47 protein-coding genes, 1 pseudogene and 1 riboswitch (1 of these 49 running past the window's edge) are annotated in these 57,671 nt (G+C 47.5%); of the genes and pseudogenes, 29 read left to right on the forward strand and 19 right to left on the reverse strand.

What is annotated here, in order from left to right:
• Nucleotides 1-409: 409 nt before the first annotated feature.
• Nucleotides 410-1,672, reverse strand: coding sequence for a nickel-dependent lactate racemase (gene larA / locus ACFQ0C_RS34875; RefSeq protein ID WP_379373915.1), 1,263 nt, complete (start codon nucleotides 1,670-1,672; stop codon nucleotides 410-412).
• A gap of 20 nt (nucleotides 1,673-1,692) precedes the next feature.
• Nucleotides 1,693-2,853 carry a glycerate kinase family protein gene (locus tag ACFQ0C_RS34880; protein ID WP_379373917.1) on the reverse strand — a complete coding sequence of 387 codons (1,161 nt, stop codon included), beginning with the start codon at nucleotides 2,851-2,853 and terminating at the stop codon, nucleotides 1,693-1,695.
• 177 nt (nucleotides 2,854-3,030) lie between these two features.
• On the opposite strand from ACFQ0C_RS34880, the gene ACFQ0C_RS34885 reads away from it, so the two are divergent.
• Both ACFQ0C_RS34885 and ACFQ0C_RS34890 read left to right on the forward strand, forming a co-directional pair.
• Nucleotides 3,031-4,161: a CdaR family transcriptional regulator gene (locus ACFQ0C_RS34885; protein WP_379373919.1), complete on the forward strand. Its 1,131-nt coding sequence runs from the start codon at nucleotides 3,031-3,033 to the stop codon at nucleotides 4,159-4,161.
• 109 nt (nucleotides 4,162-4,270) lie between these two features.
• Nucleotides 4,271-4,350: riboswitch (ZMP/ZTP riboswitch) on the forward strand.
• Nucleotides 4,351-4,443: 93 nt separating this feature from the next.
• Nucleotides 4,444-5,046: a DJ-1/PfpI family protein gene (locus ACFQ0C_RS34890; protein ID WP_379373921.1), complete on the forward strand. Its 603-nt coding sequence runs from the start codon at nucleotides 4,444-4,446 to the stop codon at nucleotides 5,044-5,046.
• A gap of 75 nt (nucleotides 5,047-5,121) precedes the next feature.
• On the opposite strand, the gene ACFQ0C_RS34895 is transcribed toward ACFQ0C_RS34890, so the two are convergent.
• The 3 genes from ACFQ0C_RS34895 to ACFQ0C_RS34905 all read right to left on the reverse strand — a co-directional run bounded on the left by ACFQ0C_RS34895 (nucleotide 5,122) and on the right by ACFQ0C_RS34905 (nucleotide 7,604).
• Complete coding sequence (locus tag ACFQ0C_RS34895; RefSeq protein WP_379373923.1) at nucleotides 5,122-5,898, reverse strand: DODA-type extradiol aromatic ring-opening family dioxygenase; 777 nt, start codon at nucleotides 5,896-5,898, stop codon at nucleotides 5,122-5,124.
• 89 nt (nucleotides 5,899-5,987) lie between these two features.
• Nucleotides 5,988-6,392: a DoxX family protein gene (locus tag ACFQ0C_RS34900; protein WP_379373925.1), complete on the reverse strand. Its 405-nt coding sequence runs from the start codon at nucleotides 6,390-6,392 to the stop codon at nucleotides 5,988-5,990.
• Between the two features lie 675 nt (nucleotides 6,393-7,067).
• Nucleotides 7,068-7,604: a helix-turn-helix domain-containing protein gene (locus tag ACFQ0C_RS34905; RefSeq protein ID WP_379373927.1), complete on the reverse strand. Its 537-nt coding sequence runs from the start codon at nucleotides 7,602-7,604 to the stop codon at nucleotides 7,068-7,070.
• 282 nt (nucleotides 7,605-7,886) lie between these two features.
• Here ACFQ0C_RS34905 and ACFQ0C_RS34910 point away from each other — a divergent pair, with 282 nt between their 5' ends.
• Nucleotides 7,887-8,309, forward strand: a complete 423-nt coding sequence (locus ACFQ0C_RS34910; protein ID WP_379373929.1) for a DUF3995 domain-containing protein — start codon at nucleotides 7,887-7,889, stop codon at nucleotides 8,307-8,309.
• Between the two features lie 135 nt (nucleotides 8,310-8,444).
• Here ACFQ0C_RS34910 and ACFQ0C_RS34915 read toward each other — a convergent pair whose 3' ends face one another.
• From ACFQ0C_RS34915 to ACFQ0C_RS34925, 3 genes are all read right to left on the reverse strand, one after another.
• On the reverse strand, nucleotides 8,445-8,615 hold the full coding sequence (locus ACFQ0C_RS34915) for a hypothetical protein (protein WP_258217558.1): 171 nt from the start codon (nucleotides 8,613-8,615) through the stop codon (nucleotides 8,445-8,447).
• A gap of 203 nt (nucleotides 8,616-8,818) precedes the next feature.
• Complete coding sequence (locus ACFQ0C_RS34920; protein ID WP_379374033.1) at nucleotides 8,819-10,471, reverse strand: glutamine--tRNA ligase/YqeY domain fusion protein; 1,653 nt, start codon at nucleotides 10,469-10,471, stop codon at nucleotides 8,819-8,821.
• A 327-nt stretch (nucleotides 10,472-10,798) separates the two neighbouring features.
• Nucleotides 10,799-11,512, reverse strand: coding sequence for a 3D domain-containing protein (locus ACFQ0C_RS34925; protein WP_379373931.1), 714 nt, complete (start codon nucleotides 11,510-11,512; stop codon nucleotides 10,799-10,801).
• 262 nt (nucleotides 11,513-11,774) lie between these two features.
• On the opposite strand from ACFQ0C_RS34925, the gene ACFQ0C_RS34930 reads away from it, so the two are divergent.
• The 3 genes from ACFQ0C_RS34930 to ACFQ0C_RS34940 all read left to right on the forward strand — a co-directional run bounded on the left by ACFQ0C_RS34930 (nucleotide 11,775) and on the right by ACFQ0C_RS34940 (nucleotide 15,069).
• Nucleotides 11,775-12,551 (forward strand): hypothetical protein, encoded by a 777-nt coding sequence (locus ACFQ0C_RS34930; protein ID WP_379373933.1) that lies wholly within the window; start codon nucleotides 11,775-11,777, stop codon nucleotides 12,549-12,551.
• A 164-nt stretch (nucleotides 12,552-12,715) separates the two neighbouring features.
• Nucleotides 12,716-13,417 (forward strand): response regulator transcription factor, encoded by a 702-nt coding sequence (locus ACFQ0C_RS34935; protein ID WP_379373935.1) that lies wholly within the window; start codon nucleotides 12,716-12,718, stop codon nucleotides 13,415-13,417.
• Nucleotides 13,414-15,069 carry a HAMP domain-containing sensor histidine kinase gene (locus ACFQ0C_RS34940; protein WP_379373937.1) on the forward strand — a complete coding sequence of 552 codons (1,656 nt, stop codon included), beginning with the start codon at nucleotides 13,414-13,416 and terminating at the stop codon, nucleotides 15,067-15,069. The genes ACFQ0C_RS34935 and ACFQ0C_RS34940 overlap by 4 nt, the downstream gene beginning before the upstream one ends.
• Nucleotides 15,070-15,185: 116 nt before the next feature.
• Here the strand turns inward: ACFQ0C_RS34940 and ACFQ0C_RS34945 are convergent, their stop codons facing one another.
• Nucleotides 15,186-18,992 (reverse strand): S8 family serine peptidase, encoded by a 3,807-nt coding sequence (locus tag ACFQ0C_RS34945; RefSeq protein ID WP_379373939.1) that lies wholly within the window; start codon nucleotides 18,990-18,992, stop codon nucleotides 15,186-15,188.
• A 251-nt stretch (nucleotides 18,993-19,243) separates the two neighbouring features.
• On the opposite strand from ACFQ0C_RS34945, the gene cls reads away from it, so the two are divergent.
• Nucleotides 19,244-20,704: a cardiolipin synthase gene (gene cls / locus ACFQ0C_RS34950; protein WP_379373941.1), complete on the forward strand. Its 1,461-nt coding sequence runs from the start codon at nucleotides 19,244-19,246 to the stop codon at nucleotides 20,702-20,704.
• Between the two features lies 1 nt (nucleotide 20,705).
• Here cls and ACFQ0C_RS34955 read toward each other — a convergent pair whose 3' ends face one another.
• On the reverse strand, nucleotides 20,706-23,390 hold the full coding sequence (locus ACFQ0C_RS34955; protein ID WP_379373943.1) for a PAS domain S-box protein: 2,685 nt from the start codon (nucleotides 23,388-23,390) through the stop codon (nucleotides 20,706-20,708).
• A 214-nt stretch (nucleotides 23,391-23,604) separates the two neighbouring features.
• On the opposite strand from ACFQ0C_RS34955, the gene ACFQ0C_RS34960 reads away from it, so the two are divergent.
• The 15 genes and pseudogenes from ACFQ0C_RS34960 to ACFQ0C_RS35030 all read left to right on the forward strand — a co-directional run bounded on the left by ACFQ0C_RS34960 (nucleotide 23,605) and on the right by ACFQ0C_RS35030 (nucleotide 42,311).
• On the forward strand, nucleotides 23,605-24,414 hold the full coding sequence (locus ACFQ0C_RS34960) for a M48 family metallopeptidase (RefSeq protein ID WP_379373945.1): 810 nt from the start codon (nucleotides 23,605-23,607) through the stop codon (nucleotides 24,412-24,414).
• Between the two features lie 66 nt (nucleotides 24,415-24,480).
• Entirely contained in the window at nucleotides 24,481-24,741 is a 261-nt protein-coding gene (locus ACFQ0C_RS34965; protein ID WP_379373947.1) for a hypothetical protein, read from the forward strand.
• A gap of 533 nt (nucleotides 24,742-25,274) precedes the next feature.
• On the forward strand, nucleotides 25,275-25,901 hold the full coding sequence (locus tag ACFQ0C_RS34970; RefSeq protein WP_379373949.1) for a serine/threonine-protein kinase: 627 nt from the start codon (nucleotides 25,275-25,277) through the stop codon (nucleotides 25,899-25,901).
• 234 nt (nucleotides 25,902-26,135) lie between these two features.
• Complete coding sequence (locus ACFQ0C_RS34975; RefSeq protein ID WP_379373951.1) at nucleotides 26,136-26,591, forward strand: Dps family protein; 456 nt, start codon at nucleotides 26,136-26,138, stop codon at nucleotides 26,589-26,591.
• Nucleotides 26,592-26,904: 313 nt separating this feature from the next.
• Nucleotides 26,905-27,621 (forward strand): hypothetical protein, encoded by a 717-nt coding sequence (locus tag ACFQ0C_RS34980; RefSeq protein WP_379373953.1) that lies wholly within the window; start codon nucleotides 26,905-26,907, stop codon nucleotides 27,619-27,621.
• Between the two features lie 317 nt (nucleotides 27,622-27,938).
• Complete coding sequence (locus ACFQ0C_RS34985) at nucleotides 27,939-29,135, forward strand: PQQ-dependent sugar dehydrogenase (protein ID WP_379373955.1); 1,197 nt, start codon at nucleotides 27,939-27,941, stop codon at nucleotides 29,133-29,135.
• 31 nt (nucleotides 29,136-29,166) lie between these two features.
• Nucleotides 29,167-30,375 carry a class I SAM-dependent methyltransferase gene (locus ACFQ0C_RS34990; protein WP_379373957.1) on the forward strand — a complete coding sequence of 403 codons (1,209 nt, stop codon included), beginning with the start codon at nucleotides 29,167-29,169 and terminating at the stop codon, nucleotides 30,373-30,375.
• Nucleotides 30,376-30,394: 19 nt separating this feature from the next.
• Nucleotides 30,395-30,736, forward strand: coding sequence for a hypothetical protein (locus tag ACFQ0C_RS34995; RefSeq protein WP_379373959.1), 342 nt, complete (start codon nucleotides 30,395-30,397; stop codon nucleotides 30,734-30,736).
• 183 nt (nucleotides 30,737-30,919) lie between these two features.
• Nucleotides 30,920-32,902, forward strand: a complete 1,983-nt coding sequence (locus tag ACFQ0C_RS35000; protein ID WP_379373961.1) for a methyl-accepting chemotaxis protein — start codon at nucleotides 30,920-30,922, stop codon at nucleotides 32,900-32,902.
• Between the two features lie 207 nt (nucleotides 32,903-33,109).
• Nucleotides 33,110-36,781 carry a response regulator gene (locus tag ACFQ0C_RS35005; RefSeq protein WP_379373963.1) on the forward strand — a complete coding sequence of 1,224 codons (3,672 nt, stop codon included), beginning with the start codon at nucleotides 33,110-33,112 and terminating at the stop codon, nucleotides 36,779-36,781.
• Between the two features lie 14 nt (nucleotides 36,782-36,795).
• A complete protein-coding gene (locus ACFQ0C_RS35010) occupies nucleotides 36,796-37,668 on the forward strand; it encodes a CheR family methyltransferase (RefSeq protein WP_379373965.1) in 873 nt (290 codons plus the stop codon).
• 130 nt (nucleotides 37,669-37,798) lie between these two features.
• Nucleotides 37,799-39,447 (forward strand): annotated as a pseudogene (locus ACFQ0C_RS35015) (alpha-glycosidase).
• 64 nt (nucleotides 39,448-39,511) lie between these two features.
• Nucleotides 39,512-40,087, forward strand: a complete 576-nt coding sequence (locus tag ACFQ0C_RS35020) for a DUF1003 domain-containing protein (protein ID WP_379373967.1) — start codon at nucleotides 39,512-39,514, stop codon at nucleotides 40,085-40,087.
• 150 nt (nucleotides 40,088-40,237) lie between these two features.
• Nucleotides 40,238-41,467 (forward strand): glucose-1-phosphate adenylyltransferase, encoded by a 1,230-nt coding sequence (locus tag ACFQ0C_RS35025; RefSeq protein ID WP_379373969.1) that lies wholly within the window; start codon nucleotides 40,238-40,240, stop codon nucleotides 41,465-41,467.
• Nucleotides 41,468-41,492: 25 nt separating this feature from the next.
• Nucleotides 41,493-42,311 (forward strand): SDR family oxidoreductase, encoded by an 819-nt coding sequence (locus ACFQ0C_RS35030; protein ID WP_379373971.1) that lies wholly within the window; start codon nucleotides 41,493-41,495, stop codon nucleotides 42,309-42,311.
• Nucleotides 42,312-42,432: 121 nt separating this feature from the next.
• Here ACFQ0C_RS35030 and ACFQ0C_RS35035 read toward each other — a convergent pair whose 3' ends face one another.
• On the reverse strand, nucleotides 42,433-42,654 hold the full coding sequence (locus ACFQ0C_RS35035; protein WP_379373973.1) for a hypothetical protein: 222 nt from the start codon (nucleotides 42,652-42,654) through the stop codon (nucleotides 42,433-42,435).
• Between the two features lie 229 nt (nucleotides 42,655-42,883).
• On the opposite strand from ACFQ0C_RS35035, the gene ACFQ0C_RS35040 reads away from it, so the two are divergent.
• Both ACFQ0C_RS35040 and ACFQ0C_RS35045 read left to right on the forward strand, forming a co-directional pair.
• Complete coding sequence (locus tag ACFQ0C_RS35040; RefSeq protein ID WP_379373975.1) at nucleotides 42,884-43,771, forward strand: DMT family transporter; 888 nt, start codon at nucleotides 42,884-42,886, stop codon at nucleotides 43,769-43,771.
• Between the two features lie 23 nt (nucleotides 43,772-43,794).
• A complete protein-coding gene (locus ACFQ0C_RS35045; protein WP_379373977.1) occupies nucleotides 43,795-44,316 on the forward strand; it encodes a DNA-deoxyinosine glycosylase in 522 nt (173 codons plus the stop codon).
• Between the two features lie 154 nt (nucleotides 44,317-44,470).
• Here the strand turns inward: ACFQ0C_RS35045 and ACFQ0C_RS35050 are convergent, their stop codons facing one another.
• The 5 genes from ACFQ0C_RS35050 to ACFQ0C_RS35070 all read right to left on the reverse strand — a co-directional run bounded on the left by ACFQ0C_RS35050 (nucleotide 44,471) and on the right by ACFQ0C_RS35070 (nucleotide 48,342).
• Nucleotides 44,471-44,596, reverse strand: coding sequence for a hypothetical protein (locus tag ACFQ0C_RS35050; RefSeq protein ID WP_379373979.1), 126 nt, complete (start codon nucleotides 44,594-44,596; stop codon nucleotides 44,471-44,473).
• 227 nt (nucleotides 44,597-44,823) lie between these two features.
• Nucleotides 44,824-46,128, reverse strand: coding sequence for a cell wall-binding repeat-containing protein (locus ACFQ0C_RS35055; protein WP_379373981.1), 1,305 nt, complete (start codon nucleotides 46,126-46,128; stop codon nucleotides 44,824-44,826).
• Nucleotides 46,129-46,237: 109 nt separating this feature from the next.
• Entirely contained in the window at nucleotides 46,238-47,314 is a 1,077-nt protein-coding gene (locus tag ACFQ0C_RS35060; RefSeq protein ID WP_379373983.1) for a sensor histidine kinase, read from the reverse strand.
• Nucleotides 47,311-48,003 carry a response regulator transcription factor gene (locus ACFQ0C_RS35065; RefSeq protein ID WP_379373985.1) on the reverse strand — a complete coding sequence of 231 codons (693 nt, stop codon included), beginning with the start codon at nucleotides 48,001-48,003 and terminating at the stop codon, nucleotides 47,311-47,313. Before ACFQ0C_RS35065 ends, ACFQ0C_RS35060 begins: the two co-directional genes overlap by 4 nt.
• 192 nt (nucleotides 48,004-48,195) lie before the next feature.
• The gene (locus tag ACFQ0C_RS35070; RefSeq protein WP_171650237.1) at nucleotides 48,196-48,342 is read right to left on the reverse strand and encodes a hypothetical protein; all 147 of its coding nucleotides are present in this window, start codon (nucleotides 48,340-48,342) and stop codon (nucleotides 48,196-48,198) included.
• A gap of 200 nt (nucleotides 48,343-48,542) precedes the next feature.
• Between ACFQ0C_RS35070 and ACFQ0C_RS35075 the strand changes: the two genes are divergently transcribed.
• Nucleotides 48,543-49,082 (forward strand): hypothetical protein, encoded by a 540-nt coding sequence (locus ACFQ0C_RS35075; RefSeq protein WP_379373988.1) that lies wholly within the window; start codon nucleotides 48,543-48,545, stop codon nucleotides 49,080-49,082.
• Between the two features lie 70 nt (nucleotides 49,083-49,152).
• Nucleotides 49,153-50,205: a hypothetical protein gene (locus tag ACFQ0C_RS35080; RefSeq protein ID WP_379373989.1), complete on the forward strand. Its 1,053-nt coding sequence runs from the start codon at nucleotides 49,153-49,155 to the stop codon at nucleotides 50,203-50,205.
• A gap of 80 nt (nucleotides 50,206-50,285) precedes the next feature.
• Here the strand turns inward: ACFQ0C_RS35080 and ACFQ0C_RS35085 are convergent, their stop codons facing one another.
• Complete coding sequence (locus ACFQ0C_RS35085) at nucleotides 50,286-52,481, reverse strand: transglycosylase domain-containing protein (RefSeq protein WP_379373990.1); 2,196 nt, start codon at nucleotides 52,479-52,481, stop codon at nucleotides 50,286-50,288.
• A gap of 194 nt (nucleotides 52,482-52,675) precedes the next feature.
• On the opposite strand from ACFQ0C_RS35085, the gene ACFQ0C_RS35090 reads away from it, so the two are divergent.
• Both ACFQ0C_RS35090 and ACFQ0C_RS35095 read left to right on the forward strand, forming a co-directional pair.
• Nucleotides 52,676-53,623 (forward strand): helix-turn-helix transcriptional regulator, encoded by a 948-nt coding sequence (locus tag ACFQ0C_RS35090; protein WP_379373991.1) that lies wholly within the window; start codon nucleotides 52,676-52,678, stop codon nucleotides 53,621-53,623.
• 71 nt (nucleotides 53,624-53,694) lie between these two features.
• The gene (locus ACFQ0C_RS35095) at nucleotides 53,695-54,195 is read left to right on the forward strand and encodes a DinB family protein (RefSeq protein WP_379373993.1); all 501 of its coding nucleotides are present in this window, start codon (nucleotides 53,695-53,697) and stop codon (nucleotides 54,193-54,195) included.
• Nucleotides 54,196-54,293: 98 nt separating this feature from the next.
• Here ACFQ0C_RS35095 and uxaC read toward each other — a convergent pair whose 3' ends face one another.
• Both uxaC and ACFQ0C_RS35105 read right to left on the reverse strand, forming a co-directional pair.
• Nucleotides 54,294-55,706: a glucuronate isomerase gene (gene uxaC / locus ACFQ0C_RS35100; protein ID WP_379373995.1), complete on the reverse strand. Its 1,413-nt coding sequence runs from the start codon at nucleotides 55,704-55,706 to the stop codon at nucleotides 54,294-54,296.
• Between the two features lie 45 nt (nucleotides 55,707-55,751).
• The gene (locus ACFQ0C_RS35105) at nucleotides 55,752-57,251 is read right to left on the reverse strand and encodes a tagaturonate epimerase family protein (RefSeq protein WP_379373997.1); all 1,500 of its coding nucleotides are present in this window, start codon (nucleotides 57,249-57,251) and stop codon (nucleotides 55,752-55,754) included.
• A gap of 306 nt (nucleotides 57,252-57,557) precedes the next feature.
• Here ACFQ0C_RS35105 and ACFQ0C_RS35110 point away from each other — a divergent pair, with 306 nt between their 5' ends.
• A protein-coding gene (locus ACFQ0C_RS35110; protein WP_258217591.1) for a helix-turn-helix domain-containing protein crosses the window boundary here: on the forward strand, nucleotides 57,558-57,671 show its beginning. 735 nt of this gene lie beyond the right edge of the window; only the first 114 of its 849 coding nucleotides appear in the window; the start codon lies at nucleotides 57,558-57,560; its stop codon lies off the right edge, out of view.

Consider the following 57,671-nt stretch of genomic DNA (forward strand, 5'->3'; position numbering starts at 1 on the left):
GCTTAGGTGGGGTTGTGTTTTAACTATGTCATGGAAAAACTTTGTGAATTTTCACACAATGATTTACTAAGTTGATGATGTGTAAGGTCTGATGCAACGCTAGTGCATAGATATACGTTAAATCAGAGAAATTAACATGATGATTTCCCGCTAACCATGGTCACAGTCAGAGTAAAGTAACCGTCATAGCCACAATCAGAGTAAAGTAACAATCATAGCCACAGTCAGAGTAAAGTAAGAATCATAGTTACAGTCAGAGCAAAGTAAGAATCATGGTCACAGTCAGAGTAAAAGTAAGAATCATAGTTACAGTCAGAGCAAAGTAAGAATCATGGTCACAGTCAGAGTAAAGTAAGAATCATGGTCACAGTCCATAGCCACAGCCAAGTCATCACACACTGCGAGCCAGCTACTCCTCCACATAGGGAATAGTAAGCGGCCCCTGAGGAAGAATGGCTATGCTCATTCCTTCGCCATATATTTTCTGGAGCTCGGTTAATGTTTCCTCAATGCTGCTCATAGGCTTCAGCATGGATTTTTTGATTTCCTCATCCGTCAGCCTCGATTGTACATATACATCGGCCCACACTTGAATGACTGCCTGCTTCTGGACCTGCCATTGGTCGAACATTTGAAAATTCGGGTCCTCGATCATATCCAGCAGCTGCTGGGGTGTATCGGCCATTTGTAGAATTTTTGCATAGTTGCCGTGGTTAGGGATACCGTCAGAGCATTCAGCGGCGCAGAGGATTGCGCCTCCTTGCTTGACGATTTTATGCGCGGCACTCATGCCCTTAACGGCTTGATACAGGTTCTGATCAAGCGGATATCCAGAGTTCGATGTGATAACTACATCGAACCTTTCCTCGCAGCGAGCCATAGCATGCTGCTTCGTATAGGCGCAGCCTTCAGCATGCGCCGCGAACAGTTCGCCGGCAAAGACGCCGGTGATTTGCTTTTGCCCGTTGAGCGTGACGTTCAGCATGAAATCGGGCTTGCACATCAGGTTGATTTCGCGGGCCATCTCCTGCAACGGATTGTTGATCAGATTGCCCCAGGTGGACAAGGGGTTGCCGATCATCCGTGCATTGTGGAATGTCATAATCGTTTCCAGACCTGCGATTCCAGGCATGATCCCCTTGCATCCGCCAGAGAATCCGGCGAAGAAATGCGGCTCGATGAAGCCGGTGACGATACGGAAATCTGCCTCCACATAGGTTTTGTTCAAGTAGGCATCACAGCCGAACGAGCTCCGGCCAACCTTGACCAGTTCATCAGGCTCCTGACAATGATGATTAATTACCCGTACCTTGTCAACAATTGACTCACCCAGCATTTGTACGAATTCCTCGCGGGTTTGATCCCGGTGAGTTCCTGTTCCGTTGAGTATCGTTATCTGCTCAAGCGGAACATGAGGGAGCTCGCTAATAATCCATGGAACCAGCTTATCATTCGGGGTAGGCCGCGTAATGTCGCTTATGACTATGACGATCCGATCGGTTGCCTTTACCATCTCCCGTAAAGGTGGGGAGGCGATAGGCTGACGCAGTGCCTCAAGGACGGCCTGCTTCTCATCGGCCACGCCCGGTATGTCGTGCGGCTCCACAAGCACTGCATGATCGGGCACCTCAACAGATAAGCCATGCTTTCCATATAACAGCGTTGTTTTCAATGAAATCACTCCTTCTGTTGTTACTCTTTGCCGCGAAGCTGCTTATGGATCGCAGGGGCATATGTGCGCACAACCTGCTCGGCTGTCAGCTCCAGCAGCTCGGCTGCCCGCTCCATTGCTTCTTGCAGCGTCATCGGTCCGTTTACGATGCTGTGAACGCTCGTAATACCAAGGTCATGCAGCGAATCAATGCCTTTGCCTACCGAACCGGCAAGCGCAATTGTCGGTATGTTCAATTTTTTGGCTTCGAGAGCAATCCCCATCGGCGTTTTGCCGAAGGCGGTTTGGAAATCGATCTGGCCTTCACCGGTGATCACCAGATCCGCGCCCTTCAAGTGCTCGCGAAGCCCTGAATAGTGGATCACTACTTCGATGCCGGGTTTGATCGAGGTGGGGAAGAAGGCGAGAAATGCACCGCCGATTCCCCCTGCGGCACCGGCTCCGGGCAGGTCATGCACGCGGATACCGGTTTTTGCCTCAATGGTATCGGCCCAGGAGGCCATATTCCGCTCCAGCTCTTGCACGATGTCGGGCGTGGCCCCTTTTTGCGGGCCATATACATGGGATGCCCCCTTCGGGCCGATGAAAGGATTTTGCACGTCCGAGGCGATAAGGAAGCGGGATTCGGCAATACGCGGATCCCACGCGCTGTCGTCGATGGCTGCGATCTCGCTTAACGCGCCGCCGCCAGAGCGGACCGGGCTGCCTGCCGCGTCAAGCAGCCGCATTCCGAGCGCTTGCAGCATGCCAGCGCCGCCATCGTTGGTGGCGCTGCCGCCCAGCGCCAATATGAATTCGCGGCAGCCGGCGTCCAGCGCCTGCTTGATCAACTCGCCCGTGCCGTAGGTGGTCGCGATGAGCGGGTTGCGCTGCTCGGGGGTGATGAGATAGAGGCCGGATGCACTGGCCATCTCTATTACCGCCACGCGCTGCTCCTGCCCTATCAGGCCGTAGGCTGCTTCAACGGGCAAACCGATCGGGCCGGTTACGACGGCCTCTACTTTCCTGCCGCCTGCGGCATGGATGAGGCTGTCCATCGTGCCCTCTCCGCCATCGGCAACTGGCACTTTCACGGTATCTGCCTGCGGGAGATACCGCTTAATGCCCTGCTCAATAGCCGCTGCGGCATCGGCTGCACTAATGCTGCCTTTAAAAGAATCGGGAGCGATAATAATTTTCAATCGGAACGCCGCCTTCCTCTATTTTTTATCAGCAGCCCAGCTGAAATTCGCTGTAACTGCGCTTTCCATATACCGCTATTATATAGGAGGACAAATCAGAATGAATTGGTTATAATAAACAAAAATAAAGTGATGCCGATACATATTTTTATATTTAATAAACAATGAAAGATAGAGGTGATAAGAACGCTTACCAAAGATATAGCCGAGAGCATTGTGCGGGAGACGATGCATCGTTTGCACCGCAATATCAATATGATGGACATCGAGGGGAAAATAATTGCTTCCGGTGACAGCAAGCGACTGGGGGAGCGGCACGAAGGCGCGCTGGAAGCGATTCGTACGGGCAAACCTCTTGTTATTGATGAAGCGAACCGGGGACATTGGAAAGGAAGTCTGTGCGGGATTAATGTCCCCATCGTGTTTCGGGAGCAGATTGTTGGAGCTATCGGCATTACAGGACAGCCTGAGGAAGTTTCCGAATTCGGTGAAATCGTTAAGATGACAACGGAGCTGATGCTCAATCAGAGAATTTTGACGTCCCAGCAAGAATGGCGGAACCGCGCAAAAGAGGCCATATTGCAAGAGCTGGTTAAGATGGATTCGGATTTTGATAGAGTCGATGGTCATTTGCAGATGTTGGACCTTCGATTAAAGCCTTCTTATTATGCCTGTATTCTGGAAACGTATCAGGACATGGCTTATAACGAACAGCTTGTTAGAAAAATAGAGGAAATTGCCGGCGAGGGGCAGGCTTTGGCAAGCGTAGGCGGCGTTCACCAAATCATCCTTCTCCTGTACGGGATTACCGAGAAGAAAGCGGCGGATAAAAGGGAGCGGCTGAAGGAGATGCTGAATTCTTCGGGAATCTCATTTCGCATAGGGTATTCTCTGCCGACGAGGGATCGCACTGAAATTCCTGCTGCTTTTCGGGAAGCTGAATTTGCGTTGCAATTTGGGGAGGGCAAGAACGAGATGATGTCTTACGCTGGTTTCGAGCCTCGCGCAATTGTTATGCAGTCGGATGCGGGCAGTAAACACAGATTTGTGGAAAGGCTACTTGGAGAGCTGCCGGAGCCTCTCATTGAGACACTTGATGTATTTTTTAATTGCAGCATGAGCATCCAGGAAGCCGCGCAGTCACTTTATGTACACAGGAATACGATGATCTACCGGCTTAAGCGGATTAAGGAGCTTACGGGCTGTGACCCGCAAGTGTTCAAGGATGCAGCGGCGCTGCAGATGGCTATATGGATTGACTGGGAACGTAAGCATAAACAGAAGCAAAAAACGAATCGAGCTGAATGAATTTACAGATGCAGTGGGGCTCTGATTTGTTATTAATAATGTTTTTAATAAGGCAGCATAAAATAATATTGAAAAAACTGGGAAATTCATATAAAATCTTTCTAACAACTAAACGGTGGGTTACTGGCGTAAACGTGGATAACCACGAGGGAGCACACCGATAATCGGCCGTACGCCTGGGCAAAGTATTTGATCAATGATCAAGTGCTTTTTTTTGTTCTAGAGGTAGTTCAAATTTTTGAGCGCGCACTTTTATAAAAAACGAGAGGTCAGGTGTTCGTAATGAAAATGGCGTTTGTACTATTTGATCGGATGACAACATTGGATTTTAGTGGTTTTTTCGAAGCAATTACGTGGTTGAAGATGCTGAATGCAATGGATGATGTGTCGTGGCATCTCTGTTCTACAACCGAAGAAGTTAAGGACGATCGTGGCATGACAATAAAAATAAATCATGTGCAACCCGATCTATCTGCTTATGACTTGTTGTTTATCCCGGGAGGAATGGCCACGAGACAATTACAATTTGATAAGGATTTCGTAGCTTGGCTGCAAACAGCTCAGAATGTAAAATATAAAATTTCCGTTTGTACGGGAGCGCTGCTTTTGGGTGCGGCTGGGTTTCTAAAAGGAAAAAGAGCTACAACGAATCCATCAGCCTATGAGCTATTAGTACCGTATTGTTCTGAGGTGGTAAAGCAAAGAGTGGTGAGGGATGGAAATATTTTTACCGGTGGGGGAGTATCGGCGTCAATTGACTTAGGGCTGTATGTAATTGAATCTTTAACGAATACTGAAATAGCTAAGAAGGTACAGCAAAATATGGATTACCCTTATTATGAGACAGGCAGGTTGAATAACCTTGATAATCAGAAGGCTAACTAGTACTAGTATCGCAAGCGAAGACGGCCCCGTTAAGAGCACAAAAGACTACCGCCTTCATGGCGGTAGTCTAAGACATCAGAATTTCAATATCATATTGCTGAGCGATCTGTATTGGTAGCTTTGATGTATCAACTCAGGCTTCCGGTGTTTGTCTCCGGCACCCATGGCCAGGAATAGAGGCAGGAAATGCTCTTGATCCGGGGTAGCATCTTGGGCATGGGGAGCAAGTCGTTCATAGTCGAAGAGCGAGGCTGTATCCCAGCTTTGTATGTGCTGAATCATCCAATCATCGAATTCTTTGGCCCAGTCGTCAACGCGGTCCGGCTCGCGCAAATCCAGTTTACGGAAGTTGTGAACCGTGGCTCCACTTCCAATAATGACGATATTACGCTGTTCAGCGAGCACTGCTAATGCTTGGCCGATGCCGTACTGTTGAGCGGGCGGCAAATATGGATTCACTGATAATGTGATTACCGGAATGTCTGCTTCAGGGAACAAATGCTTCAGTATAACCCAAGCCCCATGATCCAAGCCTCGTGTAGTATCGTACTGTGAAGCAATTCCAGCGGATTCAAGCAGTGCGTGAACTTCCTCAGCAATTGCCTTCGAGCCGGCAGCCGGGTATTTCACTCGGAATAAGGCATCCGGGAAACCGCCGAAATCGTAGATCGTTTCATACGTTGAATCCGTATAGGTTAGCGATTGCTCTCTTTTCTCCCAGTGGGCACTGAACAAAATAACGGCCTCAGGCTTGCCGAGCTGTTCTCCCAACCGACGAATGTCTTGGGTGTAAGGGATGTCTTGAAGAGCGAGCATAGGTGATCCGTGGCCGATAAAATAAGATGCTCCCATTATTGTTGCCTCCTCACATGATATCGATTAAATCGATTCATACTAATCAATTCCAGTCAACTTCAATAGTACAAGTGGCCGTAGCTGTCTTACGCCTTCCGTGTAGACAAAATACGGTCGATCCCCCAACCCTTCGCAGGGTCAACGGTAAGGCTAAGCGCTGCCAGCATGTAGGCAAGCTCCAATTCAAAGCCAGCAGCCTGGCCGTTGCCCAAAAGTCCCATTGGAAGCTTCACGATGATGATAGCGCCCAGCATTAGTAGAACATACGCGATCGATATATAGCGAGTAGCGAAGCCTACGAGTAACGCGGCACCGCCAATTAACTCTAAATAAGCGACAATATAAGCAAAAAATCCCGGCAAGCCGATGCTGCTGAACCATTCTGCTGTATTGCCTAATCCCATTTGGAATTTAGCAATCCCATGACCAATAAACATAACACCTAATAGGATACGTACAATTGTATAAATAATACTGCTTCCTGAGCTCATTATTTTCTCCTCCATATAACTTTAAAATAGTAAGTTGATTACTTTAAATAAAATTTATCACAATGTTAGTATCGGTGTCAACATAAATATATGTAAAATATAATTAATATTTGTATTACTAATATTAATGGTGGTGGGGCAACTGGGCTGCAGCTGGGCTGCAGCTGCGATGAGCCCTGAAGAAATTTTGTGCGGAAGGTGCGGAACTACGAGTTCCGTTATTCCATGAACTGCCTCTAATCTAAGGTGATAGCGGAATTCGGAATTCCGTTATACTGGACGAATAGGAGCGCTATAAACAAAAACAGAGTGATAACGGAATTAATTCTTCCGTTATCACTCTGTTTTTTGGGCTTTCCTGGTATTAGAGGAAGAATTACTTCCTCTAGCTTTTCCAACAAGCGCGGACCCCAAAGCACGCGCCATGGCGTTGCATGGTGTCGGTAGAACCCTGCGGCTTCACTTACATGAAAGCTGTACTGGCGGGTGTGTAGAAGCATTTGCTGGTGATCTCCACTCAATTCTCGACTCGATGCCACAAGGTGCTTTTTTATAATACCAGACTTTATAAGTTTTCAGCGGAGCTGAACAAGTCTGATATTGCAAGAAAAGCTACAACTTAGACACGAATGTATCTTCCTCGAAAGGGCTTCGATCAGAAGCTTTTCTTATAGTTCAGCCTTTTCGGCTCTCATTATAGCTGGCGATCAATATTACGGCCGTTTCCTTACCTATATTGGTTACTTGGTGGGGAACGAAGGATTGCCAGGAGAAGGTATCGCCCTCTTCAAGGATATATTCATCCTCCCCTTGCTTTGCGAGAAGCTTTCCTTTTAGAACCAGATGGCATTCAACTCCCTCATGGACGCTTAATTCCAAGCTAGGAGGAAGACCCGGGGGCACCTCGATCAGCAGCATTCGAAGTCCGCCTTCTTCGCTGAGATGCTCTACTTTTAATTGGTCCTTGTACATGCTAAAGGTTCTTTCTTCCTTGCGTGTTACCTTCATTCGCTCCTCTTGCTTTAACAGGAGGAAGGCAAGAGGAACCTGCAATACTCCGGCAATTGAATCCAGGGTGGCTAAGGAAGGCGAGGTTTTATTATTTTCGACCAGACTCATAAACCCTTGTGACAGGCCGGTAGCTTCGCATAATTGCCCAATGGTAATGCCCTTCTTCTTACGGATCGTTCTTATTGTTGCACCGATTTCCATTATTCCAGCTCCATTTGTTTGAAAAATGTATCGTAGTTGCTTCCATCTTAGCGAAACCGCGGCAGGAAATCCAGAGCATGCTTTTTTTACACGCCAGAATTTATATGTTTCGGGGCTGCCCGCAAAGTATCTGAATCAACCTCGAAGCAAGACCCCACTTTGTGGGGATATTTTGTATCCACCCGTCACCTAAATGTGCTTTAATAATTATAATATACAAATGGAAACGTCAGAGATACTGGTACAGGGTAGCCAATCAAGGTTTTGTCGGAGGGACGGCTTATGATTATGATTGCAGTTTTGGCAGGTTCAGGTGTACTGCTGCTGCTTGCTCTGATCCACTTCTACTGGGCGGCAGGAGGCAAGTGGGGAGCGAAGGGAGTGCTACCGGTCAGGGAAGGGGAAACCGAGCCGTTGTTCCAGCCGCGGCCAGCAGGAACGACTGCCGTCGCCGTCATTCTCTTTGCGATCTCAATCATGCTTCTGGCTCAAGGCGGTTTGATGCCGGGCTTTGGTCCCAATGTAGTCACAAGCTGGAGCTGCACGATTTGCGCGGCGGCATTTCTGCTGAGGGCTATCGGTGACTTCCGTTACCTAGGTTTTTTTAAACGTGTAAAAAGCACGCGGTTCTCCGCTATGGATACAAAGCTCTACAGCCCGCTTTGCTTGCTGCTGGCGGTGCTGCTGTACTTGGCGTCCCTGTAGGGGCGCTCATGATTAAGAAGGCCGCTCCAAATAGAGGGCCTTCTTTTTTACGCTCTAAGCTGCAAAAAGGGCATACGAGTTATTGCCGGGTCAATCGGTAATAGCAATGCCAGCCATGCCGTTATGTAGCCAGAACTATATCCGAATGCCGCATTCCTTAACCAAAGTTGGCCAATGCAGGACGAACTTATCTTTCCACTTGTCTTCCGGCAGTTCATTAATCCAATTCGAGATCTGATCGAGCCCCATGTCCTGCAGTTTATGCATGACCAGCTCTTTTTCACAAAGTTCCTCTGTAGCTAGCACGAACAATCCCTCCAATATGAAAATATTCTCAACAAAACATTATATGCAGATTCAGAGGGAAATGTGCCATCCTGCGTAATAATTTTATCCTGATCGATGTATCAGCTCTAATTCATAGTCATATCGAAAAAAGACAGCAGCTCCCAAAGAAGGGAAACGGCTGTCTTTTCTCTTTGCTGAATAAAGCTGTTGCAGTGTAGATATTAGATTTCGAACGAGCTTTTCAAAGATACAACACGATTGTAAACGTGTTTATTAGCAGATGTGTATTTTGGATCGACATTAAAATAGCCATGGCGGAAAAATTGCAGCTTATCATGAGGCTTAGCATCCTTCATATTAGGCTCCACATAGCCGCTGATAACTTCCAGGGAGTTAGGGTTAATCCGGTCGAGGAACGAATCTCCTTCTTCCTTAGCGTCATCCATAATGAGCGGTTCATATAGACGGAATTCAGCAGGGATTGCCTGCGTAGCTTCCACCCAATGGATCGTTCCTTTGACCTTGCGTCCGGTAAAGCCGCTGCCGCTCTTTGTTTCCGGATCATAGGTACAATGAAGCTCTATTACATTGCCTTCCGCATCCTTGATGAAGTCATTGCACTTGATGAAATAAGCATTCTTCAAGCGGACTTCGTTGCCGGGGAACAACCTAAAGTATTTGTTCGGCGGGTTCTCCATAAAGTCATCCTGCTCAATATAAATTTCACGTGAGAACGAAATTTGGCGGTTGCCCATTTCCGGATTCTCTGGATTAATCTCGGCATCCAATTGCTCGACCTGACCTTCCGGATAATTCGTAATGACAACCTTCAGTGGGCGCAGCACAGCCATAGTCCGCGGCGCTTTCAGCTTCAAGTCCTCGCGGATAAAATGCTCCAGCATTCTCTCATCAACAATGCTGTTGCTGCGAGTAACTCCAGCCTCGCGAACGAAAGTACGGATCGATTCAGGAGTGAAGCCTTTGCGGCGCAAGCCGGAGATGGTCGGCATCCGAGGATCATCCCAGCCGTCTACGATATTCTCATCCACGAGCTGCTTCAGAAATCGTTTGCTCATGACCGTATTGGTAATGTTAAGCCGTGCAAACTCGTATTGCTTCGGCTGGTTAGACATTTCGCATTCTTCGATGACCCAATCGTAAAAAGGACGTTGGTCCTCAAACTCCAACGAACAGAGGGAGTGGGTAACTCCTTCGATCGCGTCCTCAAGTGGGTGGGCAAATGTGTACATCGGGTAAATACACCATTTATCACCGGTATTATGATGGTGGGTATGGGAAATACGGTAAAGCGCAGGATCACGTAAATTGATGTTCGGAGACGCCATATCGATTTTTGCGCGCAGTATCCGTTCGCCGTCTTTAAACTCACCGTTACGCATCCGCTTGAACAGATCCAAATTTTCTTCAACGCTGCGGTTTCTATGAGGACTGTCCTGACCTGGCTGCGTTAAGGTTCCGCGGGTAATGCGGATTTCTTCAGCAGATTGATCGTCGATGTAGGCTTTGCCTTTCTTGATCAGCAGCACAGCACGATCGTACATCTCTTCGAAATAATCCGAAGCATAGAACAGAGCATCCCACTCGAAACCGAGCCAGCGGATGTCCTCTTTGATAGATTCAACATATTCGATATCTTCTTTCACAGGGTTCGTATCATCGAAACGAAGATGAGCCCGGCCCTTGAATTCGTCAGCTAACTCGAAATTAATGCAGATTGCCTTGGCATGCCCAATATGCAAATAGCCGTTAGGTTCAGGAGGAAAGCGGGTGACGATATGATCGACTTTGCCGGAATTTAAATCTTCAATAACAATGTTTTTGATAAAATTAGATGATGCAGACGGGTTCTCCAACACAATCAACCTTTCTTCTGTAGATTAAGAAAGTATAAGCTTTGCTTTATACTTTATCCTCGCGTAATAGTTTATTATCATATAATACACAAAAACGCCGTGAAATATAATGGTTGCTTCTCTGAATCTATGATTTTTTTGGCCAATGATGGGAAGCCTGTACAAAAAAAGAGCTGCCAGAGCAGCTCTTAAACTGTTATTGTTCTTCCCGCTCCCGATCTTTTTGGGCAGCTTTGCTGCCAAATAAGTCGGCTTCCTTTTCCAATCCTTACTGCTGCTGCTGAACAACATGCCATGCTTCATGGGGCAAGTGTCGTTCTTGGCCTGCTATGCATTTTCAGCGGATAGTACATATACCTTCACATTTCTTTTGACGCCAAAATTGATTGCTTGTCCAACATCATCCATAAAAACATCGATTCGCGAGCCTCGGACAGCTGAGCCCGTATCCTCCGCCTTACGAATGCCGACCCCGTCAATGTAAACCGTTGTTCCGATAGGGATAATGGAGGGATCAACTGCAATAGTTCTTCCCTCCTCCGCTTTACTGCCGCTATAAGTGATTCCATATTGAGGATGGGAAGCTGTTTTTCCGGTTGATTCAATACCTGCGGTGTAAGCGGTAAGTGTGGAGCTTAATACTTTTTTGATCGTTTTCCGCTGCCCGTCCGGCAATGGAATAGCCGCCTCCGAGTCGGGAATTTGCAGCTGCTGACCTATTGTTAGCCGTTTCGGGTCTGCAATATCGTTTAAAGCAAGCAGGGAGGACAATGAAACATTGAAGTCCTTTGCAATTTTATACAGCGTATCCCCGGCATTGACCTGATAATTCAAAGGTTTCGGAACGACAACTGCGGGTTCCTCCGGGACGGGATCCGGTTCCGGTTCCGGAATAGAGCAGGGACAGTAGATCGGTCCATAAGCAAGCTCATTTATGTCGTACATATCCTCATCATAATAGTAAGCGAAAGCTTGCAAGGCTGTACCTGACATAAAAACAAGTAGAACAGTAAGTATGAAAATGAACCTTAATTGCAGCATATAATCTCAAATCCTCCTTTTTCAAATCGTAATAATAGAGTCATTAATAGAGTTCTTTTACTAGATTTGCCGGATTTACCGGGTTGTAAACCTGTCAATCTACTATTTACCCAACATATTTGAGATAAACCGTTATAGAAAGGTTGGGGCCAGCCACATAATTTCCCATAAAGTTGCGATATTGCTCCCGCATTGTTTTGATAGGATGAAGTTGTGAGAGGCAAGTCCTTACACTACTTCAACCGAAAAGGAGCCATTTAAAATGAAAAAAGCATGGCATTATGTAACCGCAGGTACATTAATGTTTTCACTAACTTTAGGTCTTGTTGGAGGTGCCTCGGCTGAAGAGGCCGCAGGCAATTTTACAAAGGTACAGGCAACTGAGGCTGCCAGTGTGACAACGAGTTTGCCGAATGGGAACCAGAAGAGTATGTTCATGTATCGCATGGGCCATTCCGGGCTGCTGCAGAGTGAAGCCAATGAGCGTAAGTATTTGCAATTGCTTGCAAAGGCCTACACCCCGGGGGATGAAGCGGCTTGGTTAGCGGCATTCGATGGCCGTAAGAAGGTTGAGGAGCAATTCCCTAAGATGGCTGCGACCCGCGCATTCAAGATGACCAATGCTGTGTCGATTCAGAAGCTGGACAAGGATGCAGTACCTTCCCTAACAGAGGGCGTGGAGAATGGTACGGTAACCATGTCTCCGGTTGAGGGGGAGGAAGGGAAAAAGCTATTCACCATTCGAGTGAATAAAACAACTAACGCCGAAGGCGTGGAAGGGGCTCCCGGGTCAATTTTTCCATTGGAAGCAGTAGTTTCGGATGATATAATTAATGCAAAAGAATCAGAGGCGCCACCTGAACTCAAGCTGCAAACGGATTTCGCCAAAGCGGTGGAAGCTGATGATAGCGCAGCAATCAAGGAATTGCTTCCCAAGCTGTTGATCGACTATAAAGAGAAGACTGCAGAGATGACTAAAGCGTTAGAGCAAATTAAAGAGAAGCAACAAGAGAAGCAAAAGCAAGAGAGCCAGAAGTAGGCAATTCGATAATAAGGACGTGACGTAACAGTTGCGTCTTTTTTTCCATGGTTGAATAGAAAGTATGTGCGGTTATACTTTACTTCGCTCAATTGTGACAACAACGTTCGTCCTTGATAATGAAGTAATGGTTATCCTTGGAGCGATAGGTAAGGGGGAGAGCAATGGTGTATCGTATTTATTTGGTAGAGGATGAACCGAATTTAAATCAGGTGCTGGCTTCTTATTTACGTAATGAGGGCTGGGAAGTAGAGGCCTTTGTTGACGGTGGAGAAGCTCGCAAGGCGATAAGAAATCGCCCTCATTTGTGGATTCTGGACATTATGCTTCCGGGGGTGGATGGCTACCAGCTGATCAGGGAAATTAAGGCTGATCAGGAGAGGCTGCCGGTTATTTTCATATCTGCCCGCGATGCTGACATAGACCGGGTTGTAGGCTTGGAGCTCGGTAGCGATGACTATTTGGCTAAACCGTTCCTGCCGCGCGAGCTGGTGATTAGGACACGGAAGCTGTTGGAGCGCATTTACACGGATCGTCATGAACTATCCGTTGATTCTTCCAGTTTACATACGACTCGTATGCTGCCCCCCTACCGAATCGACGAGCAGGAGAGAAGGGTGCTGGATGAACAAGAGAATCGCGAGCTTGAGCTGACTTCCAAGGAGTTCGACCTGTTGGTATACTTTGCTGTTCATGCAGGGCAGCTTATGGAACGCGGGCAAGTGCTGGATTCAGTATGGGGGGATGATTATTATGGCTCGGACCGCGTAGTTGACGATCTGGTCAGACGGCTGCGCAAGAAAATGCCTCATCTCCGACTGGAAACCGTGTATGGCTATGGTTATAGGATGGTGTTGAAGCTATGAAAAATGTGCCGCTAGCCCTCAAAATATGGCTCGTCATCACAGCGATCACCCTGTGTTTGTTTGCAATGCTTGCTTTTTTGTTGCCTTGGACTTTAAAGGGGTTCTTTACCGAGCAAATTTACGATTTATTGCTCGATTCGCAGCGGACGGTGCCTAGTGAGATGAAGTCTGTATCGATTACGGCGGCCAGACCTGTAGAAAGTATAGGCGCTGTCAATATCGTGCCTAAGGACTTGCCAAATGACCAGCAGGTTCTACAGAGAACGAAAACTATGGCATCACTCCGCCTTGACTCGATACCTGCTGGGCCAAGAACGGAAGCCAGCAGCGTAATGCACTATGCAGAGCCAACAAATGAACGGATGGATGAGCTTCCTTCTGAAACAGCTTCGGAACCTAGCATGGTAATGAGGGTAATCCGAACTGCCGGGCAGCCGTTCACCATGACCCTTAAACCGCCTGCAGGACCTGGCATTCAACATATGGTTATGCTGAACGGAGGTTTATTTAGCAACACGGAAACGACGGTTCCCATCCCGTTTGCTGAAGCTATTGAGCAGGATGCGGAGCTGCAGTTGGATGCCGTTCAGACCTACTATCGCAATATTGATGACCGTACGATGTTTTACGTTATCCGCAAAGAGGAGCTGCAGGGGCAACCGGGTTTTATGGTTTCGTATGCCTGGGGCAATTATCGTAACGATCTGGTCATGACGATGTTTCAACGCTTGATATTGCTCATGATGGTTCTTATTGTCGTTAGCTGGATTCCTTGCCTGTGGCTTTCCCGTTACTTGTCCCGCCCCCTTGTGCTGATGGAGCAGCAGGTAGGAAGGATTGCGAAGCGGGATTGGCATGAGCCGTTTGTACTCAATCGCAAGGATGAGATGGGGCGGCTTGCACTGGCCTTTGAAGCGATGCGTGAACGGTTGGTTAGACAGGATAAATCCCAGCAGTTTTTCCTGCAAAATATTTCCCATGAGCTCAAAACGCCCGTCATGGTTATTCACAGCTACGCGCAATCGATTCTTGATGGAATTTATCCAAAAGGGACTATTGCAAATAGTGTTGAGACCATCAAGAGTGAAGCGACACGGCTGGAAAAACGAATTCACGATCTGCTTTACTTGAACAAGCTGAATTATTTATCGGCACGGGAAAGAAAAGTATTCACTTTTGACCTGTCCGTTGTTATTGGCGATTGTGTTGAACGGCTGCGTTATCGTCAGCCGGAGCTCGATTGGGAGGTTGAGCTGCCTGTGCTGGAGGTTGAGGGGGATGCTGAGCAATGGGGGGTTGCTATCGAGAACGTACTTGATAATCAACTCAGATATGCCAAAGCGAAAATCTCTATTACGCTAAACCCCTCTGAAGAAGGAGCTAACGGATCACAGGATGCAGACCAGGCAGCTGCGTCTGGGAATGCAGAGATTCGATTGTGGAATGATGGGCCGCCGATTGAAGAAGCGCTGAAAGCCAGCCTGTTCGACCAATTCCAGACCGGGCCGGATGGTCAGTTTGGGCTAGGCTTAGCTATCGCCAAGCAAATTCTGGAAGCTCATCAAGCGAAGATTAGAGTTAGTAATGAGAGCGAGGGCGCGGGATTCATTATTGCACCTCATTTCGATAAGCTTGAGAATGTTGGCAAATAAGGATTAGACCCTAAACAGAAGGACCACGTGCTCGAATGGAGTAGTGGTCCTTCTGTTAATTCCCTGACTTCATAAGTATTGCGGGAGTGATGGGAGACTTTGATACAAGAGCAAGCTTACTGCTGTGTTAGATCAAGCAGTCGTTTGATAACGACCGCTGCTTGTGAACGGTTAGCTGTTTCGGAAGGCTTGAAGGAACCGTCCGGAAAACCGCTCATCAAACCAATTCCATTGGCCAGCCGCACATTGTCTCGTGCCCAACTGCCTGTCAGAGCCTGATCGGTGAATTTTACCTCTTGCGCGATGGCAATATCGCTTGCTTGTTTACCTGTGCCGATACTGTATGCACGCATTATCATTACAGCCATCTGTTCACGGGTGATCGGCTGGCTTGGTGCGAAGACAGAGGTATCGACTCCTTCGATAAGTCCTGCGCCATAGGCTTGGTACACCACATCATGGAACCAATCGGATGGGTTCACATCATGGAATTTGCCGGTGTTACCGACGGCTTTAACACCTAGTGCTCTAACGAGCAGCGCGGCGAATTCGGCTCGGGTTAATTTCTGCTCCGGCACGAAGGCGGTGTCCGTTGCTCCGGTTATAATGTATTTCGAGGCGAGCAGTTCAACCTCTTCTTTAGCCCAGTGCTGCGCCATGTCGTTGAATGTTTTGTTGTATTCCATCACAGCATATGGGGAGAAATGGTCGGTAGTAAATGTAATCATTCCATCCGCGCTTGCTTTACCTCCCATATATACCCAGCTTTGCCCGCTTTCATTGTAATAGTAAACGCCAAGTTTGGAGAGCTGTGACTGGATGGTCCCGAGCTTCCATTGAATGGTCACTGGTTTGGTGAAGCGGCTAATGACTTCATCTCCAACCGAAAGATTGAAGTCGTAGACCAGTGAGACATCATTCGCTTGAGCGGGCTTCTTGCTTAAGGCTGCTTCTCCAGACGAGCGTGTTACAACCAATTTGGCTGCAGCTGTACTATCCTGTTTGGCTGCAGCTGTACTATCCTGGGCAGGCACTGAGCCTGGGGACAGTTCAATGGTTTGGCGTCCTGTATCAATAAGAATAGGCTTATTCTTGTCCGTGGCGAGCTTCAGAATGTCAGCTCCGAATTCAACTGTCTTTGCAGAAGCTGAGCTTCCGGTAGTAGCATCGATGGTAACCCGGTTCGTTTTGTTGTCTTCAAGCGACTTCCTTAGCTGTGCATTGTCTGCTTTCACCACAACGGGTTCATTACCTGTGTCAGTCGCTGGGGGAATGAAAAATCCACCACCACCACCACCTCCGCCGCTACTACGGCCACTGCTACCGCCCCCGCCCCCATCGACTCCAGAGGTTACGTTTAGGCGTAGTATACTAATGGAGTAAGTTTTTGAGTCGCCATTTACCGCCAATCTTAAGGTTGTAGTTCCCTGATCAAGGTTAACTGTCTCAGAGCCTGCCTGGGTCATAGTCTTACCGTTTAATGTGACCAAGGTAGAGGGATCTACGGTTGCAGCAGAGAGGGTCACCTGACTTGTCGTACTTTTAACCGCAGCTTGATAGTTGTAAACCTCGGGACTGAATACAGGACTGAATGTATCGACGCCGCTCAAGGTCAGGCTCTTCAGCATCGTACTCTGCAAGGGTACTTCCAGACGTTTGATAGTGATGACGTAATTTCTAACAGAGCCATTCTCCGCTGTTACGGAAATAGTCAGAGTGGAGGCTCCTACAAGATAGGGATTTGAATTCGTTAGGAGTGTCTTTTCAGGAACCGTTTGGCCATTGAAGGCCAGCTTTGCGTTTTTATTTTCCAGCAGGACAGCTATGCCGAATTTGCTTACCGCATTGTCCAGATAGAGCGTATAATTCATAAGATCTTTATTAAAATCAGGGGATAGCGCCCCGGAGTTGATATAAATATCACTAATAAAGTTATTATCAGCCGAATATTGCCTGTAGATAGACAAAGTATACGTTTGTGTCGAATGGTCCTCAGCCGTAACTGTGATTGGAATTAAGTTCACTCCGGTATGCAATGCTACAGCTGTGGATCCGCCCGACGGAATGGCGATACCCTTCAAAGTTAGGGACGCTGAGGGAACAGCAGCAGCTGCACTAACCGAAATGGACGCTACGGAATAGTCGACTTGCGTCTCGTAATAGGTACGATCCTCCTTAAATGCAGGTGTTAATGTATATTGACCGTTATTGATTTTGATATATTGCAGATTAGCATTGCTTGAAGGCAGACTCGTACTGGAGTAAACCTTTCCCGATGATACATAAGGCTTATCAGATGACTTGGATGAGGCATTTACACGGTACATATGATTAAGCGGCAATTCCATTCCCTTTAAAGATATACCTCCAGATAGACTGACCTCTTGATCAAGTGACGAAGCCGGAAGCCACTGTCCCGCTGCTGCATCCCATTGTTCCACTTTCAGCAGCACGCTGCCGGATGCGGTTGAAGAGATTGCGGTATTTACATGCCCTGAATAGTCTAATGCATGAACGATTAAAGGCAAGTACGTATAGGTTGCCGTTGCCACGGTTGCGCCTGACTGTAAGGACAAGCGTGGAATGTCAAAGGATCGGACACCGTCGATTAAGCCGTAACCGTAGCTGTTGTCTCTACCGGGAGTCCCCAGGTCGACAGATGTGGCGGTTATGATGCTCTGTATCTGGTCCGCTGTCAAAGTGGTGTCAGCCGCTTTCAGCAGAGCCGCCAATCCGGTGACAAATGGCGTAGCCATCGAGATCCCGTCTTTCGTCCCGTATTGTCCATTAGGCAGCGTACTGTAGATAGCATCGCCGGGGGCAACGACATCAAGCGCAGTTCCTTTGTTGGAAAAGGAAGCATACGAGTACCGCTCCGGATGAGTCATATCTGCTGCGGACGGCTTAGCCAGTGCTCCAACAGCGATTACGTTCGGATAAGCGGCTGGATAATCGACCTGGTCACTGCCGTAATTGCCGGATGCGGCAACGATAACTGCCCCTTTTTGCTGCGCGTACAAGATCGAATCCTGCAAATAGGGATCGGCGTTCGTACCGCCCAAGCTTAAATTAATGATGTTGGCGCCATGGTCTGCCGCCCAGATGATTCCTTTGGAGATGGAGAGCGTAGTTCCGTCCCCAGCGTTATCCAGGGCTTTTATCGGGATTATCCTGGCGCTTCCGGCAGCCCCTGCGATACCCAAACTATTGTTGGTGATGGCAGCAGCAATTCCTGCAACATGAGTACCGTGACCGTGATCATCATTGGGCGAGGATGAAGGGGTGATGAAGTTAGCTCCTTCATTGGCAAGAAGACTGTCTTTGAGATCCGGATGATTGAGGTCCACTCCAGTGTCTACGATAGCAATTTTGATTTGTTTGCGCTGTGCTTCAGATACCTTTGCCCAAAGAGAAGAGATATGGGTAACATCGAGCCCCCACTGCTGCGGCAACCATGGATCATTGCTGTAGACGGCACTGGAGACGCTGGTTGAAGATGCCTTATACCGATAGACAGGCTGTACATATGAAATATTCGGGTCAGCACTCAATTCCTTAATCGTTTGATATACTGTGGCTCCGGGAAGCAATTCGAATTTGGTTGCTTCCAGCTGTTCATCCGTCTCCAAAGCTTTAGCCGTGAATGTTGCTGTTCTCGAGCCGCTAGTCCTGGCAGCAGAACCCTTCTTGTACTTCACGAGCACTTGGCCGGGGACTATCTGGTCTTGTTCTGCTTCTGTAAATTCAGGAGCCTTCGATGTGGTTGCGTCAAAAGCTTGAAACTGTGTTAATGGGTTCATGGCGCCCGGTTCTGATGTATAGGCGGAAGATGCGCCGAACTCGTCTGCTTCGGCTCTTACCGACCCGCTCCATAAGCTGCTAAGGATTAAGACGGCTAGCAGAAAATGCCCAATTTTTTTCAAGTAGCAAACCTCCCTAAATTCATACAATCTGTCGTATGTAATGTGAAAATTGTGTTCCTTATTACGCGTCATTAAGACAAAATTCGATATGTGGAACTATAAATCCTGTCGGCATTTCCAAAGTGTGTAAAATACAGTGATAATTCGTCGAAAGTAAATGTTGATTTTTCTTTACTGATTCATTTGATGTATGGTAACAATAGGAATAGTTCAAACGGAACGCAAAAAGATGCCGTGAGGTGGAGGATTGTATGGAGAGCTGGGTCGTCGGGGTATGGAAGACGATAAATATTTGGATTCCGGTCATTAATCTGCTGTTTGCGGCAGCGATTATTTTCCTCGAAAGACGCAATGTAGGAGTAACCTGGGCTTGGCTGATGCTGCTTCTGCTGCTGCCGGTTTTTGGATTCATCATCTATATTTTTCTGGGCCAAAATCTAGCCAGGCAGAAGGTATATCGGATCAGAGCGAGAATGGAGAGACAGGTTCGTCAGCAAATGGCCGTGCAGGAGCACACCATCCAGGAGGGAACCTTTCATTATACCGATGATATCGTGAAGCAATATGAGCATCTCATTTATATGAACTTAATGAACAGCGCCTCTCCACTGACGCAAAATAATGAAGTCACTTTGTTTATTGACGGAGTAAAGAAGTTCGAGGCGCTGCTTAATCATATTGCCCTGGCAACGGAGCATGTCCATCTGCTGTATTACAAGGTGGGCAACGATGAAACGGGAAAACGGCTGCTCAAAGCGCTCACCCAAAAGGCGAGAGAGGGCGTACGAATACGGCTGCTTTATGACGGTATCGGATCGCTCGGGGTTAATAAGAAGCTATTCTATGAGCTAGTGGAAGCTGGAGGCGAGGTATGTCCGTTCTTTCCATCGAAAATCCCTTATTTAAACTTCAGACTGAATTATCGGAACCATCGGAAAATTGCCATCATTGACGGGAAATATGGATTTATAGGCGGATTCAATATTGGCGATGAATATTTGGGGTTAGACCGCAAAATCGGGTATTGGCGCGACACCCATCTCATGATCTATGGGGATGCGGTACATCGTCTGCAGGTGCAATTTATGCTGGACTGGGACGTCGCTTCGAATGAATCCTTGAAGATAGAGCCTGTTTATTTCCCTGAGCTGGCGGCTGCGGAAAAGGCTGCTGTGCAGATTGTATCAAGCGGCCCCAATTCCGATAAACAGCAAATTAAGAATGGTTATATCAAACTAATTTTTGAGGCGAAAAAGCGTATTTATGTGCAGACCCCTTATTTTGTACCGGACGATGGCATTCTTAATGCTCTCAGGATTGCTATCCTGTCGGGAATCGATGTACGCATTATGATCCCGAAGAAGAGCGACCATATGCTGGTTCAATGGGCCTCTTATGCTTATATGGGTGATTTATTGCGCGAGGGGGCCACTTGCTATTTGTATGACAACGGGTTTCTTCATGCCAAAACGATCATGGTGGACGGCCAGGCGGCTGCAGTGGGAACGGCGAATATGGACCACCGCAGCTTTGAGCTCAACTTTGAAATTACGGCGTTCTTGTACGGCTCGGAAATCACATCGCGCTTGGAAGCCACATTCGAGCAGGATATGGAGAACAGCGAGCTGCTGACTTTGGAGAACTTTGAACGAAGATGGCTGTTGACGCGAGCAGCGGAATCCATGGCAAGGCTGCTTTCCCCGATTTTGTAAGCTAGGAACCGATTTGATTACGACCGTTCATTTTGGCCTTGTACAAGGCTTGATCGGCTTGCTCTATGAGCTTGTTACGGTCTATCAGTGGGTTCGGAACCTCTGCTGCGATACCAATACTGACGGTTACATGCCAACTGACGGTGGACGCGGCGTGAGGAATGGCTAACTCCCCTATTTCTTCCCTTACCCTGACGGCGAACTCACGGGCTTGAGCTTCATGCGTATCGGGGAGAATACAGACAAATTCTTCTCCGCCATAACGTGCGGCAAAGTATCCATGTCTTGTCGCCATCTGCTCCAAAGCTGAAGCTACTTGCTTCAAACAAGTATCACCGCCTTGATGTCCGTACGTATCGTTATAAATTTTGAAGAAATCAATATCCAGCAGCAGGATGGAAACGACATTGGAATGCTGGAGTGCTTGTTCCCATATCATCTGGTAGCTTTCTTCGAAATAGCGGCGGTTGGCAATACCGGTTAATCCGTCGATCATGGATAGCTTCTTGAACATCTCGTTGGCTTCATATAGCTGAAGCTCGGCTCTTTTTCTTTCCGTAATATCACGGAACACCGTCATAATTGCCGGCTTGCCTTTATAAGAAACCCAAGCCCCGGAAGCCTCGACATTCATGTATTGGCCGTCCAACCGAATATATACACGCTCAGAAGGCGGAGCGGAGGACTGATTTAACAGAATCTCCCGATTTCGGGTAATCACATCTTCCGCCGAATCAGGGTGAAGCAGCTCTGTTATGCTCTTGCCAATAAGCTCGGATGCATCGGATGCGGCTAGCAATTCCAGCGTCATCTGGTTCACATGTACAACCGTTCCATCACAATGAATGATAATGCCGTCAGGCATAAACTCAATGAGCTTACGGTACCGTTCTTCGCTTTCGATAAGCTCGCTTTCCATCTGCTTGCGATGGGTAATATCGCTGCTCGTGGCAATGATTTCTACGACCTGCCCTTGATCTAAGATGAGGTTCAGTGACGTAAGATAAGTGTGGTTAGAATACGTGTATTCGAATTGCTGGGGATCCCCATTCCATGCGCGATCGTAGGCATCCAGCACCAAAGAGGCGTTATTAGATCCTACAATGTCATTGATGGATGTTCCTACAACCTGTTCAGGGGTGAATCCCAGATCATAAAGCATCTGACCGTCAGCGAGGGTACAAACGTACTTCCCGTCCATTTTTTTAAATTTCATGATCATGCCATGCTGATACCGTAACGTTTCGACCAGCTCCTGCTTGAGAGTCGAAATCTCGTGTTCAGTCCGTTTGCGTGCAGTTATATCCCGAATCATGCTGCTGAAGTAAAAGACGCCTCCTGCTTGCCAGCAGTTGAGAGACATTTCAACCGGTAGCTCTGAGCCGTCTTTTCGCAATGCGGTAAGCTCAATGGTATTGCCTGCGTGCGCATTCATCCCCAGAAGACGAAGCTGGTAGCACGTATTCATATAAAAGGAATGCAATCGTTCGGGAATAAGAATGGTGACGTGACGACCGATTACTTCATTCCGGGAATAGCCGTAGATAAGCTCTGCACCATCGTTCCAGAGCTCGATATTCGAGTCGTTGTCCAAAACGATGATAGCATCTTGAGAAGTGTTAAACACGGACGAGAATGTGCCTTCGGCATTTTTTAAAGCCATGGTTATGCTAATAAGTGGTATCAACTGTTGGGCGATAATCATTTCCTTATGACTAAAGTGCTCCGGGGTTTTAGAGGCAAGAGTGATGATAGCAATAAGCTTGTTGTTATACGATATTGGAAGATGCAAGGAAGAACGGATTCCCTGCTCAAACAGCGGCAAATGGGCGCTTCCAAGCGGCAGCTTCTTATTCCAATCATCAAATAGGATAGGACCACCGTTGAGTACCTTTAACATTCCTTCCAATTCATTGGAGTCTAACACTTGGTTTATGCTTTCATAGGAGTCCTCCATATAACGAAAAACAGTTCTATACCGGTTCTTCTCTGTCAGCACAACTTCACCGGCGTCACAAGAAAAAAGCTCGGCGATTTCCTTCATAGTAAGGGTAAACAGCTCGAGGGAGCTGTTCGTTCGCTTCATTTTGGGGATCAGATCGGCAATAAGCTCGTTGAGGGTGGTCCTTTCGTTGCTTTTGATTAAAAAATGCAGCAGCCAGGCTGCCATTATTCCGCTTACCAGAACCACCGTCAAATACGGTGCAAGAATTGGCCAATCGTTGAAGCCAAGAAGACAGTGCAGACCAATTGATATTACAGCCATAGTAAGGAGAAGGCTATACGCCCATTTCTTCCAGTAGGATTTAACGCAGATGCTAATAATTCCGCTGCCCAAGCCGATAATTAGAATAGTGAGCGCAGACATGAAATTAGCCAAATCCATGGGACCAAAAATCAAGTTGCGTCCTATGAACATGCATACAGAGGCGATGATAGCAGAAAGCAGTCCCCCTGACAGCCCGGCGAGGATAAGCAGGATATGTCTCATGTCGAGCAGGGCTGCAGAATGGATATGTACACTAAAAAACATGATAACTATGCCCATCAACCCATGAACAATTCCCAGGCCGCTTTTCATGAACACAGATGGTGAGGGGGTCAAGGTATGTTTTTTATGAAGCCGGCTTGAAAAGAACATGAACACAAATATCAAAGTAATCCCTGTAACAAACTCTTGCACCATTTGACACCCCTCCTTGTAAAAAAGAGCTAAATAATACTACTTCTTCTTTAGTACGACATAATCCTACTTATTTTGAATAGGAAAAAGTCAAGAAATAATTAAAATTCGACAAAGAAAGGGAATAGTACTCATTTTACCGAATGATTTCCAAACATCACCAGATGCTTCATGCATAAAAGACTATAAAAATAGAAAATGGGAGCGGAGTCGAAAAATGAATAAAAGATTGGTACACGAAGACGAACAAACCTGGTATATCGTTTGCCTGATAACGAGTATCTTGATTTATGTGAGCTTGATTGTTTCAATTATAGGGATCGTCTACATAGGAATCGGGCTGGTAGTAGCACTTGTTATGCATGGCTTAATGGTAGCAGGAATCCGGAGCTCCGGTGTTAAGCTGTCGGAAAGGCAGTTTCCACAAATCTATGAACGGGTACAGGCATTGTGCCGTGAAATGGGAGTGGCTCAAGTACCGGATGTGTACATTATTCAATCGGGCGGAGTGCTTAATGCGTTTGCTACCCGGTTTTCCGGACGGAATTTCGTTGTGCTCTATTCAGACATTGTTGAGCTTATTATGCAGGGGGATGAGGAGGAGCTTAACTTTGTGATCGCGCATGAGCTGGCTCATATCCAGAGAAAGCATGTGAGTAAGTTTGTGCTTGTTTTTCCAGCAATGTGGATTCCATTTATCGGTAAAGCTTATTCCAGAGCTTGCGAATTTACGTGTGATCGCATCGCTACAGCTTACACGGGCAATGCAGAGGCTGCGGTCCATGCACTCACCATATTGGCGGCAGGCAAGCAATTGTACCGTAAAGTGAACATCAACGAATTTCTGGATCAAAGCTATCAGGAACGAGGTTTTTTTGTAGCCTGGTACGAGCTTATCTCGACACATCCTCCACTTCCGAAGCGGATTGGAGAGGTGCTGCACTTTCATTCGAATCCGCAGTTATTCGGTTATGATTCTCATACATTTGAAGCCAGAGATACATCGGGAATGACTTCCCAGCTATAGGGAATAGAAAGCTCGCTTTTCATCCATATTAACTGAGGTATGGAATGGAAAGGAGGCGAATGGGCGATGAGAAGCAATGACGATTCCAGCTTACAATCGCAAAATCCGATATCACAAGCGCAGAACTCCGTCAATACAGCGCATAATGCGGTGACTCAGGCGCAGAGCCATCCGAGCGAGCAGCTAATCGAGCAAGCGGAGACTGCGGTGCAAAGAGCGGAGAACGCTATTGAGCAGGCTGGGCTGAGCCGTAATCAGCAAGCGGTTGATCAAGCTCGCTCCGATTTGGAGGAGGATCAAGCCGCTCTGCAAGATTTAGAGAGCTAGCGGTTGCACTCGTTTATGCTATGCAACTATAGCAATGACACAAAGGAAGACCTGCCGAACGGTTCGCAGCCGTGAAGCAGGTCTTTCTTTTGGGGTAGTGGTTTGTGGGGTATCTCAGGGATTGCTCAAATCACCGAAAGGACGTGCCGGATTCGCAAAAAAATACCTGGAAAACCTCCTTCTAAATAACCCCGTTTTTCTTGGCAGGACATATCTAGCTGGAATTTCTGGCGCTAAATCGGTACTTCATCTTCTATATGCGGCATTTCGCCCCAAATAGAGGTGGGTTTTCCAACTAAATGGTCGATTACGAGAATAAAGACAAAATTAACGGGAGGTTTTCCCGCTAGCGGGTTGCATCAACGAAGAGGCGTTAAACAGCCACCGTAATCCCACTTCCATCACACTCCACACGGACAAATGTAGATTGTACACAAGGGACGCCGCAAGGCGTTTTTGTTGATTGAAAGTATGCTACAATAAAAAGGAAACTAATGTAAGAGTTCGATAACCGGAGGGGATACCGGGTAGTTATGATTAGTGAATTTATCGATATTATAGAGCAGGAGCTGCTGAAGGAGCTCCGCATAGAAAGTGTTGATCCTCATGATCCTATAGAGGTTCAATTTTTGCCCAAGCCGTGGAAGCTGGTAGGAGCGGGTAATTATGCGGCTGTCTTAAGCCATCCCGATTTTAATGGCCTGGTAGTAAAGGTGTATGCTCCAGGAAGGGCGGGCTTGGAGGAAGAGGTTGAGGTATACCGGCGCTTGGGGAAGCACCCGGCCTATTCGGAATGTTATCATGCGGGAAGCCCTTATTTAATTTTGCGCAGATTGAGCGGCATAACTTTATATAATTGTGTACTGCGAGGCGTGCCAATCCCACATCAGGTTATTGAAGATATAGATAGTGCGCTTGATTTTGCTAGAAGTAAAGGCTTGAACCCACACGACGTGCACGGTAAAAATGTCATGCTCAAGGATGGCCGCGGGGTTGTTGTCGATGTATCGGATTTTTTGAAAGCAGAGCCCTGCTTCATGTGGGATGATTTGAAAAAGGCGTATGGCCGGTTCTATTCGCCAGTTTTTATAGGCCGCTTGAAAGTGCCGGAATGGATGCTTACAGCTGTAAGGAAAGGCTACCGTTATTTCAAACGGTAATAAGATGAGCCTTATGCTTTGTTTGGGATATAAGTGCTAATGGATACTCTTAACAGGAGGCCTCCATTTCTAAATAGGTAGTGGGGGATTGTTTGATTTGGCATGAGTTTGGGTAAAACAGTAGTAGGACAAGCAAATGTCTTGAAGCCCGTCAAGAGAAACGAAACGATGGTTTCATAGAGAAACAGCAGAGGAATGCTTTTAAAAATACAACGATACAAGGGAGTGTACAAAATGGCTAAAGTATTAGAGCAGTCGAAAGCATTAGATGAAGCGTTAAACCAACAGGTGGCTAACTTCGGAGTCATGTATATTAAATTACATAACTTTCACTGGTTTGTGAAAGGTTCTCAATTTTTTACACTGCATCTTAAATTTGAGGAATTGTATAATGAAGCAACCTTGCATTTCGATGCATTGGCCGAGCGTCTGCTGACCTTGGGCGGAAAGCCTGTAGCTACTATGCAGCAAATGCTAAAGGATTCTGCAATTAAGGAAGCGGCAGGCAATGAAAAAGCAGAGGACATGGTCCGTGCGCTTGTTGCTGATTTCAATAAAATCAACCAGCAATTAAAGGAAGGCATGGATGTTGCCGAGAAGGCCGGCGATGAGATCACAGGTGATCTGTTCTTGGCTATTCACGCCAGCTTAGAGAAGCATACATGGATGCTGAATTCTTTCCTGGGTTAAACGAGTTCCATGAAACCTCTGAATGGAGTGGTAAATCACTCTGCTCGGAGGTTTCTTTTTTTGGAGGCAATCTTCGAACAATGGAGTGTGGTGAGCTCTGCGGGATGGGTCAGATGTAGGGAGATGCATGCGCTGCTACTAGGTAAGATAGACGGTTTCACCTTCGATTTAAGTTTCAGTAATCTTTAAGCAAACCTTCAGATGCTATTCATCTTGATGCTATACGCTTGGAGGGCGTGGACTAGTTGCCATCGGCAAAAGTCCGCAGCTCGAGTCCCTCAATTCCGGGATGAACACATGGAGGTTAGTGAATATGAACATGAGGGTAAACCGCAACCAGCTTATAGCGGGTCTTATTATGGTTCCGCTGCTGCTCAGCGGGTGCGGCAGCAAGCCGGCAGCTAATGAAGCGGCTTCAGTGAATGCAAATGGTGGAAGCGCATCGGCACAAAGCCAGGGCCAGGGAAAGGATCAGCAGCAAGCCGGTGAGCAGAAGAACCCGGCGGGCTCTCGTTCGGAGCGGACGCCGATGAATGAGAATGAAATGCGTCTGCGTACAATCTCTCAGTCGTTGATTACCATTGACAAAACGGATGGCTTGGCTTTTACGAAACAGCAGGCGGAGCAATTGCTTCCTTTAGCTGAGGCAGCGGTTGCGAAGAAAGAGCTGACCGCGGAGCAGCAGGACGCGATGTTGAAAATACTCACGGCTGAACAAACGAAGCTGTATCAAAGCCGTGCAGACCAGATGAAGCAGCGAATGAGCGGAGCGGGCGGCGCAGGCTCAGCCGGAACAGATGGCAACGGTGCGCCGTCTAAGGGAACTATGACGCAGGAGCAGCGGGACGCCATGAAGGAGCAGCGGCAAGCGCAAGGCGGAAGCCAGAATCCGGATAATGGCAAGGATGGAGCCCGGATGCAGAATCCGGGAAACGGAGGAGCAGGCGGTCAAGGGGCAGGCGGTCCGGGTGGCGGTGGAGCGAATGCCGGGCAGCAGCTTGTCGATCTGCTTAAGGCCAAGGTGAAGTAAGCGAGAAGCTTAAAATAATAGCACGAAAGCGTTGAGTACATAGCGTTGTCTCGGTTTGACGTGCTGAGGCCTTTCGCTGTCCATAGTACTAGCTTAAATGGGAATCGTTTCAGTGGGAGCCGGTCAGGCTGCCAAATGGGACGTTTCTTTTTTTATAATAAGAAAAGCTACAACTTAGACACGAATGTATCTTCATCGAGAGGGTTTTGAATGAAGCTTTTCTTTTGGAGGCAGGGCTCAGATTGGCATTCATGGTGCAGCATTAGGTATAATAAGGAAAAATCGATATGAAAGTTCATTAGAGGAGGAATTAGGGTATGGGCAGCTTATCTGTATGGATGGCTCTTGGAGTAATGTCCGTAATGCTTGCATCGACGGGATGCTTTGGGGTGCAGAATGGACCGGCAGGCAAACCTCCGACTTCAACGGCTCCGGAGACATCTGCTTCAGGGGCAGAAGCTCCCTCCTCTATTCCTTATACCAGGGAGATTGTCGCCTCTAAGCTGAATGTCCCATGGGATATGGATTTCGCACCGGATGGGCGCATTTTCCTAACCGAGCGCGGAGGCGGGATTCGGGTCATTGAGAAGGGCTTGCTGAAGCCCGAACCTGTCTTTCGTTTCGAGAAGCCGCCGCTGTATACGGAATCGGAAGCAGGCTTGCTGGGAATTGCTTTGGACAAAAATTTTAGCAGCAATCATTACATGTACGTGTATCATACGTACCAAGAGGGTGGTCAAGCTTATAATCGGCTGCTGCGAATGGTGGAGAGCGGCGGCAAAGCGAAGGTGGACAAGGTGCTGCTGGACGCGCTGCCAGGTGACCGCATTCATGACGGCGGCCGAGTGAAGATAGGCCCGGACGGGCTGTTATACATAACGAATGGCGATGCCGCCAAATCGTCGATTGCTCAAGACGTCGCTCAGCTTGGGGGAAAAATTCTTCGTATCCGCACAGACGGTACGATTCCTGGCGACAACCCGTTTCCCGGATCGCCTGTGTACAGCCTCGGGCATAGAAATCCACAGGGCTTGGCCTGGCATCCTTCAACAGGCAGACTGTTTAGCACAGAGCACGGTCAAACGGCTCATGATGAGTTTAATCTGATCGAGCCCGGTGCTAATTACGGGTGGCCGCTCGTTCAAGGCGACGAAGCGCAGGTGCCGGCCAAGGATGCCGCCAAGAAGGGTCCCGGGCCATTGAAGCTGCCGCTGCTGCATAGCGGGGATACCACTTGGGCTCCTTCCGGCATCACCTTTATCACCAAAGGACCGTGGAAGGGGAGCCTTTTGGCGGCCAATCTGCGGGGGACGCAGCTGCAGCGGGTAGTGCTTGGGAATGACCAGGTTTCGGTGCAAAAGGCTGAGCCGCTGTTCAAGGATGAATGGGGCCGCATCCGCAATGTGGTGGAAGGTCCGGATGGCTCCATATACATCATGACGAATAACCGTGACGGACGCGGCCAGCCAGGCGCGGAGGATGACCAACTGATCCGGTTGAAGCCCACTTTCTAGCATTTACAACAAGAACGGAGAATGGAAACGAATGCAATCGTTAGAGTTAGATACGTTAATAAGCGATTTGATCGCTCAAGGCTCATTGATTCAAGGGACTTTCAGCCAAGTAAGGCGCAACGATCCGGCCGGATGCAGTAAAGTAACCGTCAAGCCGCTAGAGCTGAAAGGGACACTGCATTATCAGTTCAGCTCTTACTGCGGCACTAAGGTGCTGCATGATAATGTTCTGCCCCAAGAAGCGGCTTCTAAAATAAATGCTCTGCTGCAGGATACATTCCGTCAAGGGCTGCTGCAGGCGGGGGATGCTGATTATCAAGTGCTGATCAGCAAGAAAGGGAAGGCCGGTATTCTTAAGAAACCGCCTACTAAGAAGCAAGCCGCTGAGCTTACTCATAACCGTAAGAAGAACTATTTGCTTGAGGAAGGCACACCTGTACCTTTCCTGGTGGAGCTCGGTATCATGAACGCAGAAGGAAAAGTAAAGGCCCAGAAGTATGACAAATTTAAGCAAATCAACCGGTTCATCGAACTTATTGCAGACGTCGTGCCGCATTTGGCGCAAGACCGAACGCTGAATATCGTTGATTTCGGCTGCGGCAAATCGTATCTTACGTTTGCTTTGTACCACTATTTAAAAGAGCTGCAAGGGCTCGATATCCGTGTGATTGGTTTGGATCTTAAGGAAGATGTGATCCGTCACTGCAGCGGCTTGGCTCAGAAATTCGGCTACGATCAGCTTCAGTTCCTGGTTGGGGATATCGCGCAATATAATGAGCTGGAACGCGTGGACATGGTGGTTACCCTGCACGCTTGCGATACAGCTACAGACGCCGCGCTGGAGAAGGCGGTACGCTGGCAGGCGGATGTTATCCTGTCGGTACCCTGCTGCCAGCATGAGCTGTTCCGTCAGGTCCGCAATGATGTACTTGCCCCGCTTCTGCAGCATGGCATCCTGAAGGAGCGATTCTCTGCATTGGCAACGGATGCAATTCGGGCGAAGCTGCTTGACATTGTCGGCTACCGAACACAGCTGCTGGAGTTCATCGACATGGAGCATACCCCAAAAAACTTGCTGATCCGCGCTGTAAAAGGGAAGCAGCCATCTAAAGCCGAACGTGCTGAGATGGTAAGCAGCTATGTGGATTTCCGCAGCTTTTTGCAGGCTGAGCCGTATTTGGAGCGCGCGCTGCGTGATGAGCTGGGGCCGCTGCTGGAAGCGGCTGCGGAACGGAGCTGACAGAAGGAGGGAATTGGACATGGAACGCCTTTTGGTCAAGGCTGGAATTTATGGTTTTATTGTAGGTTTGTTTTTGGCCATTCTGTTTTGTGCGGATACCGTCACTACCCAGCCGGGCAGAGGTCTTTATTCAAGTGAAGCTTTGCCAATGCGGGAGTACATACTTACGCTTTTGCGATTTGCCATTAAGCTCTCTCTAGGGACAGTTGTTGCAGTGTGGGTGTATGAACGTTTTTTGCGAACGCCTGACGATGAACCGGAGCCTTCCTTCTGGTCCGGTTTTTTCAAGGCTTTTTTTATCGTGTTAGCTTTGATAATGGTGGGAACGCTCTTATTTTCTGTGATCGGACAACGTCGGTAAGCGAGGGAAAAAAGCCGTCTTGTCGATGGCCAGCACTCCCGACCGTCGCCATTCTGGCATTATGAATTATTTGTGAAGAATTTTGAAATAAATTGTCATTAATTGCTGATCAAATCGGGTATATTTTCCTATTTATCGTTGTATAATGGGTAAAATTTGATTTTTATTGCGGAGGTGCTCCCGATGTTTAAATGGATACATTCTATTACTGTAAGGTTTATGTTATTTACAGGGGTGCTTCTGTTGGTGTTAATAGGCGGTATTTATGCTTATCAGTGGCAGGAAATCCGAAAGGACGCCGAAGATCAGTTGTATCAAAAAGGCAGCAGTCTGGCGATTTCACTGGCCAAATCGCTGGAGAGCATAGCGGATGATGATATCCGCGACGGTACCCTCATCAAGGGGGGGGGTAAATGGACAGGCGAAGAACTTCGTGCAAACCTTTTCAATGATAAGCTGCAACCTGTGCCTGGTAGCGATAAAGAAATGCAAAAGCGTTCACAAGATAAAACTTATGCTGAGGCGACGCAAACGCTTTTTGATGGAAGGAAGATTCCGCTAGCACAATATGAGCAGAAATATACAAGTGCCTATGATATTTATACAGACGACCACTGGCAGAAGGTTATGGATAGCTTCATGACCGATAATAGTATCGTGTTCGCTGTGGCTGCCGCCTACTCGGATAATCCTGATTACGCAGGATTTGTTGCGACACATAATTCGCTTTACAGCTTGGTTGGGGAGGATTCCAAGGATGCTTGGGGCACTACAGGGCTATTGAGTCAAAAAAACCGCAGTAACCGTGTTTTTAATGATGCTGTGGGTTATGCTGATGTAGCCAACAAGGATACTTCCAAATCGATGCTGCAAAAATATCCGCAAATCGTTGAAGGCAAAGTAGTCGAGCGTTGGGTAGTTTCCTACCCAATAACTATTGCGGGCAAGCATTGGGGAGCAGCGCGGATCGCTATGTCCAAGGAAAGCATAGAAGTAATGATCGCGAAGCAGCGCTGGAAGATCGCTCTGGAGCTTGCTATTTTGTATGTTGGCGTGCTGGCTATGCTGTTCCTGCTTTCACGGATTATTGTAGCAAGAAAGCTTGATTTTGTACTGCGGGCTGCTGTGAATTTAAATTCACAAGAGGCTGATTTAACCTACCGAATCCCGGTTCAAGGCAAGGACGAGCTGGCTCGTCTATCCCAGGAGATTAACCGGTTCATTGAGCATTTACAGGAAATTATCGGTTCGATACGCTTTATGTCAATCAGAGTGGGCGATACTTCGAATATTTTGTCGGAGAAGGCGTCACGGTCGACATTGACTTCGACAGAGATTTCTCACACCGTTCGTGAAATGGCTGCTGGAGCGCACAATCAAGCGATTGGTGCCAAGGACAGTGTGAAGGCAATGGAGGAAATGGCGCTCGGTATTCAGCGTATTGCTGAAGCATCGGGTCAAGTGACCGAAGCTACACAGCATCTAGTACGTGAAGTGGAGCAAGGGAATGTAGCATCGGAGAGAGCGATGAAACAGATGGTAACCATGAGTCAATCGGCGAGCGAAGTTGGAGCAGCCATCCAGAAGCTGGAGGAAGGCATGCAGTCCGTAGGAGAGATGGCGCAGGTTATCTCTGGGATTGCGTCACAGACGGGGCTGCTTGCACTTAATGCAGCCATTGAAGCGGCTAGAGCCGGGGAGCAAGGAAAGGGCTTTGCGGTTGTAGCGAGCGAGGTTCGCAAGCTGGCCGACCAATCGGAGGCTTCTGCCCAGCAGATCAACGAGATGGTGTCCGATATCCAGATGGCAATGAGGACAACCGTTACAGCGATGCAAACCGGTGGGCGCGATGTGCAGGATGGCGTACAGGAGGTTACTACGGTTCGCAGCTCGCTGGAACGTATGCTTCATTCCGTACATAGAACATCTGAACAGATGGAGGAAGTATCAGCCGCAGCCGAGCAGATGTCAGCCGGTACCGAGGAAGTAGCGGCCAGCATTGAGGAAATGGCCAGAATTGCCAGTACAACCTCAGAGTATGCAGGTAGAATGGCGGAAGCCTCGCAATCACAGCTTCATGATTCAGAGGAGACCAGCACCCTTTCAGGAGAGCTGAGTGAAGCTGCTCAGCAATTGAAAGCAACCGCTAACCGCTTTAAGGTGTAAATATTGCCAAGCAAATAACCACCGGCAGGGTCAATAAGACCTATTTCCGGTGGTTGTTTGCATATATACGATGTTTTAGGGCCGCAGTATCTGGTGATCGAAGTAAATTATGAAAATAATGGAAGTTTATTGGTTTCTGTGTTTTTGCAGCTATGCTATAATTGTAGGATGGGTATTATTGGACTACATAGTTAGAGGAGATGCAGGATGCTAAAGAACAGGAAATGGAACATCGGTTCCAAAATTGCATTAGGCTATTTTCTAGTTATTTTATGTATGGGTATGTCTATTTTTTTCCTTATGGACCGTATATACGCGCTGCAAAAAGAAGTTAGCTTCATTACTGATCATGACCTGGCCGTACACACTTTATCGAATCAAATTGAAAAGCATGTGCTGGATATGGAAACCGGACAGCGAGGCTATATTATTACCGGAGAGTCCCAGTATTTGGAGCCTTATAATGATGGGAAAAGCAAATGGCTGCAGAGCTACAACGAGCTATATAAGCTTCTTACTGATAGTCCGGCCCAGCTCAAAGCTCTGGAAGCAATTAAAACCAACATCGAGACATGGATAGCTGCGTCCGGAGATAAGATCATTCCCTTGCGCAATGAGAACAAAATGGTAGAAATACTGCAGTATTATAAGACAGACCCAGGTAAGAAATACATGGATCTCATGCGCAACCAATGGAATACCTTCCGCAGCGTGGAGAAGGAGCTGACCACAGCTCGTGTCGCTGATCTGGAAGCCAATAACACGGAGCTTCAAACCACCATGTACTTGCTTGCACTGCTGGCTGTTATCCTGTCTGTTATGGGGGGAACGTTGGTTTCACGCTCCATTGTCCATACGATTAAGCAGGTGGTCTCTGCTCTCCAGAAAATTGCGTCTTCGGAAGGCGATTTGAACACCTTTATCGAGGTGAAGACGAACGATGAAGTCCGGGAGCTTGCCGATGCCGCTAACACGCTGCTGGAAAGCGTTCGGAAGCAGGATTGGTTAAAGACGGGCATTGCTGAGGTCGCGTCTATGAACCAAGGCGTTAACAATATTACGGAGCTTGGCTCCTTGTTCATCGGGAAGCTGGCTTCCATCCTGGACGCATCCTATGGAGCCTTCTACCTTAGGACTGGAAGGGGCGAATTTCAGCGTCTTACAAAGATTGCTTCCTATGCGGGGGATGGCGGCGAAACGATAGGCAAACCAGGTCTTCGGATGGGTGAAGGGCTTGTAGGACAAGCTGCGCTGGAGAACAGAATGTTTCTGCTGCAGGATATTCCGGACTCGTACATTCGTATTTCTTCTAGTTTGGGGCATGCTGCTCCGAAAAATATTCTTATTACCCCAATTGAATATGAGGGCAAGGTGGAGGCTGTTGTTGAACTGGCTTCCCTGCAGCCTTTCAATGAGCTTCATCAAGAACTGCTGCGGCAAATTCGCTGCTCATTTGGCATTGCTGTCAATAGTGTGCTGGGACGGATGGAAATCGATCGGCTGCTGGCCGAATCCCAAGCGTTCACCGAAGAGCTTCAGACACAGTCGGAGGAGCTGCAAGCTCAATCTGAAGAATTATTAAGCCAGCAAGAAGAGATGAAGACTTCTAATGACTCCTTGAAAAAATCGGAAGAAAGGCTGCAGCGGCAGCAAGAGGATTTGGAGAAGGTAAACGTAGAGCTGTCCAAGCGTTCGTATCAGCTGGAGGCTCAGGTGCGCTTTACGGAGGAAGTAAATTCAGAAATCGAACGGCAGAGAGAAGCCCTCCAGAAGCAAACGGAGGAGCTGTCAGCCTTGTCTCAATATAAATCCGAGTTTTTGGCCAATATGTCTCATGAGCTCAGAACTCCTCTGAACAGCATGCTGATCTTGTCACAGTTTTTAGGGGAAAATAAAGACGGTAATCTTAGCAGCGAGCAGGTTGAATTCGCAAACACAATCCATGCATCCGGCGGTGACCTGCTTCGCCTGATTGACGAAATTCTTGATTTATCCAAGGTGGAAGCCGGAAAGCTGGATTTGAACGTAGATATTACCGTAATCGAGGAAATAAGCGAGCAAATGCGCCGCAGCTTCCAGCCGGTTGCCGCCAAGAGAGCCCTGCAGTTCAGGATTGAGGCGGAGCCGGAGGTTCCTTCCTTCTTTTATACAGATAGCCACAGGCTTATGCAGATTCTTAAGAACTTCTTGTCAAATGCTTTTAAATTCACGGAAGAGGGCCAGATTGTTCTACGAATTTATTCGACGGAATATGCGTTCTCCCATAAACTCGGCGGGGGCAAGCAAGCAGCCATTGCATTCGCTGTTACAGATTCAGGCATAGGGATTCCGGAAGATAAGCGAGCTATGATCTTTGAAGCCTTCCAGCAGGTTGACGGCACGACCAGCCGCAAATATGGAGGAACCGGCTTGGGACTTACAATCAGCCGTGAATTGGCTCAGATTCTCGGCGCGGAGATAGACGTGGAAAGCCAGGAAGGACAAGGCAGTACCTTCACGCTATATATGCCCGCAATTACTTCGCCCGATGAGCTTATTCCTAATATGATGGACGAAATAGCTGCAGCGGCAGAGCCGGCAGTGGCGGGTATCGGCTCAGGAGTTCCACATATAAGCGAAATAGTTATACCGCAGTTGGTCTTATCCGATCCTAAGCTGCTTACACCAGGAGAGGTGAAGGATGATCGGGATAGTATCGGGAATGGTGATAGATTGATGCTGATTGTGGAGGACGATGTTCCTTTTGCCCAGTTCATTCTTGATATGGCACGCTCTCGCGGATTTAAGGGGTTAGTCGCTACTCAGGGGGATAAAGGGCTGGCATTAGCTTATGCCTACAAGCCGGACATGATTATGCTTGATATTCATTTGCCGGTTATGGACGGCTGGACGGTGTTGGATCTACTTAAACAGAACCCAGATACCCGGCACATTCCGGTTCACGTGCTTTCCGTTGCAGACGAGCCGCAGCAAAGTTTGGTTTCCGGAGCAATGGCCTATTTGAAAAAGCCAATCAGTAAAGAAATGCTGGTGGAAGCATTCGAGAAGGTTGAGGATATTCTGAACCGGACTCCCAAGCGGCTGCTGATAGTGGAGGATAACATTCCGCTGCGTAAGAGTCTGGTTGAGCTGATTAAACATGACGATGTAGATATTACGGCTGTCGGCTATGGGAAAGAGGCGCTTCACGAGTTAAATGAAGGACATTTTGACTGTATGGTATTAGATCTGGAATTGGCTGATATGTCCGGATTCGAGCTGTTGGACCAGATACGCAATATAGACAATTTGCACACGCTGCCGATCATTATTTTTACCGGTAAAGATCTTGATTCGAATCAAGAGCGTGAGCTCCGTAAATATGCAGAGAGCATTATCGTCAAGAATGTAAAATCGCAAGAGCGGTTATACGCCGAAATTACTTTATATCTTCACCGTGTAGAGGCGCAATTGCCTGAGGATCGGCGAATGCTGCTGAAAAACCTGCAAAATGGTGAGGATGTGTTCGAAGGAAAGCATATTATGCTGGTTGAGGATGATATTCGCAACGTATTTGCACTGACCAATGTGCTTGAGCAGCACAATTTAAAGGTGACCTATGCCGAGAACGGGCGCGAAGCTTTGAAAGTATTGGAGATGCATCCGGATATTGATTTAGTGCTGATGGATATTATGATGCCTGAAATGGACGGCTACGAAGCCATGAAGCATATACGCAGCAACCCTGAGTACAAGCAGCTGCCTATTATTGCATTAACAGCCAAAGCTATGAAAGAGGACCGGCAAAAGTGCATGGACGCAGGAGCATCCGATTACATCAGCAAACCTATTAATACGGACAAGCTGCTTTCTTTGTTAAAGGTTTGGTTATATAAGTAACGGGGGTGAAGGCTGTGTCCGATTTCTTAAGCGATCTGCATAGCGCTAAGGACCTGATTGATGAAGAGAGACAGAAAATTGAGATCGAGCTGCTGCTGGAAGGCATTTATCGAATGTATGGCAATGATTTCCGAGACTATGCTTATGATTCCATATGCAGGAGAATCACGCATGCTACGAAACAGCAAGGTTTACCCACTATAACCGCGCTGCTGGAACGGGTGCTCCATGATCCGGACTCGATGGAGTTGCTGCTGCGCAACTTGACGATTAACGTTACCGAGATGTTTAGAACTCCATCCTTGTTCAAGAAATTCCGAACCAAAGTAGTGCCGTATCTTCATACGTATCCGTCTATCCGGATATGGCATGCCGGCTGCTCCACTGGAGAGGAAGTGCTCTCTATGGTCATTTTGCTTCAAGAGGAAGGGTTGTACGAAAAGACACGGATTTATGCGACGGATATTGATCAGGAGGCATTGGAGCAGGCGCAGTCAGGCAGAGTATTGATCGGCAGCATGCAGCAATACACAAACAACTATATGATGTCAGGCGGTAAAGCCTCATTCTCCGATTATTATACGGTTAGCTCAGGGGATGGCAATAAAGTAACTTTTAATCCTTCACTTCTGGAGCAAGTTATTTTTGCCGGGCATAATCTTGTTACAGATCAATCCTTCAATGAGTTTCACGTTATCTTTTGCCGGAATGTAATGATTTATTTCAATCGAAATTTGCAGCAGCGGGTTCACAGCCTATTCCATGAAAGCCTCGCCCAATTCGGAGTTCTTGCTGTCGGAGAGCGCGAGACGATTCGGTTCAGTGGCTTCGAGCAGTACTACGAGCAAATAAGCGAAACCGAAAGGCTGTACAGAAAGATTAAATAAAATATACCCGAACAAAGACCTTCAAGCCCTTTATTTTCAAGGGTATTGAGGGTCTTTGTTGTTATTTCCTATGTTTGGATATAATCCTAAGCTGGTTAATGTGATGTTAAGACGGATGGGAGGCGGAGTTATGCTGCTGGAATGCTTTTACCACGTAGCTCAAAGCAATTGGGCGTATGCGTATGATAAAGAAACGATCCATTTGAGATTTAGAACAAAACGAGATGATGTGGAAGAGGTAGTGGTGGAAACGGGAGACAAATACGACTGGGAACGTACATATTCAGAGTACCCGATGGTAAAAACCGCCGCGGACGGAATGTTTGATTATTGGGAAGTCGCGGTCAAACCGGAATATGGGCGTGTCTCCTACTGCTTTAGGTTGAGAGCCGGCTCGGAAACCATTTGGATGACCGAGAACGATATTGCTCATGACCGCCCATTCCCGGCAGGGGGTTATTATGACTTCCCCTATATTCATGAGATAGATTTGAATATGGTACCCGAATGGGCTAAATCCGCTGTTTTTTATCAAATATTCCCTGACCGATTCTGCAACGGAGATTCTTCCAATGATCCTGAAGGCACGGCTCCTTGGGGCGAGCAGCCAACCTGGGAAAACTCATTTGGGGGCGATTTGCAAGGGATCATCGATAAATTGGATTATTTGACCGATCTTGGTATCAATGCCATTTATTTAACTCCGGTGTTTGACGCGCCTTCCAACCATAAGTACGATACTGTCGACTATAAAAAGGTTGATCCATCCTTCGGTGACAACGAGCTGCTGCGTAAGCTGGTCGATGCTTGCCATAGTAAAAATATTCGTGTAATGCTGGATGCGGTGTTCAATCATTGCAGCGAGCAGTTCCCGCCATTTCAAGATGTGCTGAAGCATGGGGAAAAATCTAAATATGCGGATTGGTTTCATATAGACAGCTATCCTCTAGAGGTTAAGGAAGGCCTTCCCAACTATGACACGTTTGGTTTTTTCGGCAACATGCCCAAGCTGAATACGGCCAACCCGAAGGTAAAGCATTATTTGCTGGATGTAGCCGAATTTTGGATTAAGGAAATGGGTATTGACGGATGGAGATTGGATGTAGCGAATGAGGTTGATCACCATTTTTGGAGGAATTTCCGCAAGGTGGTTAAAGCGGCTAACCCGGATGCCTATATTGTAGGAGAAGTATGGACGGCTTTACGTTTGCGAACAGTATGGGAGGGCTCTTAATGCGGTATCCCCAGCAAACGAATGAGGTCATCTTTAATTTACTATGCAGCCACGATACCCCCAGGGTGATGTCCCGAGTAGCAGAGGATAAACGTCGGTTAAAGCTGTGCGTTGTCTTTCTGCTTACTTATATGGGTACACCTTGTATCTTTTATGGGGATGAAATAGGACTTACTGGAGACAATGACCCGGATTGCCGCAAATGCATGGAATGGGATCCCGAGAAACAGGACCGTGAGCTGTATGATTTCTATAAACTGCTGATCGGACTGCGCCGCGGGAACGAGGTTTTGGTAAATGGAGCTTTTCGGTTTCTGAAGGCGGACCGCGGCGATCAAAGGATCATTTATGAGCGGATAGGCAGCGGGGAGCATTTTACGGTATGGATGAACAATACGGAGGAAGCAACACTGCTGTCTCACCCGATGGACACAGAAGATTGGTGCGATGCGCTAACCGGTGAGGAAGTCCGTCCCGTTGATGGCTTGATGAATATTGAATTGGAGGGGTTCGGCTACCGTATTTTGCGGCGCAGCTTGGACTAAGTCCTTAATCGGATTGATTTGTAAAAGAAAAGCCGGATAACCTTTTGAATAAGGAGGGATGTTAATGTTAGAGAAATCATTGAGCGAGGAGCAGGACAAGCATGACCTTCAGGAGAAGCTCGTAGATGAGCTGGAGAGCGAGAATGTACAACCGCTTAATGCTGAACAGTTAAAACGCGTCACTGATATGGTTAATGACTATAAAGGGCGCATCAAGACACATTTAATTGAGCAGCAGGAAAAACGAAGCAAGTGGTCAGAACGTCTGGCTGATCAAATTGCTTGCTTTGGCGGCAGTTGGGCATTTATCGTTTATTTTTCTGTGTTCTTGGCCCTTTGGATGATTTGGAATTTGGTTGTTATTCCTCTAAGATTCGATGATCCTCCGTTTATTTTACTTAATTTATTTTTGTCGACTTTATCCGCCTTTCAAGCCCCTGTTATTTTGATGAGTCAGAATCGGCAGGCAGCTCGAGACAAGCAGGAATCCGTATTAAGCTTCGCTATCAATTATCAGGCTGAGAAAGAAAACATTGATATTCAAAAACGACTGGACCGTATTGAGCGGCATTTAGACAAATTGGTGGGCAGACTCGAACCAGAAAAACAAGGGGACTGCAAGCAATCCGGTAATTTTTAAAGAAATGAGCAATAATTAACCAATTATATTGCGCCTCTTGAAGATGTAATCAATGGTAGGAACTGCCATCCGGAAAAAGGAAAATGTTTCAAAATCGGGCTTGTACGTTTAATAAAACCATACAAACGGACAATGGGAGGCAGATTCTAAATGACAAAAAAGGATTGTATTGCCATGCTTCTGGCTGGTGGAGAAGGTCGAAGATTATCCCCGTTTACTAAAAAACTGGCAAAGCCCGCCGTTCCTTTCGGCGGCCAATACCGTATTATAGATTTTCCTTTAAGTAATTGCGCTAATTCGGGTATTCAAACGGTTGGAGTGTTGACACAATATGAGTCAGAATCGCTGCACCGACATATCGGCAGTGGTGAGCCTTGGGGGCTCAATAGGGAGAAGCAGGAAGGGGTATCCTTATTATCGCCCCTGACTACAGGTACGAATTGTTATACCGGCACAGCGGATGCCATCTATAAAAATATTAATTTTATCGATCAACATAATCCTGAGCATGTATTAATTTTATCCGGTGATCATATTTATTCAATGGACTACCGCTCTATCTTGGAGGCTCATAAACAGCATGAAGCGGATGCAACGCTTTCTGTTATGGAGGTTCCTTGGGCGGAGACTCACCGCTTCGGTATTATGAATACAGATGAAACTTTGCGGATCACTGAATTCAAGGAAAAACCAACCAAAACAACCAGCAACCTTGCTTCGATGGGTATTTATATATTCCGTTGGTCCTATTTACGGGAACAACTTATAGAGGATGCTCGGAATCCTCGTTCCAGTCATGATTTTGGCAAGGATCTAATCCCCCGAATGCTGCAGCTTCAAGGAAAGCTCTATGCTTATGAATTCGAAGGGTACTGGCGTGATGTAGGTACAGTTAAAAGCTTGTGGGAAGCTCATATGGATTTACTTGGTGGACAGGCATTAGATCTTCAGCCGATGGTCTGGCCAACCTATAGTCGCTCTCAGCATGCTGACGGATTGCGTTCCATATTTCCGCAAAAGGATATTGTGGAATCCTTGGCACATCGCAGCAGCGAAATCCATGGCAGCTTATACCGTACCGTACTGTTCGCCGGTGTGAGGATAGGTGCAGGAAGCCGGATTCACGACAGTGTGCTGATGCCCAACGTATTAGTAGGTCGTGGTGTAACGATCTCTCATGCCATAATTGGAGAAGGTGCGGTTATTGAAGACGGTGCAGTTATCGAAGGTCACGAAGATGAAATCGCCGTTGTTGCTCCGAATGCTTTAGTGGCGCATCGCCCATATATGGATTCTTCCGAGGCGGGGAACGCGAATTCGCTCCATGCGTCCTATGATTCCCGTCAACAATGGGCTATGCTGCACGGCTACAGCAATTAGCTAGCTGTTAAGGGAGGTTCTGGATATGGGAGAAGGAGAAGCGACTAAGGAACAGATTCAGCAGCGGCTGCAAGGCAAAGTAGCCCTTGTAACTGGAGGAGGCTCCGGTATAGGGAAAGCATCGGCACTGCTGTATGCCAGGCATGGAGCTAAGGTTTGCGTCCTGAACCGGGGACTGGATTCCGCCAAAGAGGTTCAAGAGGAAATCACGCTTGCGGGCGGCGAAGCCTATGCCATCAATGCCGATATATCACGTCCGGAGGAAATGCAGCATGCGATGGATGAGGCTGTACAGCGTTACGGACGGCTGGATATTGTGTATGCTAACGCCGGCATCAATGGCGTTCTGAATGCCATTGAGCACATGAGTGTGCAGGATTGGGAGCAGACGGTAGATATTAATTTGAAGGGAACCTTCCTGACGGTAAAATATGCGATTCCTCATCTCAAGAAACAGGGAGGGAGTGTAATTATTACCAGCTCCATTAATGGTAACCGCGTATTTTCTAATTTCGGCTTCAGTACCTACAGCACAACCAAAGCGGCGCAGGTTGCTTTTATGAAGATGGCTGCCTTGGAGCTGGCTCGATACCGAATACGCGTCAACGCCATTTGCCCAGGGGCTATCCATACCCGTATTGGGGATAATACTCATTTCATGCCTCAGGTGGATGAAATCCGTATTCCCGTTGAATTTCCGGAAGGGGATCATCCGCTGGAACGAAATCCAGGATCGGCAGAGCAAGTAGCTGATTTGGCGCTGTTCCTCGCTTCTAGTGAATCGTCTCATATTTCCGGTACTGAAATTTATATTGACGGTGCGGAATCGCTCCTGCGAGGGTAGCTTCAAGTTGGCATCATATAAATTATAAAATCCCTAATGTATACAATCTTATGGATTGCATGTGTTAGGGACTTTTTCTCATCATGGAGAGGTAGAACTGCCGTTTTGAAGAATAAGGTAGCTAAGGCATACCCTGATTGTCATTTTCTGCAAACGAAGCGGGGCTTATTTCCTGTTCTTCCGTGGTTTCTTCTGTGGAAGGTATATCCTTCTTGCCGTAAAAAGAGCGGACACGGAGACCTTTAAGAGTAGAACTCATCTCAAAGAGCTTTTTAATAGCTCCTTCTTTGCTCATTGGCCCGTGAAGTATTTTTTTCTTATAAACAATGTAGTACTCATTCATATAACTTCCTCCTTGTGAAACGTAAAACCCATGTATGAGTGATTACGTAAAAAGCTGCCGCTTGGATTACTTTTTTTAATATAGTTACTTAATAAGCTGTGATACAATAAAAATATCGTTTTATAGCGGATTTTGAATTAATATGTAAGAAGATATTTAAGATTAGCGCACTTAAAGCAAGCCATTCAAGCTGACGGGCTTTGCCGCTTAATGAGGAGTAACTAACAGCATGGGATACTTTCTACTTTTTCTTGCCATTTTATCATGGAGCTTTGTAGGGATACTAGTCAAAACAGCAGGAATAATGGTTGATAGCGCTACGATTACATTTGCCCGGTTTTCGCTGGGCATTGTTTTTTTGGGCCTTTTGCTTTTTTGGAGAGATAAGAAGCTGCGGATTCGTCTGAATCACAAATGGATTTGGATTGGAGCGCTGGGTAAGTGCTGCAATTATTATTTTGAGAACCTCGCTTTGTCGAGCGGGTATTCGTATGGGAATATACTAATCGGCCCGATCCAAACGGTTATTTTACTGCTGCTCTCCGCCTTTTATTTTAAGGAGCATGTTTCCAAACGGGGTTGGGCCGCTGCTGCCATCTGTATAATCGGAGTGTTGTTTATTAGCTGGAACGGTCAACCGGTTGATCAAATAGTGTCAGGCAGTGGCTTCACCACCTTATTATTTGTCCTTTCCGCTGTAGGGACGTCCTTCCACGTCCTCAGTCAAAAAGTATTGATTCAGTCGATGGACTCTGAGAACATGAATTTCTCGGTCTTTTTCTGGTGCTCACTGCTCATGGCTTTGCCGCTGCCTCTCCAAGCTCATGCAACCGGCCCGTTCAGCCTATGGGGTGTAGGAGCGTTAGTTTTATTGGGATTGATTACCGGGCTTAGCTTCAATTGGTATGCCAAGGCTATGAAAAGGGTGAGCTTTGCCGTACTTATTCTAGTCGGGAACAGCAGTGTGTTATTTTCGATTCTATGGTCCTACCTGTTCTTCCGTGAACCGATTTCGATATACATTATAAGCGGAGCGGCACTATTCATCGGCGGATTACTGCTCCTCAACTGGCCCTTAAAGCATGCGAAGCTGCGAAAATCATCGACTCAGGCTTAGCCCGGATATTAGGAGGGATTGGAATGACCGACAAAGAAGTTCGTCTGCAAGGGCTGCCCCCGGTCGTGAACGAAGCTTGTAAAACGCTTGTGCTGGGATCGATGCCAGGGGCGTTGTCTTTGAGCAAGCAGGAATATTACGGACATCCCCGCAATCATTTCTGGCCGTTGATATACAAGCTATACGGAGGCGGAGCCTCGCCAAATGACCAATATGGCGAACGTTTGGCCTTTGTATTGAAACACAAGATTGCACTGTGGGATGTGCTGGGGACATGCGTGAGGGAAGGCAGTTTAGACGCGGATATTCGAGAGCCTGAGGAGAATGATTTTGCAGCATTTTTTCGTGACTATCCGGCCGTGGAGAGGGTATTTTTCAACGGTCAGGCAGCGGAACAGCTATATCGCAAGCGTGTTTTGCCTAGGCTTCAGGCAATAGGTCTGGGCAAGGAGCTGCGCTACCGGACATTCCCTTCTTCGAGTCCGGCTAGAACGATGACGTTGGACGCCAAGCTGGCCATTTGGTGTGAGCTTGCTGATAATTAGAACAACAAGATGAACCATCCCCAATCTACATGACCATGAGTAGGTGAGGATGGTTTATTTGCTGTATTCCTGCAGTAAAGAGGCCTGAGCTATGTGCAAAAAAAGGCTTCTCCATAGGAGAAAACCTCAGGATGCCCCAAAATTATTCATCCGGTTACCGCCTAGATACGGATGATCGATGCTTGGGGACTGCATCGAGCAGACTGCGTGTGTAAGGATGTGTAGCTTCCAGATGGAATCCGGCGCTTTCACGCATTTCCACAACATTCCCTTTGTACATAACCGCAATCCTGTGGCTAACCTGCATCACTCGAGGGAATTCAGCCATATATCTAGTAAATTCTACCACTGGTTTAATATTTCTCAGTTTTTTAAGTTTTAGGCATTCGTTATCTTAGATGTATAAATGGATTAAAACAAGTAGAATAACAAAAAAAGTCCGTTAAGGACTTTTTTGAGATGCCAAAATTTACATGGTCTGGCTAAATAACATTAACCTAGCTGGCTTCACCGTGCCTTTGGCATGCTGGACATATCATGCCCACCTGTTCCGGCTGGAGGTGTGGCAGGCTTCGTGCTGCTGGCCCCATGCCCGCCATGCCCTTCTCCCGATGCGGATACAATTTCAAGCATGGAATCGATTTCGCCTTGGGCAGTGCTACTGAGAGCATCCTCACTTCCCGTTAACCAGGCATGGTTATAAGGTCCTTCTGATGGAGATTGTTTATATTTCGGCTGCACCGACATCACATACGACATAACGGAATCCGGCATTTTGTCTTTTTTGGTCCAAAGCAGTGGCGCGTGTTTACCCAGATGGGACAAAGGTGCTGCCGCTAGTGCTAATAAGGATGAGTCATTATTAACAAAAGAGAAGTTATGTCCAGGTGTTGTGATCCCCCAGCCAAAGTCAGTCATTGGATCTTTATATTTCGCAAAAGCCACTGCATTCTCATAAGGATCATTGCCCGAAATGCGTACAACCTTCCCGTACTGTCCCAGTTGGTTCTGGACATTTGCCGATACTACTGATTCAGGGCCCAGAATGTAGATATTGGCCTTTCCTCCGCGTGTTTTTAAAGCATCAATCGTTTCTTGAGGAAGTTCATCCTTTTTCACATACAGCAGCGGCTCCGGCATATGAGCAATCCAATTCACAGCAGGCATTGTATACTCCTTACTATCCATTGAACCTACAATCACCGAAGGGGGATTCTCTTTAGTTACATTCGTATAATAGGCATCCACAGCCTTGGCTATCGCTGCCGGGTTTCCTCCTGCAATCTTATCGGTTTTCAAACCAAGCGCCTTAACTTGATCCTCCACTGTTGGATCGAGATCGCCAACCAGAATGACCTGAATTCCTTTGTTCATTTCCACACCCTTTGGCTTCAGGCGCTTTATTTCATTAAGGGTGGCTTCCGGGATACCATCTTTATTCACAAATAGAACGGGACCGTTATTGGGATTATGAATTAAATCCGCGCTAACCAGAGTAGTTTGCCAATCCTTTGGATTCGCTAGAACAATTCCTCCTGGCCGATTATCGTCGGCGGTAGCCATCCAGAGCGTTTTGGAGATCAGAGCTGCAGCTTCAGCAGCATCATTCGTATTGATACGTGTTGTATTTTTCGAGGCTATCCAAGGCATATTACTGGCTGCAGCCTGCTGACTCTGCGCAGTAATTGGTTGTCCCATGTTCCCCATAGTATGACCTTCTTGCGACATAGAAGATTTCTCATTGTTGAAGCAGCCTGTTAAGGACAGTGCGGTTGCCACAGATACAATTCCCACGGTTATTGTTTTTTTCACAGATAAGGCCTCCCTTTTCAATTAATTCTCTGTTGTTAATCAACGAGGATATATGTAGTCTAACCTCCACTTTTGTAGATCCTGTGTAGAACTGTATAAATGTTATGAGTTATCCGCTATTTTGGGGAAGTCGAATGTAAAAAGAGGTGCCTTGATTGCTCTCTGCCCAAATCTGCCCTCCGTGAGCTTTTACAAGCTTCTCAACAATAGTTAATCCCAAACCTGAACCACCGGTTTTACGATTTCTGGACTTATCTCCTCTGTAAAAACGTTCGAATACATAGGGTAAAATAGTCGGGGCTATACCTACGCCAGTATCCTTGATATGAATCAGCACATGCTGTTCTTCTTCCACTGCTTCAATACAAACCTCCCCGTCCTCGGGGGTAAATTTAAGAGCGTTGCTCAGTAAATTAACCAATATTTGAATCATTCGATTTGGGTCTACATTCAGCAAGGTACCTGGTAAATCCTTAACATGTAGCCGAACCTTTTTTTCATTAAAAGCAGCGGAGACCAGCTCAGCCCCTTTTAGAATGATGGTATCTAACGGCTCTTGCTTTCGCTCCAATTGAAATCCCGGCGATTCCATTTGTGTAAGATCCTCCAGCTCAGCAACCATATGGGTTAAACGTTCAGTCTCTTCATAACAGGAATAAATCCGTTCTGGAGTGGGCTCCCAAATGCCATCCGACATGGCTCTCATATGGCTCTTCAGCGTTGTCAAGGGTGTTCGCAGCTCGTGTGCAATATCTTCGGTCATGAGGATCCGCAGCTCCTCTTGTTTATGAAGCTGCGCCGCCAGCTCATTTAATGAAGCACCCAGTTCAGACAGTTCATCTGAGCCTTGAATCGTGACTCTGGAGGTTAACTGACCTTTTGTCATCTGTTCAGCTACCCGCTTCATCTGAAGGAGTGGTGCCGATATTCGTTTGGCCACATATAAACCAATTAGAACCGCCAAGAGGATAGAGCCTGCGAAGGTCCATATGATGGATTGAATAAGTGCCTGCTCCAAATGAAAATCCAATTGAGAGATATCATGATGGGTATTGGAGGCTTGGCTCTGAAACATAGAGATATGGTAATGCGTCGCCATAATCACGCTTAATGTAGAAATCAGTAAGATACAGACTGCTGTGGCGATAATAATGACCGCAAGGCGTGTATACAATCGCTTGTTCATTCAACACCCCCCGTAAAACGATAGCCGTAGCCGTAAACAGTTACAATATATCTGGGTTTTCTCGGATCAGGCTCGATTTTATGACGTATATTTTTCACATGCTGGTCTATGGCACGAATATCCCCTTCAAACTCAAAGCCCAGAACCTTTTCCACCAGTTCCTCACGTGTGAAATGCCGCTGGGGGTATTTCGCTAAAGACAGGAGCAATTTATATTCATTTGGAGTTAAATAAACAGCTTCTCCATTACAAGAGACAGAATGCTTTAATGAATCGATCAGCAGCTGTCCGTTGTTAAAGGATAGACAGTCAGCGAGCAAATGATTGTCATCGGTTCGTCTTAAAATAGCCCGGACTCTGGCGACAACCTCTCGTGGATCAAACGGCTTGGTTAAATAATCATCAGCTCCGATAGACAAGCCTTGGATCCGGTTATTCTCCGACACTTTGGCTGTGAGCATGAGAATGGGAACCGAATTGATTTGACGAATTTTTTGACATACAAGTTCCCCTTGCATATCCGGAAGCATAAGATCGAGGATGACGAGATCGATAGATTGGTTTTGCACCCTATGGATGGCCTCTTGGCCAGTTTCTGCTTCAAGCAAATGAAAGCCTTCTTTTTCGAGGTAAGACACCAGGACATCACGAATTTTGGCTTCATCATCGACTACTAAAATAGTTTTCATCTCATTCCTCCGATTTCTTCTCTTACCCTCTTATAACATATCAACGAATTATGTAGAAGTAATGTAGATTTCGTCGTTTGCACAAACTCTGGACTGAAATGAGGGGGAGGGACAAAATGTCCTTGAAATAACAAAAAGCCTGGCATTATCTACGCCAGACCGCTTGTCGATATTTTTCTCAGCTGCTTCTAACTATTCTTCTTTAGTAATGGCGCCATTTAAGTTTTTGGTATTTTTCGTGCCTTCTACTGTATCGTTGACAAACTCCATATCCTGATTTTCGGCTTCCATGGATGCCGTTCCCTCGTAGTTGCCTTGGTGTTTTTTGTTCTCAGACATGCGTTTTAAGCTCCTTTGTTCCCCTATGGGATTATATTATTGAATAACGGTTGATACATGGGACATGATTGCTTTCTAGAAAAAGCGGCATGGATCCCATGATTAAGCTTGCCTAATGGATGCGGAATTATTCCTTTTATTTGGAATCAATGGGAGGGAGGATGGTATACTAATTCAAAAAGAGGCAGGGGATGTAAGAGATGGCGAGACAAGTTAGCAGTGTGCCTTTCGGGTATGTGCCTGACAATGAACGAGAGGAGGCGCGCGGCAGCCTGTGGGTATACGACAGTTTTCGTGACTATGGCATGCAGCAGCTACTGCGGGTTGTAGGACTGGCGGAACAAAGGTCGATGGTGAAGATTGTATTCTATCCTTTGCATGAAGAGACATTGAGACGGATGGGAGAGAAGGGGGCTGAACCCTATTACCGCAGAGCAGACAGGCTGGAAGAGCTGCTGGATGAGGCTGATCCGTTAATAAATACGCATATTGACCTCTGGGAGGGCCGGCGCAAAAAATATACGCCCATGGATACAGCATTTCGATTCTTGGCGGAGAAGTATAAGGGGCCTCATTTTGTTTATGTGACGGTAGATATGGCGAACACGATAGCGGCTTTTGATTCTTTTGAAGAGTGGATCAAAAAGCTTCGGCTATTCATTGATATGAAGCTGTCGCCATCGGCAGCTTTACATCCTAAGCTGGAGGCTTATGCGCACAGATGGGATGCCGTTGAGTAATGCGCCCTCAAAATAAATGGAAGCTTCGAATTATATAGGGCCCGGCAAGTGTTAGAGGAGGGGGCCATATATGAAAAAGACGACGTGGATCATAATCAGCTGCTTGTTTGTTGGATTGGTAGCTTATGGAGTTATGGGCTTTAGTGACAGTTCGGCTTCAGCCGAAATATCGAAGGAAACCAAGGGCAGCTTTGTTCGGTTAGAGGATGGGGCAAAGAAGCTCGTCGTAACGGTTGACGGAAAAGAAACCGCGTATACATTGTCTGCAACCGCATGGGTATACCGAAATATGCATAAATCAACGCTGGCTGAACTGCAGCCAGGAGATACGCTGGACCTTATTCTTAACAGCAAGGAGCAAGCGGCGTATATCAAAGCTTCCAGTCCGCAGACTGCAGCAGCACAGACGGAAGGAGGCAGGGCGCCGGGTGAAGCTCAGTCTTCCGCTTCAGTGCCAATCACAGCAGCAACGGTAAGCGATGAAGGCTTAGCCGCAGTCGACCCAGCCGTGGAAGGGAAAGCGGCTGGCCCTCAGCTGCCAGCTCAGTCTACAGATTCGGGAGCGAGTGGGGCAGCTGCACAAGGATCCGACAAGCCCAAAGGACCGGCAGGTGTGGCATCACAATCGCAACCACCATCTGTATCTCAGCTTGGAGTCGGGTCCATCGAGAAGCTCTCGCTGGAATGGAAAAGCCGTGATCTTAAGCTTCGGATAAAGCTGGACTCGTCTGCACCAGGGAAAAGCACGGATCTGTATGTACAAACCAAGGAAAACGCAGTCATCCATTTGACGGGTGCTTCCGCGGACGCTTTCATTGGAATGCTGTTAAAGGGACTTCCTACCCAGCGGCAAGCATTCGAGCAAGCCTTGAAGCAGAGAATTGCCGGGGAATTCCATGTATCGGATACGAAGCCGGAATGGAAGCTGGATATTGTCGAGTGGCGCCAAGCCGGGAATAGCGCTTCTTCCTCAAACAAAGTGAAAGGCTACGAGAAAGACGAGCAAGAGGGCAGCAGTAAGGATAAAGGCAAGGATGCGGAAAAAGTTAAAGAAAAAGAAAAAGACAAAGAAAAAGAAAAAGGTAAAGATAAAGATAGAGGCAAGAACAGGGAGAATGATTAAAGGGATAATGAAACGGATGTAAGAACAAACAACCCGCTGAGAAGTAGGCATGCAGAGCCTGCTTCAGCGGGTTGTTTGTGTCAGTCGTCGTTCTTTTTTTTGCCTTTTCCTTTGGGGGGATTGTGATCTGAGTCCTGCTTGTTCTTGGGCTCATCCTTCTTGAAGGCAGGTGATTGCGGATTGCTGCGGCCCTTGTCTTGCTGAGTATCAGAAGGAGGCTGCTGAAGCTTCGGCTGATAATCAGGCGGAATAGGGAACGGGACAGTGGGAGTGCCGCTTAGAGCCCGGCTCATAATCTCCCGGAAGAGTGATGCCGGTACTGCTCCGCCGGAGGTGGTAAGGTAGTGATTCCGGTCGGTCTGGTCATAGCCGAGCCATATGGCTGCGGTTAGCTCGGGTGTGAAGCCGACGAACCAGGCGTCCTTGGAGCCGTTGCCGCCAATATCGGCGAACTCCTTCGTGACGGGCAGCTGCGTCGTGCCCGTCTTGCCCGCTGCTGGCCGCCCGATTGCGGCGGCCTGACCCGTGCCTGACTTTACTGCCTCCTGCAGCAGTAAAGTCAGGTCGTAGGCGACCGCCGGCCGCGTCACGGCCGCCGGCTTCGCCTGGGCCTCGACCAAGGGGAGTCCCTCCTTGGTCGTGACCTTGACGATGGCGTGTGCCTGCTGCATCACGCCAAGGTTCGCGATGGCGCCGTAGGCCTGCGCCATCTGCAGGGGCGACACGCCCTCGGACAAGCCGCCGAGGGCAATGCTCAAGCTGCGGTCGGCCGGCGTGAGCGGAATCCCCACCCTGCGTACGAAATCGAGGCCTGTGTCGAGGCCGATTTCGTTAAGCAGCCAGACGGCGGGGATGTTCCACGAGCGGAGGATGGCCTCCTGCAGCGTGACCTCTCCGCGGGTTCGACCATCCCAGTCCCTGGGCTGGTAGCCCGCGATATTGAGCTCCCCGTCATATAGCGGGGAGCTGGAGGTGTAGCCGCGCTCAAGCGCCGGGCCGTACACCGCGAGCGGCTTGAATGAGGACCCCGGCTGGCGGCGCAGCTGGGTCGCATGGTTGAAGCCGCGGTATACCTGCGGTCCGCGCGTGCCAACCATCGCGCGGATGCCCCCTGTGCGGTGGTCCAGTATCACCGCGCCGCTCTGCATCAGCTGGTCGGGCTTACTCTCCGGAAACAAACTATCGTTAGCATAGGTTTCCTGCAGTGTCTGCTGTACCAGCGGGTCCAGGTCTGTGTAAATTCGTAAGCCGGATGTTAGTACTTGTTCCTCAGTAAAACCGTACAGCGTCGCAGCTTCCTCGATAACATAATCTACGTACGATGGATATTTGCCTTTGAGCGACTCCTGATTATTTTGTTTAAGAGTGATCGGCATAGCGGAAGCCTGCTTATAAGCGGCATCGCTGATGAACTGCTGGTCCTTCATTAGCGTCAGCACCAAATTGCGCCGCTCCAAAGCCTTCTCCTTGTTTTTTGCCGGTGAATAGGCTGTAGGTGCCTTAGGCAGCGCAGCAAGCAATGCCGATTCCTCAAGCTTAAGCTGCTGCACGGGCTTGGCAAAATATTCTTGGGCGGCGCCCTCCACGCCCCACCGGCCTTCTCCAAAATAAATGCTGTTTAAATATAACTCCAGAATTTCATCTTTACTGTATGTCATGTTGATTTTAAGAGCGTAGCCAGCCTCCTTCAGCTTTCTGCTGATTGTTTTGTCTGACTGCAGGAACATATTTTTGGCCAGCTGCTGGGTCAGCGTACTGCCGCCTTGCTGCAGTGACCCTGATCGCAGATCCCGTACCAATGCCCGTCCGATTGACCATAGATCAATCCCGGCATGCTCATAGAAGCGCTGGTCCTCCACAGCGATTACGGCATTGCGCAGCTCAAGCGGAATTTGCTCTAGCGGCACTGGAATGATTCGCGACGATGACAATTGGGAAGCCGGCTTGCCGCTGCGGTCCATAATAAGCGTCGGCTCAGGTAATGGATGCTCGAGCTTGCTGATGTCCAGCCCGCGCACCCAAATTGCGCCTCCTCCAGCCAAGAGCAAGCTGGTGAGAACCAGCGTACCGCCAAGCCACAGCCATGTGCGCTTGCGATTCATTCTTCTGAACCAACTGTCTCGTTTGGCAGGCATATCCTTGCTGCTTCCTGCTATTTTTTTCGTGATCCTATTCATCTGTTCCCGAGATTTATCCGAGTAAGGTCCGTCTCTGTATACTGTATCTCTATCATCGTTTATTTTGCCCTCTCTAGTTGTATTATCGTTGTCTCGCATTAGCTGCACCCCCTGTACAAACTCCATTGTTCTCTTGCTGATGAATTTCAGGTATGCTAATTTATTCGTAGGTCAGGACGTTTTTCAAGCTGCATCTCTTAGAAAAAACAATCTTTCCGGCTTGAAACAAGGTAAACATTAGACTCAAAACGAATAATACCGTATCGGAAAAAGGAATCGAGGGAGTGAGATCGTTGAAGGTTGATCGTTTGTTGGCAATTACTATGCTGCTGCTCAATCGCAAAAGAGTTAGCGCGGGAGAGCTCGCAGAACGCTTTGAGATCTCTCTGCGAACGGTATATCGTGATTTGGAGAGCTTGAATCAAGCGGGAATTCCGATTGTCTCCTTTGCCGGAGCCACGGGAGGTTATGAGATCATGGACCAGTACCGACTGGAACGGCAATTCCTGTCGATGGAGGAGCTGCAGTCGATTATTATAGCGCTTAAGGGCGTACGTACTACACTAGAGGACCGGGATATAGGAAGCCTGATGGATAAGGTGGGAGCATTGGTAGCTCGTTCTGAACATAGCGCGATGAATGAGATGAGCCAGCAGTTGATGATTGACCTGAATCCTTGGCAGGGAGGAGAAGCCGACAAAGAGAAGCTTGCGGTACTCCGAGATGCGATTGGTCAGATGAGAATCATACGCTTCTCCTACACGAGCTCAATGGGAGATGATTCCCAGAGATTTTGCGAGCCGATGGGCGTTGTACTGAAAGGTTACGTTTGGTATTTATATGGTTTTTGCAAGCTTAGGGAGGACTACCGGATTTTCCGTCTGTCACGGATTGGGGAATTAACGGTTACTTCAGATATTTTTCAGAGAAAGCAGCACACGCTGGAGCAGTTGGATTACCGCTGGAGTCGGCATAAGGATCGGGATCATGTCCAGTTAGTGCTGTTAATCCAGCCCAGGATGAAAGCGCGGATTCAAGATTATTTCAAGCCTGAGCAGATCGTTACGATGCCGGATGGGATGCTGCGCGTTACTTCCGTTCAGCCGGAGGAGCCCTGGTTGTACGGCATGCTGCTTAGTTATGGAGCTGATCTGAGAATAGTGGAGCCGGCTTCGGTAAGGCAGGCTGTTTTGGCGGAAGCCCAAAAAATTGTGCAGATGTATGAACCAATCTTGACATAATGCTGTCAGGGTTGCTGGATTATTATGTAGATATGTAAGTGAATCCACCATTACCGAGGAGGCAATCAAACATGTTTACAACCGTGCAATCCTTTGTGGCAAGCTGGTCTATGGAGTCCGCAGCTACTCAACGTGTCATGGATGCTTTAACCGATGCATCTTTAGGTCAAGAAATTGCTCCCAATCACCGAAAATTAGGTCAACTGGCGTGGCATCTGGTGATAACGGTTCATGAGATGCTGTCACGCACCGGACTTACCTTCGATCCTGTAGCTGAAGATGAGCATGCCCCAGCTTCTGCAGCTGCTATCGCTGAGGCTTACCGTCGTGCCGGACAGGCAATGATTGCTGCCATCCAAACACAATGGACAGACGGGGACTTGAGCAAAATGACCAATATGTATGGTGAGGAATGGCCAAACGGCTTGACCTTGCACATTTTTATCCAGCATGAAATCCACCATCGCGGTCAGATGACGGTGTTGATGCGTCAAGCAGGTCTGCGCGTGCCTGATGTTTGTGGACCAACTCGCGAGGATTGGATCGAGCGCGGCATGCAGCCTATGGTGTAATGAGCGGCTCCCACTCAATCAAAGTGGTTTAAACAAAAAGAACAGATCAAGACCCTGTATGGGGCTTAATCTGTTCTTTTTGTTTGAACATATCTAACTTATTTATTGAAATTGAAGTATTGGTTTGCATTGTTGAACGAAATGTTTTGGATCATGCGGCCAAGTGTCTCCATATCGTCAGGAGCTTCGCCGTTTTCAACCCATTGTCCGATCATATCGCATAACAATCTTCTGAAGTATTCATGTCTGGTGTAAGACAGGAAGCTTCTGGAGTCTGTCAGCATTCCTACGAACCGGCTCAATAAGCCCAGGTTAGCCAATGCTTTCATTTGCTCAAGCATACCGTCGATAGTATCCAGGAACCACCATGCTGCACCCAATTGGATTTTTCCAGGGACTCCGCCGCCTTGGAAGCTGCCGATGATGGAGCCTAATACGTAGTGATCCTTTGGATTCAAGGAGTACAGGATCGTTTTTGGAAGCTTGTCTTCTGAATCCAACGCATCCAGCAATTTAACAATCGGATAAGCAACCGAATTGTCATTGATGGAATCGAATCCGGTATCAGGGCCGATTTTGTTAAACATACGGGTGTTGTTGTTCCGGTGAGCATTGATGTGGAACTGCATTCCCCAGCCTAGCTCAGCGTACAGCTTGCCCATGAATACTAACGTGTATGTTTTGTATTTCATTTCTTCTTCGAGACTTACTCCATTGCCTTGAAGAGCTTTAGCGAATATAGCTGCTGCTTCTTCTTTTGTTGTATCCGCGTAAGCTACGTAGTCAAGCGCATGGTCAGAAACCTTGCCGCCAACCGAGTCGAAGAAACGAATGCGGGACTCAAGAGCTGCAAGAAGCTGATCGTAATCGCTAATAGCTGATCCGTAAACTTCACCCAGCTTTTCAATCCATGGCAAGTAAGTTGCACGATTGATTTCAAGCCCTTTGTCAGGACGGAAGGATGGCAGAACGTCTACATCGAAATCAGGCAATTCTTTGATTTTGATATGATATTCCAATGAATCCGTAGGATCATCGGTAGTGCAGATAACGCGAACATCGGATTTTTTGATCAAATCACGCGCGCCAAAGCCTTCACCGCTCAATTGAGCATTAACTTTTTCCCAGATGGCAGGAGCGTTTTTCTCATTAATGATATCGTATACGTCAAAAAAGCGCTGAAGCTCAAGGTGTGACCAGTGATAAAGAGCATTACCGATTGTTTCTGGAACGGTTTTGCACCATTCGAGGAAGCGGTCGTAGTCGGTTGCGCCTTCGCCGCCGGTTACATACTTTTCTTCCGCACCGTTAGCGCGCATAGCTCTCCATTTGTAATGGTCGCCGTACAGCCAAGCCTCGGTAATATTTTTGAAGGTTTTGTTCTCATAAATTTCTTGAGGGCTTAAGTGACAATGGTAATCGATAATCGGCATTTCTTTGGCAAAATCATGATATAAACGGACAGCCGTTTCATTAGATAGAAGGAAGTTTTCATCCAAAAACTTTTTCATAATATGTGTGCACCACCCATTAGAATTATTGTTTTGCAGCGGGTATTATTTGCCCAGCAATTGGATGTGTTTACCGATATGGGAAATTAATGATTGCTCATAAGCTTCCTCTTCTTCGCTTAAGGTACGGAAGAATTCATCTGCAAACAATGAGTTGCCTTGTGCATCCTTAGCTTGCAGCAAAATACCGTAAGTAATATGAATCAATTGACGTGCATTATCTTCATCCATATAAGCGCTGGACAAGTCAGCATCCTTCACTTGATCCAATGGAGCAATTTTGCTCAAATCAGTTGTAACATGGTAGTAAGCAGCTGCTTCATTAAAATGCTCCAAAGCGTATTGGTGCATTCTGCGGTACAGGTCAGGCTTCACTTTGGCAACCGTTCTTACTGCTTCCAGCCAGTTCGTTCCAGCCGTTTTTACGTGGAAACGACCTTTGGTGTATTTACCGATGATCGGGAATACGCTGAATTTGTCGCTGCCGGAGTGAATGCTCAGCTTGTATCCGAAGTCGTCAGCAAGACCGGCATGGATAACCATTTCTTTCTCGAATTGTGCGATGTCGCCGATGTAGTCGATTCCTTTTTGGAACTCGCCGATAAATCTTGGTGCCATGCTGTATACCGTTACTCCGCGGCTGTACAATTCCTTAGCGATCAAGAAATGAGCCTCAGGAGCTGTTGGAGATGGAGTTTCGTCGATAGAAATTTCAAAGTCTACGTCGCGGCCAAGGTTTTTGATATAAGTAACAAAGATATGCTCCATAAAGTCGATCGCTGCGCCGTATACCAGTACGATTTCGACCAGGTTCTCTTTGCTGAAAGTAATGGAGTTTCCTGCAACCTCGAACGTTTGGTTCAAGTAACGGGACTCGTAATGATTGCGGGTTGCTTCAGGCAGCAGGTTGTACTTAGCTTCACGCTCGGCTGCAGAGATGTTTTCTACGCTGTTGTCGATATTTTCAGAGCAGTCCAGGGTGATCATTGTGAAGCCAAGGTCCAGAGACATTTTGATGTCAGCTTCAACCTTCAAGTGGTCGCCGTCGGCGCCAAAGCCGTCTTTGTAGCCTTCTTGGAACACGGCAAATACGGCACCGTTCAGTACATCATTGTAATCGCGCTTGGTCAGCGTAATTTCACGGATACTTTGCTGCGCCAAAATCGGATGAATGTTTTTGCCTGCTACAGTTTTAATATGTCCTGAAGAAGCGATGCCCAGACGATCGCCAAGACCGATAGTTGCAACTTGGGTACCGAATGCGCGAGGCACGGTGTAGTCGAAATATTTGTTCAATACCAAACGGTTCGCAGTAACTAGCGGGCATACTTTAACGCCGCCGTTGTTGTCGCCTTGCAGCTCGTCGAACAAAGGACCCTCGCCAGTTGCAAGAATATATTTGGTATTGTCGCTTTTGATCATTAGAAGTTGAACATCACCAGATTGTTCGAATGAATGCGGATACACTTTTACATTGTCTGTTGCAACAATACCCGTTACGTTACCTTGTTTCATGGCCTCGGCAATAGCTTGAAATTTACTCATTTTAAAAAAAGCCTCCCTCAACGTTGCAACGGTCACACAGGCAAAGCTGTGCCAGCTGTCAACTACATTTTAATACTTAAATAATAACGCAAAATCATATTAGTTTCTTCGCTTATCTTGTCCATTTTGGATATCTACATGCATATCTTGCTATGAAACCGCCTCCTTCTCTGTTACAATACAGAATAAGAAAGAATGAGTAATCTATTGTTTGTTGAGAGTGCTCGTAGCATCATCATAGCATGGAGTGTTCACGTGTGCAATTGAGTTTTGAGGCCAATAAGGAAGGAAAGCGGGTGGATCATCATGAGCGAAACAGTCTCTCTAACCTATGGGTCGGAGGAAGGCGATTTTTATATGCAGCATATTAAGAGAACGGAGCCATTCGAGAGGACGAATCATTTTCACGGTACCTATGAA

The sequence above is a fragment of the Paenibacillus sp. GCM10027630 genome, assembly GCF_042676305.1.
Lineage (GTDB): Bacteria > Bacillota > Bacilli > Paenibacillales > NBRC-103111 > Paenibacillus_S.

What these genes read in the sequence shown, in the direction of transcription:
- ACFQ0C_RS34890 (WP_379373921.1), top strand. Translation starts at nt 4,444, where the DNA reads ATGAAAATGGCGTTTGTACTATTTGATCGGATGACAACATTGGATTTT.
- ACFQ0C_RS34895 (WP_379373923.1), bottom strand. Translation starts at nt 5,898, where the DNA reads ATGGGAGCATCTTATTTTATCGGCCACGGATCACCTATGCTCGCTCTT.
- ACFQ0C_RS34900 (WP_379373925.1), bottom strand. Translation starts at nt 6,392, where the DNA reads ATGAGCTCAGGAAGCAGTATTATTTATACAATTGTACGTATCCTATTA.
- ACFQ0C_RS34905 (WP_379373927.1), bottom strand. Translation starts at nt 7,604, where the DNA reads ATGGAAATCGGTGCAACAATAAGAACGATCCGTAAGAAGAAGGGCATT.
- ACFQ0C_RS34910 (WP_379373929.1), top strand. Translation starts at nt 7,887, where the DNA reads ATGATTATGATTGCAGTTTTGGCAGGTTCAGGTGTACTGCTGCTGCTT.
- ACFQ0C_RS34925 (WP_379373931.1), bottom strand. Translation starts at nt 11,512, where the DNA reads ATGCTGCAATTAAGGTTCATTTTCATACTTACTGTTCTACTTGTTTTT.
- ACFQ0C_RS34930 (WP_379373933.1), top strand. Translation starts at nt 11,775, where the DNA reads ATGAAAAAAGCATGGCATTATGTAACCGCAGGTACATTAATGTTTTCA.
- ACFQ0C_RS34935 (WP_379373935.1), top strand. Translation starts at nt 12,716, where the DNA reads ATGGTGTATCGTATTTATTTGGTAGAGGATGAACCGAATTTAAATCAG.
- ACFQ0C_RS34940 (WP_379373937.1), top strand. Translation starts at nt 13,414, where the DNA reads ATGAAAAATGTGCCGCTAGCCCTCAAAATATGGCTCGTCATCACAGCG.
- cls (WP_379373941.1), top strand. Translation starts at nt 19,244, where the DNA reads ATGGAGAGCTGGGTCGTCGGGGTATGGAAGACGATAAATATTTGGATT.
- ACFQ0C_RS34955 (WP_379373943.1), bottom strand. Translation starts at nt 23,390, where the DNA reads ATGGTGCAAGAGTTTGTTACAGGGATTACTTTGATATTTGTGTTCATG.
- ACFQ0C_RS34960 (WP_379373945.1), top strand. Translation starts at nt 23,605, where the DNA reads ATGAATAAAAGATTGGTACACGAAGACGAACAAACCTGGTATATCGTT.
- ACFQ0C_RS34965 (WP_379373947.1), top strand. Translation starts at nt 24,481, where the DNA reads ATGAGAAGCAATGACGATTCCAGCTTACAATCGCAAAATCCGATATCA.
- ACFQ0C_RS34970 (WP_379373949.1), top strand. Translation starts at nt 25,275, where the DNA reads ATGATTAGTGAATTTATCGATATTATAGAGCAGGAGCTGCTGAAGGAG.
- ACFQ0C_RS34975 (WP_379373951.1), top strand. Translation starts at nt 26,136, where the DNA reads ATGGCTAAAGTATTAGAGCAGTCGAAAGCATTAGATGAAGCGTTAAAC.
- ACFQ0C_RS34980 (WP_379373953.1), top strand. Translation starts at nt 26,905, where the DNA reads ATGAACATGAGGGTAAACCGCAACCAGCTTATAGCGGGTCTTATTATG.
- ACFQ0C_RS34985 (WP_379373955.1), top strand. Translation starts at nt 27,939, where the DNA reads ATGGGCAGCTTATCTGTATGGATGGCTCTTGGAGTAATGTCCGTAATG.
- ACFQ0C_RS34990 (WP_379373957.1), top strand. Translation starts at nt 29,167, where the DNA reads ATGCAATCGTTAGAGTTAGATACGTTAATAAGCGATTTGATCGCTCAA.
- ACFQ0C_RS34995 (WP_379373959.1), top strand. Translation starts at nt 30,395, where the DNA reads ATGGAACGCCTTTTGGTCAAGGCTGGAATTTATGGTTTTATTGTAGGT.
- ACFQ0C_RS35000 (WP_379373961.1), top strand. Translation starts at nt 30,920, where the DNA reads ATGTTTAAATGGATACATTCTATTACTGTAAGGTTTATGTTATTTACA.
- ACFQ0C_RS35005 (WP_379373963.1), top strand. Translation starts at nt 33,110, where the DNA reads ATGCTAAAGAACAGGAAATGGAACATCGGTTCCAAAATTGCATTAGGC.
- ACFQ0C_RS35020 (WP_379373967.1), top strand. Translation starts at nt 39,512, where the DNA reads ATGTTAGAGAAATCATTGAGCGAGGAGCAGGACAAGCATGACCTTCAG.
- ACFQ0C_RS35025 (WP_379373969.1), top strand. Translation starts at nt 40,238, where the DNA reads ATGACAAAAAAGGATTGTATTGCCATGCTTCTGGCTGGTGGAGAAGGT.
- ACFQ0C_RS35030 (WP_379373971.1), top strand. Translation starts at nt 41,493, where the DNA reads ATGGGAGAAGGAGAAGCGACTAAGGAACAGATTCAGCAGCGGCTGCAA.
- ACFQ0C_RS35035 (WP_379373973.1), bottom strand. Translation starts at nt 42,654, where the DNA reads ATGAATGAGTACTACATTGTTTATAAGAAAAAAATACTTCACGGGCCA.
- ACFQ0C_RS35040 (WP_379373975.1), top strand. Translation starts at nt 42,884, where the DNA reads ATGGGATACTTTCTACTTTTTCTTGCCATTTTATCATGGAGCTTTGTA.
- ACFQ0C_RS35045 (WP_379373977.1), top strand. Translation starts at nt 43,795, where the DNA reads ATGACCGACAAAGAAGTTCGTCTGCAAGGGCTGCCCCCGGTCGTGAAC.
- ACFQ0C_RS35050 (WP_379373979.1), bottom strand. Translation starts at nt 44,596, where the DNA reads ATGTACAAAGGGAATGTTGTGGAAATGCGTGAAAGCGCCGGATTCCAT.
- ACFQ0C_RS35060 (WP_379373983.1), bottom strand. Translation starts at nt 47,314, where the DNA reads ATGAACAAGCGATTGTATACACGCCTTGCGGTCATTATTATCGCCACA.
- ACFQ0C_RS35065 (WP_379373985.1), bottom strand. Translation starts at nt 48,003, where the DNA reads ATGAAAACTATTTTAGTAGTCGATGATGAAGCCAAAATTCGTGATGTC.
- ACFQ0C_RS35070 (WP_171650237.1), bottom strand. Translation starts at nt 48,342, where the DNA reads ATGTCTGAGAACAAAAAACACCAAGGCAACTACGAGGGAACGGCATCC.
- ACFQ0C_RS35075 (WP_379373988.1), top strand. Translation starts at nt 48,543, where the DNA reads ATGGCGAGACAAGTTAGCAGTGTGCCTTTCGGGTATGTGCCTGACAAT.
- ACFQ0C_RS35080 (WP_379373989.1), top strand. Translation starts at nt 49,153, where the DNA reads ATGAAAAAGACGACGTGGATCATAATCAGCTGCTTGTTTGTTGGATTG.
- ACFQ0C_RS35085 (WP_379373990.1), bottom strand. Translation starts at nt 52,481, where the DNA reads ATGCGAGACAACGATAATACAACTAGAGAGGGCAAAATAAACGATGAT.
- ACFQ0C_RS35095 (WP_379373993.1), top strand. Translation starts at nt 53,695, where the DNA reads ATGTTTACAACCGTGCAATCCTTTGTGGCAAGCTGGTCTATGGAGTCC.
- uxaC (WP_379373995.1), bottom strand. Translation starts at nt 55,706, where the DNA reads ATGAAAAAGTTTTTGGATGAAAACTTCCTTCTATCTAATGAAACGGCT.
- ACFQ0C_RS35105 (WP_379373997.1), bottom strand. Translation starts at nt 57,251, where the DNA reads ATGAGTAAATTTCAAGCTATTGCCGAGGCCATGAAACAAGGTAACGTA.